Origin of the sequence: Salipaludibacillus sp. CF4.18 (assembly GCF_051262595.1) — a bacterium.
In the GTDB taxonomy this organism is placed as follows: domain Bacteria; phylum Bacillota; class Bacilli; order Bacillales; family Salisediminibacteriaceae; genus Salipaludibacillus; species Salipaludibacillus neizhouensis.
Window position 1 is genome coordinate 57,672 of record NZ_JBIMEV010000001.1, and the last position, 57,671, is coordinate 115,342.

55 protein-coding genes and 1 pseudogene (2 of these 56 cut by a window edge) are annotated in these 57,671 nt (G+C 38.4%); 52 read left to right on the plus strand and 4 right to left on the minus strand.

What is annotated here, in order from left to right:
* The 7 genes from carB to ACHABW_RS00315 form a co-directional block, all read left to right on the plus strand.
* On the plus strand, positions 1-1,450 hold the end of the coding sequence (gene carB, locus ACHABW_RS00285) for a carbamoyl-phosphate synthase large subunit (protein WP_435753570.1). It extends 1,763 nt beyond the left edge of the window; 1,450 of the gene's 3,213 nt are visible here — the last part of the coding sequence; its start codon lies beyond the left edge, outside the window; the stop codon is at positions 1,448-1,450.
* Positions 1,447-2,223 (plus strand): dihydroorotate dehydrogenase electron transfer subunit, encoded by a 777-nt coding sequence (locus tag ACHABW_RS00290; protein ID WP_435753571.1) that lies wholly within the window; start codon positions 1,447-1,449, stop codon positions 2,221-2,223. Before carB ends, ACHABW_RS00290 begins: the two co-directional genes overlap by 4 nt.
* The gene (locus tag ACHABW_RS00295; protein WP_435753572.1) at positions 2,220-3,155 is read left to right on the plus strand and encodes a dihydroorotate dehydrogenase; all 936 of its coding nucleotides are present in this window, start codon (positions 2,220-2,222) and stop codon (positions 3,153-3,155) included. The genes ACHABW_RS00290 and ACHABW_RS00295 overlap by 4 nt, the downstream gene beginning before the upstream one ends.
* Positions 3,122-3,841 carry an orotidine-5'-phosphate decarboxylase gene (gene pyrF / locus ACHABW_RS00300; protein WP_435753573.1) on the plus strand — a complete coding sequence of 240 codons (720 nt, stop codon included), beginning with the start codon at positions 3,122-3,124 and terminating at the stop codon, positions 3,839-3,841. Before ACHABW_RS00295 ends, pyrF begins: the two co-directional genes overlap by 34 nt.
* A 3-nt stretch (positions 3,842-3,844) precedes the next feature.
* On the plus strand, positions 3,845-4,474 hold the full coding sequence (pyrE, locus tag ACHABW_RS00305) for an orotate phosphoribosyltransferase (protein ID WP_435753574.1): 630 nt from the start codon (positions 3,845-3,847) through the stop codon (positions 4,472-4,474).
* A 483-nt stretch (positions 4,475-4,957) separates the two neighbouring features.
* A complete protein-coding gene (locus ACHABW_RS00310) occupies positions 4,958-6,712 on the plus strand; it encodes an ABC transporter ATP-binding protein (protein WP_435753575.1) in 1,755 nt (584 codons plus the stop codon).
* A 12-nt stretch (positions 6,713-6,724) separates the two neighbouring features.
* The gene (locus ACHABW_RS00315) at positions 6,725-8,575 is read left to right on the plus strand and encodes an ABC transporter ATP-binding protein (protein ID WP_435753576.1); all 1,851 of its coding nucleotides are present in this window, start codon (positions 6,725-6,727) and stop codon (positions 8,573-8,575) included.
* Between the two features lie 237 nt (positions 8,576-8,812).
* Here the strand turns inward: ACHABW_RS00315 and ACHABW_RS00320 are convergent, their stop codons facing one another.
* Positions 8,813-10,537: an Rqc2 family fibronectin-binding protein gene (locus tag ACHABW_RS00320; protein WP_435753577.1), complete on the minus strand. Its 1,725-nt coding sequence runs from the start codon at positions 10,535-10,537 to the stop codon at positions 8,813-8,815.
* Positions 10,538-10,755: 218 nt separating this feature from the next.
* On the opposite strand from ACHABW_RS00320, the gene ACHABW_RS00325 reads away from it, so the two are divergent.
* From ACHABW_RS00325 to spoVM, 14 genes and pseudogenes are all read left to right on the plus strand, one after another.
* The gene (locus ACHABW_RS00325; RefSeq protein WP_435753578.1) at positions 10,756-11,637 is read left to right on the plus strand and encodes a YicC/YloC family endoribonuclease; all 882 of its coding nucleotides are present in this window, start codon (positions 10,756-10,758) and stop codon (positions 11,635-11,637) included.
* Positions 11,638-11,701: 64 nt separating this feature from the next.
* The gene (gene remA, locus ACHABW_RS00330; protein ID WP_110936420.1) at positions 11,702-11,965 is read left to right on the plus strand and encodes an extracellular matrix/biofilm regulator RemA; all 264 of its coding nucleotides are present in this window, start codon (positions 11,702-11,704) and stop codon (positions 11,963-11,965) included.
* 53 nt (positions 11,966-12,018) lie between these two features.
* Positions 12,019-12,225: pseudogene (locus ACHABW_RS00335) on the plus strand (guanylate kinase); the annotation flags it as partial.
* A gap of 52 nt (positions 12,226-12,277) precedes the next feature.
* Entirely contained in the window at positions 12,278-12,496 is a 219-nt protein-coding gene (gene rpoZ, locus ACHABW_RS00340) for a DNA-directed RNA polymerase subunit omega (protein ID WP_110936419.1), read from the plus strand.
* Positions 12,497-12,635: 139 nt separating this feature from the next.
* A complete protein-coding gene (coaBC, locus tag ACHABW_RS00345) occupies positions 12,636-13,850 on the plus strand; it encodes a bifunctional phosphopantothenoylcysteine decarboxylase/phosphopantothenate--cysteine ligase CoaBC (protein WP_435753579.1) in 1,215 nt (404 codons plus the stop codon).
* A complete protein-coding gene (gene priA, locus ACHABW_RS00350; RefSeq protein WP_435753580.1) occupies positions 13,851-16,289 on the plus strand; it encodes a primosomal protein N' in 2,439 nt (812 codons plus the stop codon).
* 71 nt (positions 16,290-16,360) lie between these two features.
* Entirely contained in the window at positions 16,361-17,317 is a 957-nt protein-coding gene (gene fmt, locus ACHABW_RS00355) for a methionyl-tRNA formyltransferase (RefSeq protein WP_435753780.1), read from the plus strand.
* Positions 17,310-18,674, plus strand: a complete 1,365-nt coding sequence (gene rsmB / locus ACHABW_RS00360) for a 16S rRNA (cytosine(967)-C(5))-methyltransferase RsmB (RefSeq protein ID WP_435753581.1) — start codon at positions 17,310-17,312, stop codon at positions 18,672-18,674. The genes fmt and rsmB overlap by 8 nt, the downstream gene beginning before the upstream one ends.
* A 121-nt stretch (positions 18,675-18,795) precedes the next feature.
* A complete protein-coding gene (locus ACHABW_RS00365; protein WP_435753582.1) occupies positions 18,796-19,551 on the plus strand; it encodes a Stp1/IreP family PP2C-type Ser/Thr phosphatase in 756 nt (251 codons plus the stop codon).
* Positions 19,548-21,626 (plus strand): Stk1 family PASTA domain-containing Ser/Thr kinase, encoded by a 2,079-nt coding sequence (gene pknB / locus ACHABW_RS00370; RefSeq protein ID WP_435753583.1) that lies wholly within the window; start codon positions 19,548-19,550, stop codon positions 21,624-21,626. The genes ACHABW_RS00365 and pknB overlap by 4 nt, the downstream gene beginning before the upstream one ends.
* A gap of 20 nt (positions 21,627-21,646) precedes the next feature.
* Positions 21,647-22,531: a ribosome small subunit-dependent GTPase A gene (gene rsgA / locus ACHABW_RS00375; RefSeq protein WP_110936412.1), complete on the plus strand. Its 885-nt coding sequence runs from the start codon at positions 21,647-21,649 to the stop codon at positions 22,529-22,531.
* Between the two features lie 2 nt (positions 22,532-22,533).
* Positions 22,534-23,184, plus strand: a complete 651-nt coding sequence (gene rpe, locus ACHABW_RS00380) for a ribulose-phosphate 3-epimerase (RefSeq protein ID WP_435753584.1) — start codon at positions 22,534-22,536, stop codon at positions 23,182-23,184.
* Positions 23,185-23,543: 359 nt separating this feature from the next.
* The gene (locus ACHABW_RS00385; RefSeq protein WP_435753585.1) at positions 23,544-24,188 is read left to right on the plus strand and encodes a thiamine diphosphokinase; all 645 of its coding nucleotides are present in this window, start codon (positions 23,544-23,546) and stop codon (positions 24,186-24,188) included.
* Positions 24,189-24,336: 148 nt separating this feature from the next.
* Complete coding sequence (gene spoVM, locus ACHABW_RS00390) at positions 24,337-24,417, plus strand: stage V sporulation protein SpoVM (protein ID WP_110936409.1); 81 nt, start codon at positions 24,337-24,339, stop codon at positions 24,415-24,417.
* 272 nt (positions 24,418-24,689) lie between these two features.
* On the opposite strand, the gene rpmB is transcribed toward spoVM, so the two are convergent.
* Positions 24,690-24,878: a 50S ribosomal protein L28 gene (rpmB, locus tag ACHABW_RS00395; RefSeq protein ID WP_110936408.1), complete on the minus strand. Its 189-nt coding sequence runs from the start codon at positions 24,876-24,878 to the stop codon at positions 24,690-24,692.
* Between the two features lie 258 nt (positions 24,879-25,136).
* On the opposite strand from rpmB, the gene ACHABW_RS00400 reads away from it, so the two are divergent.
* The 12 genes from ACHABW_RS00400 (at position 25,137) to ACHABW_RS00455 (ending at position 36,381) form a co-directional block, all read left to right on the plus strand.
* Positions 25,137-25,502 carry an Asp23/Gls24 family envelope stress response protein gene (locus ACHABW_RS00400; protein ID WP_110936407.1) on the plus strand — a complete coding sequence of 122 codons (366 nt, stop codon included), beginning with the start codon at positions 25,137-25,139 and terminating at the stop codon, positions 25,500-25,502.
* Positions 25,503-25,527: 25 nt separating this feature from the next.
* A complete protein-coding gene (locus tag ACHABW_RS00405) occupies positions 25,528-27,219 on the plus strand; it encodes a DAK2 domain-containing protein (RefSeq protein WP_435753586.1) in 1,692 nt (563 codons plus the stop codon).
* Between the two features lie 21 nt (positions 27,220-27,240).
* Positions 27,241-28,104 carry a DegV family protein gene (locus ACHABW_RS00410; RefSeq protein WP_435753587.1) on the plus strand — a complete coding sequence of 288 codons (864 nt, stop codon included), beginning with the start codon at positions 27,241-27,243 and terminating at the stop codon, positions 28,102-28,104.
* Positions 28,105-28,465: 361 nt separating this feature from the next.
* On the plus strand, positions 28,466-30,499 hold the full coding sequence (gene recG / locus ACHABW_RS00415) for an ATP-dependent DNA helicase RecG (RefSeq protein WP_435753588.1): 2,034 nt from the start codon (positions 28,466-28,468) through the stop codon (positions 30,497-30,499).
* 84 nt (positions 30,500-30,583) lie between these two features.
* Entirely contained in the window at positions 30,584-31,156 is a 573-nt protein-coding gene (gene fapR, locus ACHABW_RS00420) for a transcription factor FapR (protein ID WP_110936403.1), read from the plus strand.
* 2 nt (positions 31,157-31,158) lie between these two features.
* Positions 31,159-32,166 carry a phosphate acyltransferase PlsX gene (gene plsX / locus ACHABW_RS00425; protein ID WP_435753589.1) on the plus strand — a complete coding sequence of 336 codons (1,008 nt, stop codon included), beginning with the start codon at positions 31,159-31,161 and terminating at the stop codon, positions 32,164-32,166.
* Positions 32,163-33,110 (plus strand): ACP S-malonyltransferase, encoded by a 948-nt coding sequence (gene fabD, locus ACHABW_RS00430; protein WP_435753590.1) that lies wholly within the window; start codon positions 32,163-32,165, stop codon positions 33,108-33,110. The genes plsX and fabD overlap by 4 nt, the downstream gene beginning before the upstream one ends.
* Positions 33,111-33,117: 7 nt before the next feature.
* A complete protein-coding gene (gene fabG, locus ACHABW_RS00435) occupies positions 33,118-33,858 on the plus strand; it encodes a 3-oxoacyl-[acyl-carrier-protein] reductase (RefSeq protein WP_110936400.1) in 741 nt (246 codons plus the stop codon).
* 122 nt (positions 33,859-33,980) lie between these two features.
* Complete coding sequence (gene acpP / locus ACHABW_RS00440) at positions 33,981-34,214, plus strand: acyl carrier protein (RefSeq protein ID WP_110936399.1); 234 nt, start codon at positions 33,981-33,983, stop codon at positions 34,212-34,214.
* 343 nt (positions 34,215-34,557) lie between these two features.
* Positions 34,558-35,322 (plus strand): ribonuclease III, encoded by a 765-nt coding sequence (gene rnc / locus ACHABW_RS00445; RefSeq protein WP_310793557.1) that lies wholly within the window; start codon positions 34,558-34,560, stop codon positions 35,320-35,322.
* A gap of 203 nt (positions 35,323-35,525) precedes the next feature.
* Entirely contained in the window at positions 35,526-35,957 is a 432-nt protein-coding gene (locus ACHABW_RS00450) for a GNAT family N-acetyltransferase (RefSeq protein WP_435753591.1), read from the plus strand.
* A 193-nt stretch (positions 35,958-36,150) separates the two neighbouring features.
* Positions 36,151-36,381, plus strand: a complete 231-nt coding sequence (locus ACHABW_RS00455; RefSeq protein ID WP_435753781.1) for an excisionase family DNA-binding protein — start codon at positions 36,151-36,153, stop codon at positions 36,379-36,381.
* A 216-nt stretch (positions 36,382-36,597) separates the two neighbouring features.
* Here ACHABW_RS00455 and ACHABW_RS00460 read toward each other — a convergent pair whose 3' ends face one another.
* Positions 36,598-36,987, minus strand: a complete 390-nt coding sequence (locus ACHABW_RS00460; RefSeq protein ID WP_110936395.1) for a kinase-associated lipoprotein B — start codon at positions 36,985-36,987, stop codon at positions 36,598-36,600.
* Between the two features lie 141 nt (positions 36,988-37,128).
* The gene (locus tag ACHABW_RS00465) at positions 37,129-37,362 is read right to left on the minus strand and encodes a DUF1128 domain-containing protein (protein WP_110936394.1); all 234 of its coding nucleotides are present in this window, start codon (positions 37,360-37,362) and stop codon (positions 37,129-37,131) included.
* 169 nt (positions 37,363-37,531) lie between these two features.
* Between ACHABW_RS00465 and smc the strand changes: the two genes are divergently transcribed.
* From smc to topA, 19 genes are all read left to right on the plus strand, one after another.
* Positions 37,532-41,101, plus strand: a complete 3,570-nt coding sequence (gene smc, locus ACHABW_RS00470; protein ID WP_435753592.1) for a chromosome segregation protein SMC — start codon at positions 37,532-37,534, stop codon at positions 41,099-41,101.
* Between the two features lie 23 nt (positions 41,102-41,124).
* Complete coding sequence (gene ftsY, locus ACHABW_RS00475) at positions 41,125-42,132, plus strand: signal recognition particle-docking protein FtsY (protein ID WP_435753593.1); 1,008 nt, start codon at positions 41,125-41,127, stop codon at positions 42,130-42,132.
* Positions 42,133-42,253: 121 nt separating this feature from the next.
* Positions 42,254-42,583 carry a putative DNA-binding protein gene (locus tag ACHABW_RS00480; protein WP_110936391.1) on the plus strand — a complete coding sequence of 110 codons (330 nt, stop codon included), beginning with the start codon at positions 42,254-42,256 and terminating at the stop codon, positions 42,581-42,583.
* A gap of 14 nt (positions 42,584-42,597) precedes the next feature.
* Positions 42,598-43,941, plus strand: a complete 1,344-nt coding sequence (gene ffh, locus ACHABW_RS00485; RefSeq protein ID WP_110936390.1) for a signal recognition particle protein — start codon at positions 42,598-42,600, stop codon at positions 43,939-43,941.
* Between the two features lie 134 nt (positions 43,942-44,075).
* A complete protein-coding gene (gene rpsP, locus ACHABW_RS00490; RefSeq protein WP_110936389.1) occupies positions 44,076-44,348 on the plus strand; it encodes a 30S ribosomal protein S16 in 273 nt (90 codons plus the stop codon).
* A gap of 37 nt (positions 44,349-44,385) precedes the next feature.
* The gene (locus ACHABW_RS00495; protein ID WP_435753594.1) at positions 44,386-44,613 is read left to right on the plus strand and encodes a KH domain-containing protein; all 228 of its coding nucleotides are present in this window, start codon (positions 44,386-44,388) and stop codon (positions 44,611-44,613) included.
* A gap of 229 nt (positions 44,614-44,842) precedes the next feature.
* Complete coding sequence (locus tag ACHABW_RS00500; protein WP_110936387.1) at positions 44,843-45,256, plus strand: YlqD family protein; 414 nt, start codon at positions 44,843-44,845, stop codon at positions 45,254-45,256.
* Positions 45,249-45,770 carry a ribosome maturation factor RimM gene (gene rimM, locus ACHABW_RS00505; protein WP_435753595.1) on the plus strand — a complete coding sequence of 174 codons (522 nt, stop codon included), beginning with the start codon at positions 45,249-45,251 and terminating at the stop codon, positions 45,768-45,770. Before ACHABW_RS00500 ends, rimM begins: the two co-directional genes overlap by 8 nt.
* Positions 45,770-46,510 carry a tRNA (guanosine(37)-N1)-methyltransferase TrmD gene (trmD, locus tag ACHABW_RS00510; RefSeq protein ID WP_435753782.1) on the plus strand — a complete coding sequence of 247 codons (741 nt, stop codon included), beginning with the start codon at positions 45,770-45,772 and terminating at the stop codon, positions 46,508-46,510. The genes rimM and trmD overlap by 1 nt, the downstream gene beginning before the upstream one ends.
* 214 nt (positions 46,511-46,724) lie before the next feature.
* Entirely contained in the window at positions 46,725-47,075 is a 351-nt protein-coding gene (gene rplS, locus ACHABW_RS00515; RefSeq protein ID WP_110936385.1) for a 50S ribosomal protein L19, read from the plus strand.
* Positions 47,076-47,320: 245 nt separating this feature from the next.
* Complete coding sequence (gene lepB, locus ACHABW_RS00520) at positions 47,321-47,866, plus strand: signal peptidase I (protein WP_435753596.1); 546 nt, start codon at positions 47,321-47,323, stop codon at positions 47,864-47,866.
* Between the two features lie 15 nt (positions 47,867-47,881).
* Entirely contained in the window at positions 47,882-48,730 is an 849-nt protein-coding gene (ylqF, locus tag ACHABW_RS00525) for a ribosome biogenesis GTPase YlqF (RefSeq protein ID WP_110936383.1), read from the plus strand.
* A 149-nt stretch (positions 48,731-48,879) separates the two neighbouring features.
* Positions 48,880-49,659: a ribonuclease HII gene (locus ACHABW_RS00530; RefSeq protein ID WP_435753597.1), complete on the plus strand. Its 780-nt coding sequence runs from the start codon at positions 48,880-48,882 to the stop codon at positions 49,657-49,659.
* Positions 49,660-49,675: 16 nt separating this feature from the next.
* Positions 49,676-51,433, plus strand: coding sequence for a hypothetical protein (locus ACHABW_RS00535; RefSeq protein ID WP_435753598.1), 1,758 nt, complete (start codon positions 49,676-49,678; stop codon positions 51,431-51,433).
* Positions 51,430-51,738: an EscU/YscU/HrcU family type III secretion system export apparatus switch protein gene (locus ACHABW_RS00540; protein ID WP_110936380.1), complete on the plus strand. Its 309-nt coding sequence runs from the start codon at positions 51,430-51,432 to the stop codon at positions 51,736-51,738. Before ACHABW_RS00535 ends, ACHABW_RS00540 begins: the two co-directional genes overlap by 4 nt.
* A gap of 860 nt (positions 51,739-52,598) precedes the next feature.
* Positions 52,599-53,762 (plus strand): ADP-forming succinate--CoA ligase subunit beta, encoded by a 1,164-nt coding sequence (gene sucC, locus ACHABW_RS00545; RefSeq protein ID WP_110936379.1) that lies wholly within the window; start codon positions 52,599-52,601, stop codon positions 53,760-53,762.
* A gap of 17 nt (positions 53,763-53,779) precedes the next feature.
* Positions 53,780-54,685, plus strand: coding sequence for a succinate--CoA ligase subunit alpha (gene sucD / locus ACHABW_RS00550; protein ID WP_110936378.1), 906 nt, complete (start codon positions 53,780-53,782; stop codon positions 54,683-54,685).
* Between the two features lie 97 nt (positions 54,686-54,782).
* The gene (gene dprA / locus ACHABW_RS00555; RefSeq protein ID WP_435753599.1) at positions 54,783-55,667 is read left to right on the plus strand and encodes a DNA-processing protein DprA; all 885 of its coding nucleotides are present in this window, start codon (positions 54,783-54,785) and stop codon (positions 55,665-55,667) included.
* Positions 55,668-56,011: 344 nt separating this feature from the next.
* Positions 56,012-57,671: the 5' portion of a type I DNA topoisomerase gene (topA, locus tag ACHABW_RS00560; protein ID WP_435753600.1), read on the plus strand. 416 nt of this gene lie beyond the right edge of the window; the window shows 1,660 of its 2,076 coding nt (coding positions 1-1,660); it begins with the start codon at positions 56,012-56,014; its stop codon lies beyond the right edge, outside the window.

Genomic DNA, 57,671 nt, shown 5'->3' on the forward strand with positions numbered 1-57,671 from the left:
AATTATTATTAATAACAATCCGGAGACTGTATCTACTGATTTTGAAATCTCCGATAAGCTTTATTTTGAACCTTTAACTGTGGAAGATGTTATGCATGTCGTTAATCATGAAAAACCTGAAGGAGTCATCGTGCAATTCGGCGGACAGACAGCTTTGAATTTGGCAGATGATTTACAAGCAAGAGGTGTAAAGATCTTAGGAACTTCCTTGGAAAACATGGATGCTGCCGAGGATCGTGATAAATTCGAGCAAAAATTACTTACCTTGGATATTCCGCAACCGCTTGGGAAGACAGCAACGTCTGTAGATGGTGCCTTGGTTATTGCAAAAAGAATCGGTTTTCCGGTATTAGTGAGACCATCTTATGTATTGGGCGGTCGTGCGATGGAAATCGTTTATAACGAACATGACCTTCTTCGCTACATGGAGCGGGCTGTAAAGGTGAATGAAAAGCATCCAGTATTAATTGACCGGTATTTGACCGGTAAAGAAATTGAGGTAGATGCGATTTCTGACGGCGAAACAGTCCTGATTCCCGGGGTAATGGAGCATATTGAACGAGCAGGTGTCCATTCCGGAGACAGTATTGCAGTCTATCCAACTCAAAACATTTCAGATGAACTAAAGAAACAAATTATTGATTATACAATTAGATTGGCAAAAGGCTTTCAAATAAAAGGATTGATGAATATTCAATTTGTTATTCATCAAGATGAAGTTTACGTAATTGAAGTAAATCCAAGGTCGAGCAGAACAGTACCGTTTTTGAGTAAGATAACAGAAGTAAACATGGCAAATATCGCGACAAAAGCAATTCTTGGTCAATCGTTAAAGGAGCAAGGATTTGAAACCGGATGTCTTCCGGAGCCAAAACTTGTTTCTGTCAAGGTCCCTGTCTTTTCATTTGCGAAACTAAGAAGTGTAGATATTACGCTAGGGCCGGAAATGAAATCTACTGGGGAAGTCATGGGTCGAGACTACTCATTAGAGAAAGCTCTCTACAAAGGATTAATTGCGTCAGGCATGAAAATCCCATCCTATGGTTCGGTCTTGTTTACCTTAGCGGACAAGGATAAAGAAGATGCCATGGAACTTGCACATCGTTTCCATCAAATCGGTTATAACTTATTAGCTACTGAAGGTACGGCTGAACGTATTAGAGAAGATGGTATCCCAGTTACAGTTGTGTCGAAACTCGGTGGGGAGTCACCAGATATGTTAGACGTTATCAAAGAAGGTAAAGCACAATTTATCATCAACACTCTAACAAAAGGAAAGCAGCCGGCACGAGATGGTTTCCGTATTCGTCGAGAGGCTGTAGAACATGGAATTGTTTGTATGACATCAATGGATACTGCTGAAGCATTGCTTAAAGTGATGGAGTTGTTTACATTTTCTGCGGAGGCAATGGGTCAAACAAGAGAACACTCAAAGGAAGTGCTTGTATGATTGTAGATAAGCTGGAAATTGTAAAACAGGAGGAGTTGGCCCCTAAAATCTTTGAGATGACGTTGACGGGGAACTCTGTCAACGAAATGGTGACACCTGGACAGTTCCTTCATGTGAAAGTGGCGGATGGCATTGATCCTTTACTGCGACGGCCAATCAGTATATGCAACGTGGATATCGACCAAAAAAAATTGAGCATTATTTACCGAGTAGAAGGAAAAGGGACCAAGCGTTTATCGGAGAGAATCCCGGGAGAGAAAGTTGATATATTGGGACCATTAGGACAAGGCTTCCCCATCGATCAATTAATTCAAGGAAATACTGCCCTTCTCGTAGGAGGAGGGGTAGGAATTCCTCCTCTCTATTATTTAGCGAAATTACTAGTAGCTAAAGGGATTAAGGTCAAAACAATCATTGGATTTCGCACTGAAAAAGATATCTTTCTTGAAAAGAAATTTGCAAAAATTAGTGATGTAACGATCACTACCGAAGATGGTTCAAGGGGAACAAAAGGATTTGTTACGACTGCGATGGAAGAACAGAAAAACAGTTATGATGTTTTTTACACCTGTGGTCCAACGCCAATGTTACGTGCCGTTCAACTAGCTGCTACCTCTACTGGGTATGTGTCACTTGAGGAACGAATGGGTTGTGGAATTGGTGCATGCCTTGCCTGTGTATGTGATGTAAATGAACCTGCAGAGGGTGAGAAGAAGTACCGTAAAATATGCTGTGATGGTCCTGTATTCGAAGCTGGTGAGGTGGTTATATGACAAAATTACACGTGAACTTACCGGGATTACAAATGAAAAATCCGGTGATGCCTGCATCAGGATGCTTCGGATTCGGTCAGGAGTTTGCCAGATTTTATGATTTAAATAAATTAGGAGCTATCGCTGTAAAAGCAGTTACTGCCCATGAACGAAGCGGTAATCCTACACCACGGGTCGCCGAAGTGGATGGGGGGATGCTTAATGCCATAGGTTTGCAGAATCCTGGATTGGAGCATGTTACGAAACATGAACTCCCGTGGTTAGAGAAATTTGATACACCTATACTTGTAAATGTTGCGGGCAACGAGATAGAAGATTATGTGCATGTTGCTGAAAGTATTTCAAAAATTGGAAATGTAGCTGCAATTGAACTCAACATTTCCTGTCCAAATGTAAAAGAGGGTGGCCTTTTATTTGGTACGGACTCCGTGATGGCGGCAGAATTAACGAAAGCAGTAAAAGCCGTTTCAAAGGTACCTGTTTATGTAAAGTTATCACCAAATGTCACAAATATTGTGGAAATGGCAAAAGCGGTTGAAGCAGCAGGCGCTGACGGATTATGTATGATCAACACGTTAGTAGGGATGAAGATAGATCTGAAAACAGGACAGCCAGTCATAGCTAACAAAACAGGAGGACTTTCTGGTCCTGCGATAAAACCTGTTGCAATCCGAATGGTATATGAGGTCAGTCAGGCAGTAGAGATTCCAATCATAGGGATGGGCGGCATTCACACTGCAGATGATATATTAGAGTTTATGATGGCCGGCGCTTCAGCGGTTGCAGTAGGAACAGCTAACTTCGTAGATCCGTTTGCTTGTCCGACATTAATCGATGATTTAGAAAAAAGAATGAAAGAGTTAGACATAGAAGATATTACTTCGATCATTGGAAGGGGATGGAAATCATTAAACAAAAGTATCTCTTCATAGCTTTAGACATGGATTCAAAACAAGAAGTAGATAGATTTTTATCCTATTTTACCGAAGAAAAAATTGCCGTGAAAGTAGGGATGGAATTATTTTACCGCCTTGGTCCATCGCTCATTTCCGAGCTGAAGGCTCAAGGGCATACGATATTTCTTGACTTGAAACTTCACGATATCCCTACAACGGTGGAAAGAGCAATGAAGCAACTGGCAAGATTAGAAGTGGATATGGTAAATGTCCATGCGATGGGTGGACTAGCCATGATGCGAGCTGCAAAAAGAGGGCTGGAAAATGGCACTCCTTCTGGTAAATCAGTTGCTAAAATAATTGCAGTAACTCAGCTGACGAGTACAACCGATAACATTTTGAAGCACGAAATGGCTGTGGATCTACCTTTGGATAAGCATGTGTTGCATTTATGCCATCAAGCCCAGTTAGCTGAGCTTGATGGGGTAGTATGTTCTGCATTGGAAGTTCCCTTAATTAAGGAACATTGTGGCCCTTCCTTTGAAACGGTTACGCCGGGTATACGTCTTAAAAGTGATGCTGCAAACGATCAGGCGAGAGTAGTTACGCCTAATAAGGCAAGAGAACTAGGTAGTGATGCGATTGTAGTTGGGCGCGGAATAACGCAAGCTAAAGACCCACTTAAGGCTTACCATAACTATTTAAAAGAATGGAGTAATTAAGCTATGAGAGAAAAAGAAATCGCAAAAATTTTATTGTCTATCAAAGCAGTATCTTTGAATCCAGAAAACCCATATACATGGAGCTCAGGAATGAAATCCCCTATTTACTGTGATAATCGATTAATCATGTCTTCTCCGGAGGAAAGAAAGTCAGTTATTGAGATATTCGTTTCCTACATAAAAGAACATTTTTCCGAGGTGGAGGTCGTTGCCGGCACAGCTACTGCAGGAATACCACATGCAGCTTGGATTGCGGATCACTTAGGGATCCCAATGATTTATGTGCGTTCCTCTTCGAAAGGACATGGTAAACAGAATCGGATTGAAGGGAAATTAGAAACTGGGAAAAAAGTGCTCGTGATTGAAGATCTCATCTCTACAGGTGGTTCTTCCATTGAAGCGGCAGAGTCAGTAAAAGAGGCAGGTGGATCAATTCTAGGTATCTGCTCAATATTTACCTATGAATTAGCAGCAGCAAAAGCAGCTGAACAAGAAGCTGGCTACCCGTTAAAATCGCTTACAACTTACTCAACACTAATTGATGTAGCGGCTGAAAATAACATGATTACAGAGAAAGATCTTTATTTGTTACAGGAATGGCAGAAAAACCCGAAAACTTGGTCATCAAAATAATTCATTAATAGAATTAACATTCTGTGGCGTCTCATTGATTCTTCAGGAATCTTTTTACAGGAACTATTATATAAATAGAGGATATGCCAAAACGTCTTTGGACTTTTGGCATATCCTTATTTATTTGTTGAATTTTATCAATTGTGTATTATTTTGAAGAACTTCCCTTCAATTACTGTGGATAATCCGCTAGTAATAAGGAGAAGTGTGAATAACTTTTTTAACCCATTAGTTTAAGCGATTACAAAAAGTTACGGAAATAGCTGTAATTGTAAAGAAATGCTCTATATCATTAGAAAATGGCATCTTATCAAGGCTATTTGCTCTTATATGCGAAGAAAAGACTATAGATATTTATTTCGGAAACCGATATATTAGAGCTATTGTGATAAATTCAAAATCGAGTTATCTGAGTTGTATGAGAATATTTTGTGTTAATGACGTATTACTCATATTCAGTTCAGGTTTGAAGGAGGTGTAGAGATGGACACATTTAAACGTTTAAAAGAGTTTTATTGGCCTTATAAACAATATTTTTTCCTGTCCATTATTTTCTTATTAGTTTCAACAGTTTTTACAGTGGTATATCCGATCATTCTGCAATTCACGATTGACTATATAGTGATTGACGGAAATTTTCAATGGGTACCATATGTGGCTCTAGGTTTTTTTGTGATTACGTTATTAAAAGGAGTCGCCATTTATTTTCATCAATACTTAGGGGATTTGTTCGGTATTCAATCTGTATATGAGCTACGTAATGCACTTTACCGAAAATTACAGTTCTTGCCATTCAGGTACTATGACAATGCAAGAACAGGAGACCTTATGTCTCGATTAACAGCAGACGTCGAAGGGTTTCGTTTCTTTTTATCCTTTGGTTTTGCGCAGTTGACTAACTTAGTCATGCTGATTGGACTAAGTTTAGGAATCATGTTCTATTACAGTCCTTCATTAGCATTTGTGACACTTGGTGCATTACCGTTCTTGGTTGTTACAGTATATCAATTCGATAAAAAAGTTCATCCAGCTTTTACGAGTATTCGTAAATCTTTAGCAGACATGACAACGAAAGCACAGGAGAATATTAGTGGGATGACAACCGTTAAATCTTTGTCTAAAGAAAGCTTTGAAATGGGCAGATTCGACGCTAAAAATACGGATTATAGAGATAAGTTTATTCATACCTCCAACATCTGGGCACGATATTTCCCTTTAATGGAATTAATCGGTCATATATGTGTCGTTGTTCTTTTAGGTTACGGTGGATGGTTAGTCATTAATGATACTATCCAGCCAGGGGTACTAATAGCATTTTTTAGTTTAATTTGGTTTATTATTAACCCGTTAATGAATTTAGGATTTATTATCAACACTTTTTCACAATCGAAAGCTTCAGGCGAACGACTGTTACAAGTCCTCGATGAAAAGGAAGATATTTTTGATAAGCCTAATGCTGTCGAGGCGAATAGATTAGACGGTCATGTTGTTTTTGAAAATGTGAGTCATCGTTATGATGAAGACGAAGATCTAGCATTGGACAATATTTCCTTTCAGGCTTCTCCAGGAAAAACGATTGGTCTCATCGGAGCGACAGGTTCAGGAAAGACTTCTATTACTCAATTAATCTCACGTTTTTATGAACCAGATCGAGGTGAAATTAGAATTGATGGTCGATCGATAACAGACTATACATTGAAAACAATCCGGAAAAATACGGGCGTTGTTTTACAAGAATCATTTCTTTTTTCCTCCTCGGTGAAAGACAATATATCTTACGGAGCCCCTGGTGCAACAATCGATCAAATCATTGATGCTGCTAAAAGAGCAGATGCTCATGAATTTATCATGGATCTACCGGATGGATACGATTCGGTACTTGGAGAGCGTGGTGGTGGGCTATCGGGCGGCCAGAAGCAAAGGATTGCGATTGCACGGGCAATTTGTATTGATCCAAGTATCCTTATTCTGGATGATGCTACTAGTGCAGTAGATATGGAAACGGAAGGGAAAATTCAAGCTGCATTTCGGGAAGTCATGCAAGGAAGAACAACCTTTATTATTGCACATCGAATTTCTTCGTTGATGCATGCCGATGAAATTCTCGTATTGGATGAAGGGAAAATCGTTGAACGTGGAACTCACAATTCTCTTCTAAATAATGAGTGCGGCATTTATCGTAGAATTTATGATATCCAATTCCAGGACCGAAAACAATTTATGGAAGAAGCTAAATAGGAGGTGACAGCAATGACAGAAGAAGAAAAAATAGCCTCAGATAATAAGCAACAGAACACCGATAAAAGAACTTTAAAAAGATTTCATTATTCAATGGACCAAGCGATAGAAAAACCATTTAACTGGTTACAAATGACAAGGCTAATAAGTTATATGAAACCTTATTCAAAAGATATTTTACCACTGGCAATCCTTGGTATGCTATTGTCTACAGCTGTGAGATTAATAGCTCCGCTTTTAATTGGTAGTTACGCTCTTGACCATATTATTGAATCAGGAGATGTGAACTTCTTAGCAATTATGGTGTTGGTGATCACAGGACTTTATGTCGTTTCCTGGATAGGGAATACGATACGGATCAAATATATGAATAAACTGGGGCAACTCGTTATTTTCGACTTAAGAAAAGGACTTTTCAACCATATCCAACGATTATCACACCGGTTTTTCGATCAACGATCAGCGGGCTCGATCTTAGTAAGGATAACCAATGATGTAAATAGTCTGCAGGATTTGTTTACGAACGGTGTTATTAATTTATTAATGGATATCATTATGTTAATTGGGATTATTGTCATGCTGTTTTTCATCAGCCCTGAGCTAACATTAGCTATCATGATTGTTTTACCATTGATGTTTTTTATTTCAACAAAACTGCGGCGAAACATTCGTAGATCATGGCAGGATGTAAGAATTAAACAGTCAATGATTAATTCACACTTGAATGAAAGCATCCAAGGGATAAGAATTACACAGTCGTATACACAGGAAAAAGAAAATATTGGTTTCTTTAATCAAATGAATGAAAAGAACTATGAAGCGTGGAGAAATGCTTCACAAAAAAGTGCAATGTTCCGACCATTTGTTGAAATGAGTGGAGCAATTGGAACCGGGGTTTTACTTTGGTACGGTGTTCATTTGATTCAAATAGATGCATTAAGCATTGGTCAATTTTTTGCTTTCTCTTTGTACATTGGGATGTTTTGGGAACCGATTTCAAGGTTAGGGCAAGTTTACAATCAGCTTTTGGTCGGTATGGCTTCGTCTGAAAGAATTTTCGAATTTTTGGATGAGCAACCATCCGTTCCTGAAAAAACCAATGCAAAAAAGTTAAAAGAAGTGAAAGGAAATATTAAGTTTGAAGATGTTGAATTCGCTTATGATGCGAACCGTAAGGCACTTAATAACATTAATTTGGAAATGAAAGAAGGGCAAACTGTTGCTCTCGTTGGACATACTGGAAGCGGGAAATCAACCATAGTTAACTTAATAAGCCGATTTTATGACCCGACAAGCGGTCGAGTGCTACTAGATGGTAATGATTTACGTGATATTGGCTTAGACAGTTTAAGAGAAAAGGTGAGTATCGTTTTGCAGGATACATTCATTTTTTCAGGAACGATCCTTGACAATATTCGTTTTGGACGTCCAGATGCAAGTGATCAAGAGGTAATGGAAGTTGCTAAAACAGTAGGTGCCGATAAATTTATCCAACAACTTCACAATGGGTATGAAACAGAAGTTGAGGAAAGAGGGAATGTCCTGTCGGTTGGAGAAAGACAGCTGATTTCATTCGCTAGAGCACTGCTGGCTGATCCTCGTATTCTTATCCTGGATGAGGCAACTGCTTCGATAGATACTGAAACGGAGCAACTTATTCAACGTGCTTTGAAAAAACTGCTACACGGACGCACGGCTATTATGATAGCCCACCGATTGTCCACAATTCGAGAAGCGGATAATATTATCGTTCTCGAACACGGAAATATTCTTGAGCAAGGCAACCATCAGGAATTAATTGATCAAAAAGGGGAATATTACGGCTTAGTAAAATCGCAGTTTAAAGTTTTAGATGCTGGATAAAAGCTAAAAGGCTGTTTCAAAAGGGTTAAAATACCTTTTTGAAACAGCCTCTTTTTTTGAAATTGTTGTATGCTTTCGAACAGAAAGGCTCGAATCCGCTCTAGTCGGTCGCTTTCTGTGGGCAACGGCTTCAAGCCAAACGTAGCAAGGAAGAACTGTAGCACCTACACTAACTACGTAGGTGCTACTCTGGGGTGGCAGTGCTGACGTTGCATTTATAAAAGACGCTACGCGTTTTTATCCTTTGTTAGCATTTTCAGCTAGCTTTCGTACGAGATTATTATCTGGATTAACAAATAATGTCGTTTGTTTATCATAGGTTACATATCCTGGCTTGGCCCCATTAGGTTTTTTTACATGACGAATAAGTGTGTAATCGACTGGGACTTGCCCTGACATACGGCTTTTACTGAAATATGCGGCAAGATTTGCTGCTTCCATTAATGTTGTATCTCCGAATTCCTGACTTCGGATAATTACGTGTGAACCTGGAATGTCTTTCGTGTGAAGCCAAGTGTCATCTTGATGGGCAAGGCGATTTGTTAAATATTCATTTTGTTTGTTGTTTTTACCAACATACAATTCGACCCCTTCTGAAGAAAGATACTTTTCAACAATAGGTTTGGAATCTTTCTTTTTTTGTTTCTTTTTACTCTTTTTCTTTTTAACATACCCTCCAGCTTCCAGCTCTTCACGAATATCTTCTAAATCCTTTGTAGTCGCGATTTCCACCTGCTGAATCAAGGAATCTAAGTATGCCATTTCTTCTTTGGCATGTCTTATTTGCGGTTTGACAAAGGCTATCGAGTTTTTTAACTTGTGATATTTCTTAAAAAACTGTTGTGCATTCACAGATGCTGTTCTTTGAGGATGCAAAGGAATCGTTATTTCATTTTGTTCTGGGTCATAATAATCAACCACAGTTATTTCAGTTTGTCCTGGTTTTACTAAATGCATATTTGCAGTAAGCAATTCTCCATATTTCTGTTGTTTTTGTGCTTTGTCTGCGTCGTTCAAGGTTTTTTCGAGTTTGGTAATTTTCTTTTTATTTTTCTGATATTCATTTCTTATAAATCGTTCCATATCGTGCGCACGTTGTTTCACACGATCCCGTTCTGATTTATCGACGAAAAAGCGGTCAAGCATTTCGTGAATGCTGTCAAAATGAACTTTCGTTCCTTTCAGATGCTCTAATGGAATGACAGAAAAAGCATCTTTATCGGCGTTAGTTACCATAAAAGGCGTATAAGTGCGTTCTTTTACAGGTTGCAGCACTTCCAAGAATTTAGGTGGAAGTGTATCTCTATTTGTGAGTTTTGCCTGGAACAGAATTTCCTTAATGATTTGCGGCGACAATCCACTAAATTGACTTTGAATCTGCTGATCCATTTTTCCAAGGTTAAAATCCAAGTTTTTTCTTAGTAGATCCTCATCCATCTCTAATGGGTTTAATTTATCCTGATGGGGAGGTTCTATATAAATTTGCCCAGGTTGTACTGTACGAAACTGGGAAACGGATGGTGGTACATGTTTTATACTATCTAAGATATTGTTGTTTTCTGTATCCAGAAATATGAGATTACTATGTCTTCCCATTAATTCTAAAATTAATTTCTTATAGGATACATCTCCGAGTTCGTTACGTCCTTTAAATGAAAATGTAATGATACGTTCTAAGCCATCTTGTTGAATACTTTCTAACATACTTCCCTCAAGGTGTTTCCTAAGCAACATTGCAAACATAGGAGGCTCTTGGGGATTTTCAAGCTTTATAGAAGTTAGATGGAATCGTGCGAAAGATGGATTTACTGAAATAAATAACGAATGGTTTTTTCGATTAGCTCTAACCGTTATAATTAAGTCGGTAGGATGCGGCTGTTGAATTTTAACAATTCTTCCACTAACAAGTTTTTCCTTTAAATCATCGGTTACTGCGCGTGTAACAATGCCATCAAATGACATAAATACACCTCCCTTTTAACGTGCTCTTCCACTCTGAAAATAAAGAGTGAGAAAGCGTGCTTAACTATTATAGCAAAAATACACAGTTTAAAACATGTATTACGCTTTTGCGATGAAAGAAAAAAAGGTTTATATAACTAAAGGGTAAAGGGAATTTCATAAGTCCCCTTGTTGTATTCCTGAAAATTGTTTAGAATGTAAGAAGTGGATGTGATAGAATGATAATGAGTATGACAGGATATGGGCGATCTAATAAGGAAATAGATAGTTGTCATGTTTCAGTAGAGATTAAGGCGGTAAACAACCGATTTTGCGAAATAAATATTCGCATGCCGAAGCAATTGTTCTTCTTAGAAGAGCGGATGAAGAAGTCTATTTCCCAAGTTATCAGCCGGGGTAAAGTAGATGTGTTTATACATATACAAGGAGACGGGGTTTCAAAAAAAGAATTATCGGTAGACTGGAACCTTATCGCAGAATATCAAAATACTTTTGATGAAATGGCTGAAAAGTTTCATTCCTCAAATTCATTTCCTCTTAAAGAACTCTTGTTCAATGAAGAGGTAGTTGCTGTGAGAGAATCTAGTGACATTTCCAGTGAACTCACAGATGTTATCTTGTCTTCTGTAGAAGAAGCTGCAATGGAATTAAGAGATATGAGATTAAAAGAGGGGCAAGAGTTGCGTGATGATATTATTCATCGAATAGATACATTACGGCAATTCATAGTTAAATTGCGTGAGTATACTCCAGTGATTCAAAAGCAATATCGCGAGAGACTACAACGGCGAGTGGAAGAGTTTCTAGGTGGAAAAACAGAAATAGATGAAGCAAGAATATTGACAGAGGTTTCTGTGTTTGCTGAGAAAGCTGATATTCAAGAGGAATTGACTCGAATCGATAGCCATCTAAAACAATTTATATCGATTCTTTCTGATGCGAAAGTAATTGGAAGAAAGTTAGATTTTCTAGTGCAAGAATTGAATCGAGAAGTAAATACAATCGGTTCAAAATCAAATCATCTCGAAACAAGTCAACTGGTAATTGAACTCAAAGCTGAATTAGAAAAAATTCGAGAACAAGTACAAAATATAGAATGAATCTGAAGTGGAATTGGAAGGACTGCTTCCTCGAATTAGAAGATCAAGGATGGGAGAATGAATAATGGATATAAAATTAATTAATATAGGATTTGGAAACATCGTTTCAGCAAATCGAATTATTTCGATCGTTAGTCCAGAATCAGCACCTATTAAAAGAATTATTTCTGATGCAAGAGAAAGAAATATGCTTGTTGATGCAACATATGGCAGGCGAACGAGAGCAGTAATTATTGCTGACAGTGATCATGTCATATTGTCTGCTGTTCAGCCTGAAACAGTTGCTCAGCGTGTCATTTCAAGTAAAGAAGACGCGTCGGAGGAATAAACACGAATGCCATCGGTAAACCTGATGGCATTCACTGGTTACTCACAATATCCCAAGGAGTCTTTATCTTTTTAATGCTTCTAAAGTTTAAATGAACTTCTCAGCAGAATCGAAGGCAGAGGAACGTTGATTTAATCGATAGTCGTATGACCATTGCTGAAGATGAAATAGATATGGACAAATATGATTATGTAGTAGAAAATGATATAGTAGAGTTAGCAGTAGAACGAATAAAATCTATTGTAATTGCCGAGAATTAGAAAAAAGAATGATTAATTCATCTTTATAAAGAATTAGTGGAGGAGTGAGACAATGTTACAACCATCAATTGATTCGTTAATGACTAAAATTAACTCCAAGTATACCCTTGTGACAGTTTCAGCACACAGAGCAAGACAACTTCGGGAAAAACCAGAACTTTTTCAACGTACGGTTGCTTCTAAGTCAGTTAATTATGTAGGGATGGCATTAGAAGAAATAGAATCCGAGCATTTGACCTATGAGATTCGTGAAGACGACGAAACAACCTGACCCCAGGTTGTTTTTTCTTTTGTCTTTTTCAAGAAATTTAGGTATCGTGTAAGTAGATATATATATATAATACCTTTTAGAAGTCCAGCTTCTATGTCGGTATTCTGACGGGCTCTACTGATTACGGGAGGCAAATACCATGAATGATGAACGAATTGAAAAAAAAATCTTACTTTGTGTTTCGGGAGGAATTGCTGTTTTCAAAGCAGCTGCTCTAACAAGCAAGCTTGTTCAAAAAGGATATCTAGTAAAAGTTATCATGACAGACTCTGCACAAGAATTTGTCACACCTTTAACTTTCCAAGCGTTATCGCGTGACCATGTTTATGTCAATACTTTTACGGAACCAAATCCCGAGAAAATTGCGCATATTGACATTGCGGACTGGGCAGATCTTGTGTTAATTGCACCTGCAACTGCAAACATTATTAGTAAATTGGCTCATGGTATGGCAGATGACATGATGACGACTACTTTATTAGCTACAACAGCTCCCGTCATGATTGCTCCAGCCATGAATGTTCATATGTATGATCATCCGGCTGTACAAAAGAATATGACATTATTAAAAGAGTATGGCTACAAGTATATTGAGCCAAATGAAGGGTATTTAGCTTGTGGGTATGTTGGAAAAGGAAGAATGGCGGAACCAGAAGATTTGGCTGATATGATCGATCACCACTTTATCTCACAAAATAATCAGATTTGGCATGGGAAAAAGGTGTTGGTTACTGCAGGTCCAACCCAAGAAACGATTGATCCAGTTCGATTTTTATCAAATAGGTCTTCTGGAAAGATGGGCTATGCCATAGCTGAAATGGCTGCTGCAAGAGGTGCTGAAGTAACTTTAGTGAGTGGACCAGTTTCTATAAAGGAGCCCCATGGAGTGAGTGTGATTCCGGTAAGGTCAGCTAAAGATATGTTTGATGTTGTGCATCGGGAATTTGCAAAGATGGACGTTGTTATCAAAGCGGCAGCTGTAGCTGATTACCGGCCGAAGGAAATATATGAGCAGAAAATGAAAAAAACAAATGGTGACATTCACATTGAAATGGAACGCACAAATGATATTTTGCAATCTTTAGGGGAAAAAAAGACTTCTCAACTTCTGATTGGATTTGCAGCAGAATCAGAGAACATAGAAGAGAACGCTAAAAAGAAAATTCAGAAAAAGAACTTAGACATCATTGCAGCCAATTCGATAGCCGAAAAAAACATGGGTTTTCAAGTGGACACAAATGAACTAAATCTGTATTTCTCTAGTGGAAAAGAAGTTGCAATCCCTCTAACAACAAAAAGAGAAGCCGCAAATTTGTTGTTAAACGAAATAAAAACTTTGTTGGAGGAGCGTTAAATGATCGCAAAAGTAATCGTAGATGTTGCTGCCAATCAAACGGATCGTATGTTTGATTATTTGGTACCACCTGAATTCGAACAGACCATTGTTCCAGGAATTAGGGTGAACGTCCCATTTGGACCTAGAAAAGTGCAGGGATTTGTGATAGCTATTGCAGAAGACAGTGAGCACGATTCCTCAAAAATTAAACCTTTAGCAGAACTAGTTGATTTAAAGCCACCTCTTACTGAAGAGCTTTTAGCCTTATCAACATGGGTGAAGGATAATACATTATCCTTTCACGTTACAGTGCTAAAAACCATGCTTCCAGCTGCTATGCGAGCCAAGTATGATAAAAGATTGTCCATTCATGAATCTTTAGATGAAGGCGAGGTGCCAGAATCAATCCAGCCTTTTTTTCCAGAAACGAATGAAATAGAAAGCTGGGAAAAGTGGAGTAAGGATGCGTCAGAGCTTGATAAAAAGGTGATGATGACTGCAATTAAAGAGGAAGTTGTGCTAGTAACCCCTCTTGTAAAGACCAGTGATTCCGTTAAGAAACAGCAAATTGTTAATTTGATGGTTTCAAAGAAGGATTTAGAAAAAGCGATTGAATCGACACCCTCCCGAGCAATTAAACAAGTAAAACTATTGGAATTTTTTATTAGTCATTTCGAAGACGAAAGTGAATATACGTTAACAGCTCTTCTTGAAAAAGCAGATGTTTCTCGGGATACTGTTCAGTCACTAAGAAAAAAGAACTTAGTGTCTATCGAGGAAAAGGCGATTGCAAGAGATCCATATGAAGGAAGAACATTTGTGAAATCGGAACCACTTCTCTTAATGGAAGAACAGCAAACAGCTTTAGACCCGATTTTGGATTCTATCCATCAGGAGAATCATCAAACGTTTCTTCTCCGAGGGGTAACCGGGAGCGGAAAAACCGAAGTTTATTTACAAGCTATCGATCAAGTTCTTAAAAAGGGGAAAGAAGCAATCGTGCTCGTTCCCGAAATCTCTTTAACTCCACAAATGGTTACGAGATTCAAAGAAAGGTTTGGCTCTCGCGTAGCTGTGCTTCACAGTGCACTGTCTAAAGGGGAAAAGTATGATGAATGGCAGAAGATTCGCGAAGGTAAGGTCGATGTAGCTGTTGGGGCAAGGTCGGCAATATTTGCCCCGTTTGAAAAATTGGGAATCATCATTATAGACGAAGAGCATGAGACGAGCTATAAGCAGGAAGAATCGCCAAGATACCATGCGAGACAAGTGGCAATTAAACGTGGCGAATATTATAAAGCCCCCATTATTTTAGGAAGTGCTACACCTTCCTTGGAGAGTTATGCGCGTGCAAAAAAAGGTGTCTATACATTATTGACAATGGAAAATCGAGTGAATCATGTGAAAATGCCTGAAGTATCGATTATTGACATGAGAGAAGAGCTGCGTTCCGGAAATCGTTCGATGTTCTCAGAATCATTAGTAAAAGGGATATCTGATCGGCTTGAAAAAAGAGAACAGACAGTGCTTTTTTTAAATCGAAGAGGGTATTCATCGTTTATTATGTGTCGAGACTGTGGTTACGTTCCTCAGTGTGATCATTGTGATATTTCACTCACCTATCATCGAACGAATCAATCGTTGCAATGTCACTATTGTGGCCATTCAGAAACCATTCCAAGCATTTGTCCAGAATGTCAAAGTGACTCTATTCGGTTCTTCGGTACCGGCACACAAAAAGTGGAAGAAGAATTATTGAAGGTATTTCCAGAGATTCGTATTATTAGAATGGATGTAGATACTACAAGACGCAAAGGTTCCCATGAAAAACTCCTGCGTCAATTTGGAGAAGGGAAGGGAGACGTACTGCTCGGAACTCAAATGATCGCAAAAGGTTTGGATTTTCCAAACATAACGCTCGTTGGAGTATTAGCAGCAGATTCGATGCTCCATTTACCGGATTTCCGCTCGGGTGAACGAACCTTTCAGCTGTTAACGCAAGTAAGTGGTCGAGCTGGAAGGCATTTAAAGCCCGGAGAAGTCGTGGTTCAAACATATACTCCGGACCATTACAGTATCGAAGACGTAAAGTCGCATAACTATCTATCATTTTTCGAAAAAGAAATGGGTATCCGTAAACAAGGAGGATATCCTCCATATTATTTCTTAGTTATTATTCATGTTAGTTCAGAACAGTTAGATCAAGTCGTTTCTGTTACCGAAAAAATTACTCACTTTTTGCAACGAGAGCTTTCAGACCAAACATTTGTATATGGTCCGGTCGCTTCTACTATTCCGAGGATCAAAGATAGATATCGCTATCAATGCATGATAAAATATAAAGTTGAGCCTAAACTGACAAATACTTTGCAGGAAGTCATTAAAACATATCAATCAGAAACGACACGATCGTCTTTAGCTATTCATATGGATATGAATCCGTATATGATGCTTTAAATTCAGAATTTAGCTCGCAGCGGAAGCATACGAGTTGATTAAGAGGAAAATAGATTATAAAGGGGAGATATATTGTGAAGATCGTATTTATGGGTACACCAGATTTTGCGGTGCCAGTTCTACGTTCGTTAAGTGAAAAAGGGTATAACGTAGTACTTGTTGTCACCCAACCAGACCGACCAAAAGGACGAAAACAAACACTTACTCCCCCACCGATCAAGGTAGAAGGAGAAAGATTACATATTCCAATCTTCCAGCCGGAAAAAATTAAACATGAAGAGGAATGGAAACAAGTAGCAGCTGTGAAACCAGATTTAATTGTTACTGCTGCGTTCGGGCAAATCCTTCCTCAAGAACTTCTGGATGTCCCTCGTTACGGATGTGTAAATGTTCATGCTTCCTTGCTTCCTAAATACCGGGGAGGGGCACCTATTCACCAGTCAATTATTGACGGGGAAGAGCAAACAGGAGTAACGATTATGTACATGGTCAAACAATTGGATGCCGGTGCTATCCTAACACAAAGAAGTATACCAATCTTAGAGGAGGACACGACGGGAACTATGCATGATAAATTAAGTCAAATAGGCGCTGATCTGCTGATGGAAACTCTGCCTCTAATTCAAGAAGAAAAGCTAAATCCTCAAGAGCAGGAAGAAGCCAAGGTGACATTCGCCCCAACGATTAAAAAAGAGCAGGAAGTTATTGACTGGCAACAACCTGCAAAGCAGATCTTTAATCAAATCCGCGGCTTAAATCCTTGGCCTGTCGCATTTACTACCGTAGAAGATCGGCGTTTGAAAATATGGGAGGCTGGGGTGAAAGCCGGAGAAACTGACAAGCAACCAGGATCAGTTATTGGGCTTACTGAAAACGAAATCCTTGTGGCGTGTGGAGAAAAAAGTATTCTTGCATTACTAAAAATACAGCCCTCTGGGAAAAAACCTTTAGATGTAGCGACTTTTTTAAGAGGAGCAGGCGGAAAATGGACAACGGAAACGATGTTGGGAGCTAAAGAGAATGAGTAAAAAGAGGTCGACTGGAAATGTTCGGGAAGCAGCCTTGGAGATTTTATTGAAAATAAAGAAAAATCAAGCTTACAGTAATTTACTTTTAAATGATACGATAAAGAACGAAAATATCGCATCCATTGATGTTCCGTTACTAACAGAAATTGTATACGGTACAATCCAGTATCAGAAGCGAATTGATTTTTATTTGGAGGCATATTCGAAGAAACCACTCGCCAAAATTGATGACTGGGTACATATTTTATGGAGGTTGACCGTTTATCAACTTATTTTTCTTGACCGCGTGCCTGATCATGCTGCAATAAACGAAGCAGTAGAGATTTCTAAAAAAAGAGGTCATAAAGGGATATCAGGTATGACGAATGGGATTTTGCGGTCATTTCTACGTCATCCGTTACCGGAATTTTCTTCCATAAAGAATGAGACTGAACGTCTGGCAGTGGAAACGAGTCATCCAGAGTGGTTATTAAAGCGTTGGAGCAAGCAATACGGGGCTGAAAGAGCATCTTCTATTGCGTTTGCTAATTTAACTCATCCTACTCATTCCGTTCGAGTAAATACAAATCGGGTCACAAAAGAAGAGGTCATGGAATCCCTTCAGGAGGAAGGTTTGGAAGTGAAGGAAAGTCCTTATGTAGAAGAATGTCTATACGTGAAAAAAGGATCATTAGCCAATACAAAGGCATTCGAGAATGGTTGGATATCTATTCAGGACGAAGGTTCCATGTTAGTGACTCTTGCACTTGATCCTCAACAAGGAGAGTCTATCTTGGATGCCTGTGCAGCACCAGGAGGTAAATCCATGCACATTGCGGAACGCATGCAAAATATCGGAGAAGTAGTTAGTATTGACATTCACTCCCATAAAGTGAAACTTATCCATGACCAGGCGAAAAGACTTGAATTATCGATTGTTCACGGAGAAGTTGCTGATGCCAGGCAACTCCATGAGAAATATGACAAAGAAAGTTTTGATCGTATTTTAGTAGATGCCCCTTGTTCCGGATTAGGCGTTATCCAAAGAAAACCAGACTTAAAGTGGTCTAAAAAGGAAGAAGATATCCACCGTTTGTCTGAAATTCAACAATCGATTGTTGAAGCAGTATGGCCGCTATTAAAAAAAGGTGGACGCTTGGTATATTCTACATGTACAGTAGATCGTGAAGAAAATGATGATGTCGTCACTGCTTTTGTTGAGGAAAATGAAGAAGCTATTTTTGACGATCAACTCCTAACTAGAATACCTGGTATAATAGCAAGTGAAAAGAAAGAAAACCCGGGATATTTTCAACTGTTTCCTGGTGAGTTCCGTACAGATGGATTTTTTATTTCTGCTATTCTTAAAAGAGAGTAATATATCCAATGTATTACCTGCGGAAAAATCCACCTAGAAGTTGTCCTAATCTTTTAAACGCAACAATCTTTTAGTAAACAGCCTTAATAAAACGAAACAGGCTAAGGAAAGAGGGGTTGAGATGGAAAGTATATATCAGACAGACATTGGTCAAGTGAGAGCTCACAATGAGGATAATGGGGCAGTTGTGGAGGATCAAATAGGTCAGACACTGGCTTTAGTCGCGGATGGTATGGGTGGACATCAAGCAGGGGATTTAGCCAGCTTGATTGCGAAAGAGTTGATGGTGGATAAGTGGAGTGAAAATCGCTCTGAATTATTTTCTCCAAAAGAAGCAGAGGTTTGGCTTCTAAATATCGTGGAGAAAATAAATGAGCAGATTTATCAACACTCTCTGACGAACAAAGAATGCGAAGGAATGGGAACTACCTTAGTCGCAGCTATATTAACGAAAGATTTTGTAACTTTTTCAAATGTTGGAGATTCAAGAGTATATCTTTTTCAAGAAAACACTTTGAAACAAATTACAGAGGATCATTCTCTTGTTCAGGAGCTTGTTCGTTCTGGTCAAATTACACGTGAAGAGGCAGCGACACATCCTAGGAAAAATGTCGTTTTACAAGCATTAGGCACTGAGGCAACAGTAAAAGTAGATGTAGAATCATTGGAATGGGGAGATGATGCAATCATCCTTCTTTGTTCCGATGGTTTAACGGATAAACTTTCAGATGAAGTGTTGGCAAGTATAATTCAGAACGAAAAATCATTGCCTATAATTTCAAATGATATGATAAAAAAAGCAAATGAACTTGGCGGAGAAGATAATATTACACTCGCGCTCGTGAGCAACAGGTCGAAGGGTGTGGATCATGAATGAAAGACAAAAGAATAAATGATCGCTATCAGATAATTCGATCTGTCGGTGGAGGAGGAATGGCGGATGTTTATTTAGCTAAAGATCTTATACTTGATCGTGAAGTAGCTGTAAAAATGCTGAAGTCTCAATTCTCCAATGATGAGGAATTCATACGCCGGTTTCGCAGAGAGGCTCAATCCGCTACGAGTTTATCACACCCGAATGTTGTGACTATTTACGATGTAGGGGAAGAGGAAAATTTATATTATATCGTTATGGAGTACGTGGATGGAATGACCTTGAAAAGTTACATACAACAAAGTGGGGGTTTATCAGTTGCAGAGACTGTTAGGATTTTAGGACAAATTACTTCTGCAGTTGGACATGCACATGATAATCACATTATTCACCGGGACCTTAAACCACACAATATCTTGATGGGACCTGATGGAGTTGCTAAAGTAACTGATTTTGGAATTGCTAGAGCCATCAGTGAAGCAACGATAACACATACGAACTCGGTCTTAGGTTCTGTTCACTATTTATCGCCCGAGCAGGCAAAGGGTGGTCAAGTTACGTTAAAATCGGACTTATACTCGGTGGGAATTATTACGTTTGAAATGCTTACCGGAGAAGTTCCTTTTCAAGGGGATACGGCAGTATCCGTTGCTATTAAGCAACTTCAAGAACCACTTCCGGATATAAAAGAAAAAGTTCCCGGTCTTCCACAAAGTATGGCGAATTTTATCACAAAAGCTACTGCAAAGGATCCGGACGAAAGGTATTATTCTGCCCATGAGATGGAAACAGATCTGTCTACATTGCTTAATCCCGACCGCAGAAATGAAACACCTAAATACATTTCTAGTCAAGATGACGAAATGACAAAAGCTGTCCCTGTTGTGGGTAAAAACGAAAGCGGAAGCGATTTCCAGAACACAATGGTTGTTCCGAATTCGAGTAAAGTGAATTTGGAACAGACAAAAGTAGGGAAAGAGAATGATTCAGTTTCTAAAAGTAAAAAACCAAAAGGTGCAAGATTTTGGTTTAAACTATCCCTACTAGCGATATTATTTCTAATTGGTATATTTATTGTTTCTATTTATTTAATTCCAAGCTTGCTTCATGTGAATGATGTTGAAATTCCTGAAGGAATAGTAGGAATGGAATATGAAGAGGCTACTGAAACCCTTGCCGAATTAAATTTGGAAGTTGAACAGGAGATGCGCCATGACGATGAGATGGAAGCAGATCATGTCATTTCGCTTAACCCTGGAGAAGGAGAATCGGTTAAAGAAGGTACTCTTATAACGGTGTATGTTAGTGAAGGAATGGAACCAATTGAAATGAGAGATATTACTGGTGAGACAAGGGAGAGTGCCGAAACACTACTTGAAGAGTATGAATTTGAATCAGTAGAGGTACAGTATGAAGAAACGTCACAGTATGATGATGATACAGTGATCAACCAATCTCCAGGAGCGAGGGAAATGGTAATCCCTAGTGAAACGGTTGTAACATTAACGGTTAGTGAAAGGCCTACTTACATTATGAGTAACCTGTTTGGGATGACTCAGGAAGAAGTCATCGAGACTACAGCCGATAATCCTCTATTAAGTATGAGTTTTGAGGAAGAATACCATCCAACAATGGAAGAGGGAAGTGTAGTTTCTCAAGACCCTGCACGAGGAGCGGAAATTCGTGAGCGTACGACAGTGAATGTCGTAATTTCCAGAGGTCCTGAACCTGTGGAAGTTCCTGAACCAGAGCCTCCGGAAGAGTTAGAAGAGCCGGAAGAGCCAGAAGAGGAACTAGAACCTATTACTGCAACCGTTCCTTTTGTTGTCGAAGTTAGTGAAACGGAAGAAGCGAATGGTGACCCTAGAGTTTATCGTATTCGCATCTCTGTGACAGATATGGAAAATAGAACACCCAATCAATTAATTGACGAAGAAATAACGGAAACGACAACATTTGATTTACCGATGACTGTAGCGCCGGAAGACTCTGGTTTTCTGATCTTACAAGTAGACGACGAAGAGTTTGAAGATTCACCTTATGAATATACGTATGAAGAGCTTCAGCAGTTTGAATAAGAAACTAAGAGGAGGTCCGAATGGCTCGAGGAAGAATTATAAAAGCGCTAAGTGGATTTTATTATGTAGAAAATGAAAATGGAATTTTCCAGTGTCGCGGGAGAGGTAATTTCCGACTGCGAAAAATTTCGCCCTTAGTTGGTGACTGGGTGGATTTTGAAGCTGAAAATAGAACAGATGGTTATATTATGGAAATGGAAGATCGAAAAAATGAATTAGTCAGGCCTCCAATTGCAAATGTTGACCAAGCAATTTTGGTCTTTTCTGTAGAGAAACCTTCTTTTAACCCCGTGTTATTAGATCGATTTCTCGTGCATATTGAAGCAAATAAAATCGAGCCAATTATTTGTTTATCGAAAATAGACCTTACTTCTGAGAAGTCCGAGAAGTCTTTAAATCAATACAAAAAGATTTATCAAAACCTTAATTATGAAGTGTTAGAGACATCGATTTATATGGAGGAGACGTTAAAAAAATTAGAACCATTCTTAAATGGTACTATTTCTGTGTTGGCGGGGCAGTCTGGTGTAGGGAAATCTTCTCTCTTGAATGCCTTAAACCCTAAACTCGATATCGAGACAGATGAAATCTCTAAAAGCTTAGGCAGAGGTAAGCATACTACGAGACATGTGGAGTTAATTCCGCTTGAAGCTGGTGGCTATGTTGCAGATACACCTGGATTTAGTTCATTAGATTTTCAAGGGATCGATCAATATGATCTCGCACATTATTTTCCGGAAATGTTAGAGCGATTAAATGATTGTAAATTTCGAATGTGTACTCATGTCAATGAGCCATCGTGTGCAGTCAAGGATTCTGTAGCAAATGGAGAGATAGCAACACATCGTTATGAACATTATTTAGAGTTTTTAGATGAAATTAAAAGTCAAAAACGGAGGTACTAGTTATGATGAAAATTGCTCCATCGATTTTAGCAGCAAATTTTGCAAAACTCGGAGAAGAAATTATTGACGTGGAAAAAGGTGGTGCTGACTATATTCATGTTGATGTGATGGATGGGCATTTTGTTCCAAACATTACGATAGGTCCACTTATTGTCGATGCAATTCGTCCGTTAACGAAACTGCCACTGGATGTTCATTTAATGATTGAAAACCCAGACAATTACATTCCGGCTTTTGCAAAAGCCGGGGCTGACATTATTAGTGTGCATGCAGAAGCATGCCCCCATCTTCATAGAACTATTCAGTTGATCAAAGATTCAGGTGCGAAGGCAGGGGTAGTTTTAAATCCTGCTACTCCTGTTTCTCTTATTCAACATGTGATAGAAGATGTTGATTTAGTTTTACTTATGACGGTCAATCCTGGATTTGGCGGGCAGTCTTTTATTCATCAAGTGTTGCCAAAAGTGTCACAGGTGAAAGAATTGGTTGACCGTTTAGGAAAAGACATCGATATTGAAATAGATGGAGGAGTAAATCCGGTTACTGCCCGTTTGTGTGAAACTGCAGGTGCGAATGTATTGGTTGCTGGTTCCGCAATCTACGGAAAAACTAACCGAAAAGAAGCTATTGATAGTATTCGAGGTTCAATATAGGGTACACAAGATAGAATAGTTAAGACCCGCATTGTGGTGTTGGTAGTGTGAGAGGAAGCTGGACATTTCTTTCACCACTAGCACCTCTAAGTTAACTCTTACATAGATTATGTGGGGATTACTAATGATAACGACTGTTGCATATTCAAAGCGACAGTCGTTTTTTAAAAATAATTTATAACTTCTAGTTTTTAGAGGGTTGTTGTTTTCTTTTGAACAAGAAGGGGCTTGAATTTGCTATAGACAGCGCTTTTAGCAGGGGATGTTTCTTAAAAACTAAGAGTTCGTCGATTAATAAGACAATGAGGGATATGAAGAGCTTCCGGGCACTTCAATTTCTCTTAGAAGGAGAGTTTCTATTGACGTATATATTATATGCCGGAGGTCCGTTAAATCATGTGCCATTGCTCGAAGACATTAAGGAAGAGTACCCACTGGCAAAGTTTGTAGGAGTTGATCGAGGCGTCTTAGTACTGATGGAAAATGGAATAGTACCAACTCATGCGATTGGAGACTTTGATTCTATTACCAACGAGGAATTGGAATGGATCCGTAAAAAGTCTGTTGAATTAGATGTTTTCCCAAAACAAAAAGATCAAACAGATATGGAACTGGCTTTAACGTGGGTATTAAAACGAAATCCGGAAGAGATAATTTTGGTAGGGGCAACCGGAGGCAGGTTAGATCACTTGTTTATAAATGCCCAATTGTTATTAAAAGGATTAAAAACGAATATACCGGTCTCCATTTTGGATCGTTGGAATAAAATGAGTTTAAGAGAAAAGGGAACGTATAAACTGACGAAAGGGGCTTATACTTATGTTTCTTTAATTCCTTTTACTCCTTTTGTGGAAGGGTTGTCACTTACAGGTTTTAAATACCCGTTGGAAAAACAGACATTGATGCAAGGCTCCAGTCTATGTATCAGTAACGAAATTACTGACGTTGAAGGAGTAATCAACTTTACCGGTGGAAAGTTGTTTTTGATTCAATCAAGGGACTGATAGAAAGATTTAAAATTAGATTACTTTGAAAAAACAGGTACTATTTCTACGACCTTGAATATACTGTTAACAACGATACATTAATGGATGTTTTCTCAAACACAAGGGCTTACTTATCAGGGAGTGTCCTTTCGAGGAGGGGAAAGTATTGAAATTTTATACTATTAAATTACCTAGATTTATTGGAGGCTTTGTTAGAGCGGTTCTCGGCACATTCAAAAAAAGTTAAGGTTGGGTCTCAAAAAGGGTATCTTATCGTTTTATTCTTATTGCATCTACCTTTGCGGTAATTACAAGCACCTATGAATGCGTATAGGTGCTTAATGTAATGGATGCTCCCGCCACTGCCGGATCGGCAGAGAAAGAAAAACAACTACTATAATAGATAAAAAGAAAAAACGGCGCTGGGTGCGCCGTTTTTTAATTTGGACATGCTAGAACAGAAGCGGATATAATAAAAACCTTTTCTCATTTTAGCAAAATCCTTTAACTTCATTTCAATTATACACGTTCCACTTTTCCGGATTTAAGAGCTCTTGCGGAAACATATACACGTTTCGGCTTGCCGTCAACTAGAATTCTTACTTTTTGAACGTTTGCGCCCCAACGACGCTTTGTAGAATTCAACGCGTGAGAGCGTGCATTTCCAGTTCTAGGACCTTTTCCTGTAATAACACATTTACGTGCCATGATTATCCCTCCTTCTGATTCACGATGAGTACAATCATTCGTATTCGTTTATATTTCATAATTAGACACTTGGTTATATTAGCATAACGACTGAAATATTTCAAGTAAAATCTTAACATTCATCAAGTAAATTAACTTGACACTGTTTTAAAGAGCTTTGATTTTTTTGTTACACCTGTAACTCTTCTTTCAAATTACCAAGTTTTATAGTAAAATGACGATAGCCAAGAGGTAAACACCTTAAAGGAGGCATTTGGAATGACCATAGAGATGAAAACAAAGTTTGGTAATATTGACGTATCAAAAGAAGTAGTTGCTGTCATTGCAGGTGGTGCCGCAGTAGATTGCTACGGTATTGTAGGAATGGCTTCACAAAAACAGTTGAAAGATGGTATTACTGATTTATTAGGAAAAGAGAATTTAGCTCGGGGTGTGGTCATCCGTGAAGATGAGGACGCAAATATCCATATAGATATGTATATCATTGTCAGCTATGGCACGAAAATTTCTGAAGTAGCTCATAATGTGCAGTCGAAAGTAAAATACCAATTGGAACAAATGCTCGGTTTAGTGGTAGACTCTGTTAATATATTTGTTCAAGGAGTTCGTGTTACTAATCCGTAAGCACGTTTAGTTAGGAGGAACATTCGTGACGGTGAAAAGTATTGAAGGAAAAAAGTTTGCAAAAATGCTTATCGAAGGTGCAAATAATCTTTCCAAAAACTCAAAGAAAATTGATGCATTAAATGTATTTCCAGTTCCTGATGGAGATACAGGTACAAACATGAACTTAACAATCACGTCAGGTGTGAAAGAGGTCAAGGACCAGTCAGCGAATCATGTAGGACTTATTAGTTCTAGTTTTGCAAAAGGATTGCTGATGGGGGCACGAGGAAATTCAGGGGTTATTTTATCTCAACTATTCAGAGGATTCTCTAAATCAGTAGAAGGTAAAGAAACAATTACTTCCAAAGAGCTGAGTAAAGCACTTGAGTATGGCGTGGAGATGGCATACAAGGCAGTGATGAAACCAGTGGAAGGGACCATTCTAACCGTAGCGAAAGATGCTGCTAAGAAAGGGACTGAATCAAGTAAAAAGAACAATGATATTATTAAAGTAATGCAGGATATTCTCCAAGAATCAAAGGATTCCCTGGAAAGGACTCCAGATTTACTTCCTGTTTTAAAGGAAGTCGGCGTAGTTGATTCTGGAGGACAAGGCCTTGTAACAATTTATGAGGGCTTTTTGGCTGTGTTAAAAGGTGAGAAAATTGTTGATATGGTAGAACAAGACGCTCCTGACTTGGACGAGTTAATAAAACTTGAGCACCATCAATTATCAGCCCAAAGCCATATGGCCACAGAGGATATTGAATTTGGCTATTGCACAGAGGTCATGGTTAAGTTTGATAACGATAAAATAAAGGAAAATGCCTTCAATGAAGATCAATTCCGAAACAAGTTGGATGAATATGGAGATTCTTTATTAGTTGTTTCCGACGAAGACTTATTAAAAATTCACATTCATGTGGAATACCCTGGAAATGTAATTACCGAAGCCCAAAAATTCGGCTCATTAGTTAATGTGAAAATTGAAAATATGAGAGAACAACATTCGAGTATTTTAAACGATGATTCGCAGGCTTCTGAACAAAATTCCACAACAAATGCAAAAGAAAAGAAAACGGAGTTTGCTGTTATTACAGTGGGTATGGGCTCTGGAATAGCGGACTTATTTAAAGGTTTAGGTGTGAAAAGAGTGATCGAAGGTGGTCAAACAATGAATCCTTCTACAGAAGACTTTGTTAAAGCCATTGAAGGTTGCAATGCTGAAAAAGTGATTTTGTTACCTAACAACAGTAATATCGTGATGGCTGCAAATCAAGCAGCAGAAGTATCTGAACTAGAAGTAGTCGTTGTTGCTTCTAAATCTGTACCACAAGGTCTTGCAGCTATGCTGGCTTTCAATAATATACTTTCTCTTGAGGAGAATGCGGAAGAAATGACAGAAGCAATGGCAGACGTAAAAACTGGTGAGGTCACGTATGCTGTCCGTGATACAAGCCTTAACGGAGTGAAGATTAAAAAAGGTGATTTCATGGGAATTCATGAAAAAAATATCATTTCTACGGGGTCTTCTGTTCAAAATGTGGCAAAAGAACTGATTGATCAAATGGTTGACGAAAATTGTGAAATTGTCACGATTATTCATGGTGAAGACCGTAATTCCGGGGAAGCAAAAGAGCTAGGAGAATATATTGAAGGAAAATATGAAGACATCGAAGTAGAAATTCACATCGGAGATCAACCATTATATTCCTACATCTTAGCGGTGGAATAGTGATTATATTAGGGGGATGAAATGATGAAAACAGTAAAAATTGTTACAGATTCTACTGCTGATATTCCACTGTATCTACAAAAGGAATTAGACATTTCTGTTGTACCATTAACTGTTCATTTTGGGGAAGATTCTTATGAAGATGGGATCGATTTAACTTCTGGTGAATTTTACGAAAAGCTAACAAGCACGCAAGACATACCAACTACCTCTCAGCCGACCCCACATCAGTTCGAGACAGTGTATCGTCGCCTACATGAGGAGTATAATCAATCTGATATTATTTCTATTCATTTATCCTCAAAGTTGAGTGGGACGTTTCAGTCCTCTTATATTGCTTCTCAGACATTGGGCGATGAAGTTCCGGTAACTGTTGTTGACTCTAAAAGGGCTTCTTATGCTATTGGCGTAATTATTGTAGAGCTAGCAACTCTTGCTCAGGCTGGTGCTAGTAAAAAGGTTTGTATGGACCGATTAAGTGAGCTTCTGGAAGATACAAATGTTTACTTTATGGTGGATACATTGGAATATTTAGAGAAAAACGGTAGGATCGGTAAAGCGTCCGCCATTTTAGGTTCTCTTTTGAAAATAAAACCAATCCTTTCATTAAATCCTGAAGGAGAGGTGTATCCGTTTGAGAAAGTACGAGGAAAAAAGAAAGCGGTTCAACGTATTATCCAAGAACTCACAGATAAGTACGGGGATGCAGATCTTCATATTGGCATTTCCCATGCGGAGGCAAAGGATGAAGCGATAGAAGTTATGAAACAATTACACGGACACTTTTCTATTAAGAAGGAAGTTATTACAGATATAGGTCCAGTAATAGGTACTCACGTAGGACCTGGAACTCTCTCCATTGCTGTTACTAAAATGAAAAGCTAACGAATTTCAAGGCTGTTCAATAGTGTCGTGGTACTGAAAAAGTTGATTAAGACTTTTTTAGTGCCTTTTTTTGTTTTTGAAAAGTAGGATATTCAAGCAACAGATTATATACAAAAGATGCTATGTGATTTTATTCAAGATTGTTGTTTTACTTCGTTTAATAAAACCCAATAGAAAAGAGATTAATTTTTGATTATAGCCGTTTGTTGTTGAGTTTGTTAGAATACAATAAGGAGAAAGTTTGTTCGGGTAGAGTTATTACTAAAAAGTGATTACCTGACAGATTTTCATAGTTAACAGCGTCCAATTCTATAATAAAAAGAGCAAATTTGGTTTGCGCTCAAAATAAGGTGTGATTTAGATGAATGATTCGATTTCAGAACTACATGGCGTTGGACCTAAGGCTATGGAGCAGCTAAATGAAATGAAGATTGTGACGATCCAGGATCTACTGGAACACTTTCCTTTTAGATATGAAGATAATGCAATTCGTCCGATACAAGAGGTACAGCATAACGAGAAAGCAACCTTGCAAGGGAAAGTTCATAGTGAACCGGATTTACGATTTTTTGGGAAGAAAAAGTCTCGATTGTCTGTTCGCATTCTCGTAGATGGCCTCCTCGTTCAAGTGATTTTCTTCAATCAACCATTTCTAAAAAAACAAATTCAATTAGGAGAGCATCTGATTTTCTCAGGAAAACTTGATCGAAACAGATTAGCAATGACAGGCGGAACAATTAAATCTCAATCAGGTGATCGAGAAGCAGGGTTAGAACCAGTATATTCAGTAAAAGGTGATTTAAAAGTACATATGCTTCGAAAATATATTGAAAAAGCCTTTACTCAATATGGGGAACAAATTACAGAAGTACTGCCGTTACAGTTGAAGAATGCCTATCGTTTAGTTGATCGAAAAACGGCAGTTTATCATTTGCACTTTCCGTTAGACCTGGAAGCTTTTCGCCAAGCGAAACGGCGGATGATCTATGAGGAACTTTTATTGTTTCAATTAAAAATGCAAATATTCCGGAAGCGGGAACGAGAAGGTGCTGAAGGGCAAGAAAAGGTATTTGATCAAACAGAAGTCAATAAGTTTATTGATCGACTTCCTTTCGATTTAACGGGTGCACAGCAGCGAGTTTTACAGGAGATTTGTCACGATCTTCAGTCTGCCTATCGAATGAATAGATTATTGCAAGGGGATGTTGGTTCGGGGAAAACAATTATTGCAGCTATTGCATTGTACGCAAATGTTTTGGCCGGTAATCAAGGAGCACTCATGGTTCCGACTGAAATTCTTGCTGAGCAGCATGCAACCTCTCTTCGCCAACTGTTTGAAGGAATGGATGTTACGATAGCTTTTCTTTCCGGATCTGCGCGAGTGAAAGAGCGAAGGGAAACACTAGCAGCTTTACGAGATGGGACCGTAGATATTATTGTTGGAACTCATGCTCTTATTCAAGAAGGCGTCGATTTTCAAAATCTCGGTTTTGTTATTACAGATGAACAACATCGTTTTGGCGTGGAGCAACGACGAGTTTTGAGAAACAAAGGTATTCGACCAGATGTTTTATTTATGACGGCAACTCCAATCCCACGAACGCTCGCGATATCTGCGTATGGAGACATGGACGTCTCCACGATAGATGAGATGCCAAAAGGACGTAAACCGATTGAAACCCATTGGGCACCACCGGATGTATTGCCGAGAGTCATTGAACTTATGAAAAAGGAAATCAAAAAGGGACATCAAGTGTATGTTATTTGCCCATTAATAGAAGAATCCGATAAACTAGATGTCCAAAATGCAATAGATGTTCATGCACAACTCTCTCAAGCATTATCATCATTAAGGGTGGGGCTAATGCACGGAAGACTTCATCACGAAGAGAAAGATGCGGTAATGAATGAATTTGCGCAAAATAGGGTTCAAGTTTTAGTTTCTACAACCGTAGTCGAAGTTGGGGTAAATGTTCCTAATGCAACATTGATGGTGATATACGATGCTGATCGTTTTGGTTTGTCACAGCTCCACCAGCTAAGAGGAAGAGTCGGACGCGGGCAAGAGCAAGCTTATTGTATTTTATTAGCAAATCCGAAAACGGAAGTCGGCAAAGAGCGAATGAGTATTATGGCTGAAACGAATGATGGTTTTGAATTATCTCAACGTGATTTAGAACTTCGGGGACCGGGTGACTTTTTTGGGGTAAAACAAAGTGGACTGCCTATTTTTAAGGTGGCAGATTTAATAGAAGATTACCGTGTGTTGGAGATAGCTAGACAAGACGCAAGTAAACTCGTTCATTCTAATGCTTTTTGGAACAGTTCTGATTACATGAATTTGAGAGACATTTTAGAGAAGCAAGGAGCATTTCAAGACCACAAATTTGATTAATGATTATATTTTCGGTTGAAAACAAACCAATAGAAATATATACTACTGTTAGTACCTAGTCATATGAGTGTGGAAGTGATAAGAATGAAATTATCTAAAAGGAAACGTCAGCCGTTATTAAAAGAAAAAATTGAACAGAATCCATTTATTACGGATGACGTATTAGCCGTGGAATTTGAGGTAAGTGTTCAGACTGTACGATTAGATCGTTTGGAAATGAATATACCGGAAGTTAGAGAAAGAATTAAGTATGTAGCCAAGCAGCAGTATGATACTGTGAAGGCTCTACCTATTGAAGAAGTAATTGGAGAAATGATTGATCTGGAATTGGACAGCCACGCTATTTCTATCTTAGACATAAAAAGAGAACATGTTTTTTCCCGTACAGGAATTGCAAGAGGGCATCATATATTTGCACAAGCTAACTCATTAGCTGTAGCAATTATCAATGATGAATTAGCACTAACCGCTCAAGCGAATGTATCTTTTAAGTCTCAAGTTAACGATGGAGAACGTGTTGTTGCCAAAGCAAAGGTTCTTGAAATAAAAGATAATAGAACAATCGTAGAAGTTCAAAGCTATGTCGAACAAGAACTTGTTTTTAAAGGTGAGTTCTCTATGTTCCGGGATGATGCGAATGAAGGGAAGGAGAGTTAATCATGAGGTTAGCAGTAGATGCAATGGGTGGGGACAATGCACCTGAGAGCATTGTTAAAGGCTGTGTAAAAGCAGTGGAAACATTTAAGGATTTGCATATTACACTTATTGGCGATGAAACTAAAATTAAGCCATTTTTAAAAAAAACTGATAAAATCGATGTCTTACATACGAATGAAGTAATTGAAGGGGAAGACTCTCCTGTAAAAGCAGTTCGCCGCAAAAAAAATTCTTCCATGGTTTTAACGGTGCAACTTGTAAAAGACGGACGCGCTGATGCAGCAGTTTCAGCAGGAAATACAGGAGCGTTAATGACAGCAGGTCTTCTGGTAGTTGGGAGAACGAAGGGCATAGAACGCCCTGCATTAGCTCCGATGCTGCCTACACTTGGCGGAGAAGGATTTTTGCTGTTGGATGTGGGAGCCAATATGGATGCAAAACCTTCACATCTTGTCCAATATGCAATGATGGGCGATGTGTACATGAAGAAGGTTCGTGGAATTAAAGAACCTCGAATAGGACTTTTAAATGTTGGATCTGAGCCGGGGAAAGGGACAGACCTTACAAAGCATGTATTTACAAAACTAAAAGATAGTTCGTTGAATTTTATCGGAAATGTAGAATCAAGAGATTTACTCAACGGTGTTGCGGACGTCGTCGTTTGTGATGGGTTTTCAGGTAATCTCGTGTTGAAAACTATAGAGGGTACTGCCATGTCATTATTCTCTATACTTAAATCAGAATTAACTTCTTCTGTGCCTAACAAACTGGCAGCAGGATTTTTAAAACCATCATTTAACCGAGTAAAACAAAAAATGGATTATTCGGAGTACGGCGGGGCAGGATTATTCGGTTTAGCTGCACCAATTATAAAAGCGCATGGTTCCTCAGGTGAACTGGCTTTTTATAGTGCCATTCGTCAAGCAAAATTAATGCACGATGAAGAAGTGATTGAAACGATTAAAACAGAGCTTGAATTAGGTTCGAAGCTTCAAGGAGGAGAAGGATGAGTAAAATAGCTTTATTATTCCCAGGACAAGGCTCTCAAAAGGTTGGGATGGGACAAGAGCTAGCCAATGAGTATTCTGTATGTGCCGATGTTTTTAAAGCAGCAGACAAAGCCCTGGCTGCAGATTTTACATCATTAATTTTCACAGGCGACGACGAAGAACTTAAAAAGACAGAAAATACGCAGCCAGCTTTGTTGACAACAAGTATTGCTATTTGGAAAGTTCTTCAAGAACACGATATTCATGGGGAGTTTGCTGCAGGACATAGTTTAGGAGAGTATTCAGCGCTTGTAGCAAGCGGTGCGATGACATTCGAGGATGCAGTAGTCTCTGTTCGTAAGCGAGGTCAATTCATGGAAGAGGCCGTTCCTAAAGGAAAAGGAACGATGGCAGCTATTCTTGGGCTTGACCGGGAAATATTAATGGAAGTAACAACCCAAGCCACTCAAGAAGCTGGACCTGTGCAACCGGCAAATTTTAATTGCCCTGGTCAAATTGTTATTTCCGGTTCTGTAGAAGGCGTGGAACGTGCCATTGAGTTAGCGAAAGAAAAGGGTGCTAAACGTGCATTGCCTCTTTCAGTTAGTGGTCCTTTCCACTCTGATTTAATGAAACCTGCAGCAGATAAAATGAAAGTAATCCTTGATAACATTGCGTTCGAAGTACCTCAGTTAAAAGTGATTGCCAACGTGTCAGCGGAAGCTGTGGATTCGGCTACTGCAATTAAGGATGCCTTGGTTCAACAAATTTATTCCCCAGTATTGTGGGAAGATACGATCAATAAACTGGTGGAAGAAGGGGTAGATACATTTATTGAAGTTGGCCCCGGAAAAGTTCTTAGTGGTTTAGTAAAAAAAGTTTCGAGAAGAGCAACAGTTCTTCCGGTTTTTGACATAGAGACCTTGAATAAGGCTATTAGTACATTAAAAATGGAAGGAGAGTGACGATTTAATGAAAGGACAACACGCCCTCGTCACAGGAGGATCAAGAGGAATCGGCAAAGCAATTTGCTTGGAATTAGCTAGTCAAGGTGTTCATGTGGCCGTAAATTATTCAGGTAGTAAAGAGAAGGCAGAAGCGGTTGCAGAAGCTTGTAGGGAGTTCGGAGTAGAATCTATCACTTTACAAGCAAATGTCGCTGACTCTGCAAGTGTGCAGCAGATGATCAAGACTGTAGTGGAGACATTCGGTTCGATTGAGATCCTTGTAAACAATGCAGGCATTACTCGAGACACACTTATTATGCGAATGAAAGAAGAAGACTTTGATGCTGTCATTGATACGAATTTAAAAGGCGTATTTAACTGCGCAAAGGCAGTTACGCGTCCAATGATGAAGCAGCGATATGGCAGAATCATTAATATTTCTTCCGTGGTAGGAGTATTAGGGAATGCCGGGCAAGCTAATTATGTTGCCAGTAAAGCGGGAGTGATTGGTTTAACTAAATCGTTAGCACGTGAGCTTGCAAATAGAAATATCAGAGCTAATTCAATAGCACCTGGTTTTATACAAACAGAAATGACTGACCAGCTGACTGATGAGACGAAAGATGAATTACTAAAGCAAATTCCTCTTGGCGAATTAGGGAAACCGGAAGATGTTGCAAAAGTAGTTACCTTTTTAGCTAGCGACGCGGCATCTTATATTACTGGACAGACCATTCATGTAGATGGCGGCATGGTGATGCCTTAAGTCTTATTGAATGTGAACATTGCTAAATGGGTATAGTGATAGGTATTCTGTTGGTTTTCAAAAAACGAACTAGTAATTTATCTTACAGTATCCTATAATAACTGAGAGGAGGTGAAGTAATAATGGCAACGATTAATGAAAGAATTACGAAAATCGTCTCCGAACGCCTCGGTGTTGACGAGTCTGAGGTTAAAAAAGAAGCTACTTTCAAGGATGATCTTGGAGCTGATTCTCTAGATGTTGTTGAGCTAGTGATGGAACTTGAAGATGAATTTGATTTGGAAATCTCTGATGAGGACGCTGAAAAAATCGCGACAGTTGGTGACGTGATGGAATACATAGAGCGTCATCAATAATATATTGATTTAATCAACGCTAGCTCTGTGTTGACGCTATATAGTTACAAGCGATGGTTTTTACAATTAGGTTAATTTGAGATTTTTTTCTCTTATAAACAATTGTCTATTTTTACAGGTATACTACACCCAAGTCTTCTTTTAAAATGGAGGACTTGGGATTTAAAATACAAATGAGTAATTCAAAAACAAGGAAAATATGTAAAACATTTATTTATGGAACGACTCTTTGAGCGATGGAATTTTCATTTCATATGTAAAAGTGGAGAAATGATAATGATGTTCATAAGACGTTTTCCTAGTTTTTGAATGATTTCATTGGGAGACAGTGATGGGGGTTTGCATGCAACAAACAAGGAAGATACATAGAAGAGGAATGAAGCGTCAATCTAAGAAAATGCAAATGACGAATGCTCAAAAACAAAAATATCGTCAATTTCTTAAGGTGTTATGTGTGGAATATAAAAATGAAGACTTATTTATCCAAGCTTTTACTCATTCTTCCTATGTAAATGAACATAGGATTCGTCCACACGATGATAATGAACGACTTGAATTTCTTGGAGATGCAGTTTTAGAGCTGGCAATATCACAATATTTATTTAAGCTCTTTGATCATATGAGTGAAGGTGAAATGACCAAACTCAGGGCTGCAATCGTCTGTGAACCGTCTCTTGCTATTAATGCAGATGAATTAAAGTTCGGTGACTACGTTTTACTAGGTAAAGGGGAAGAAATGACAGGCGGCAGAAAAAGACCTGCTTTATTAGCTGATGTTTTTGAAGCTTTTATAGGTGCTTTGTACTTGGACTTAGGGATGGATGCGGTGTATCAATTTCTAGAAAATCATGTTTATCCTAAAATTCACAATGGTACTTTTTCACATATGATGGATTTCAAAAGTCAATTGCAGGAACTTATTCAACGGGAAAATCAGGGACAAGTTGAATATCGTATTGTACAAGAAAAAGGTCCTGCTCATGCAAGAGAATTTGTATCGCAAGTTGCCCTGTCTTCAGAGGAGCTAGGAGTAGGAACTGGTAAATCGAAAAAAGAAGCAGAGCAAATGGCAGCTCAAAAAGCTCTAGAAAAACTTGAGACAAAATAAATTAGAGATCACATTCCCCGATAAGAAGCCTGAAGGTAAATTCTTTTACCGTATAGGGGCTTTTTATAGGGGTATTTATATATAGTGGAATGTATATCGATTAATAAAATATAGTTGGATAAAAGATCAATGGTAATAATTAAAAGATATATTCCGATCACATGGAATTCATTTAGATTCAAAAAGAAAGGTGAGGATGGAAAATGTCTCTCATTGAAGAGTTGAAGACACAGGATGAAATAGAGTCAGCGTATCCTATCATGAGCCAACTTCGGAATCATCTGTCTGAAAAAACATATGTAGAATTAATTTTAGAAGCTCAAATTAAAGAGCAATATCGTTTGTTTGCTTTGTACGAAAATGAAAAAATAGTTGCTGTAATAGGTTTCATGCCTATGATTACCTTGTATTACGGAAGGTTTATATGGGTGTGTGACTTAGTTACAGATGAAACACAGCGTTCGTCTGGATTTGGTGAAGAACTTCTAACTTTTGTCCATGACTGGGCAAGAAAGAATAAATATAATTCGGTCGCATTGTCCTCTGGGATAGAACGAAAAGATACACACCGTTTTTATGAAGAAAAAATGAATTATAAAAAAGTAAGCTATGTTTATCGTACAACCTTAAATTAGGCTGTTTTCTTATATTAGATTTATTAAAGTGATAAGAATTTATAAAATTGACAGCTATCTTTACGCCACAATTATCAAGGTCGAGTAGCACCTACACTCAGTACGTAGGTGCTACTCGGGGGTGGCTAAAGATCACGCTGTATTTAATAAAAGACGCTACGCGTTTTTCTTAAAGACAAAGGTGGATTTAAACATGTACTTTACCGTAAAGGAAGTTGCAGATTATTTATCTATGTCTGAGCCAATCATCCTGCATCTTGTTCACGAAGGCAAAATTAGAGCGGTTCATGATGGAGAGCAATTTGTTATTAATATTGAACAGTTCAACGACCACTTTGATCAGTTAGAAAAGGTTAAACAGATTATAGATGAATGGAAACAGGAACCAATTCCGGAGGATCCGGATGTGAAAGACGAGGATTAATTGATACGGTGATAGGAAAAAAGGGAACCATTGTGGATGTTGAATTATATTACCATCTTGGTTTAGCACGCAAAGCAGCAAGCTCTTGTCCAAATGTAACTTCACTAAGAACAATTTCTAATGTAAAACAGGCGTTGAATTTTTTGACCAAAACCTAATGAGATGCCTCAAGATTTTTCATAACCTCTTGAGGCATCTTTATTTGTAGCATGCATTTTATTTGAAATAATCTTTTTCAAGTGTTTCTAAAGTTTCTATCGACTTGTTTGCCCAGTCGTTGTCTAGTTCTTGAAGCTCACGTTTTTGCTCTTCTAGAGCATGTTTCAATGATTCTCCGTATTCTGGAATATCGCCGTCAAAAGGTTTTAAGTATGTTTGCGGTATGTTCGTCTTTTCTGAAAAACTTAATGCGCGTCGTTCGTGAAAAAGTGGAACATCGACACTTTTAGGAGAGTGAAGATCACCCTGAGTAGGGTGTTTAATTACTGCAAGAACTTTTACTACGAAGTGTGTACCTGCTCGATTCTGGCTGATTAATTCACCAATATATTTTCCGGTTTTATATAACCCTGTTACAGTTTGTCCTGGCTGAAATTCTTCGCTCATATAAAAACTCCTTTCTAAGTAACTTCGTATAAAGTTTAGCATAGATGTTATATTTTACATGAATCTTCAGAAAAATTAAGAACCACTCCTGGTAAGAAGTGGTTTTAATGCTGTAAATTAAAGATACTAGGCATTTTTATTTTATTCTGGATCTTTATCTCGCATAGTTCCTAGTTCAGACACGATTGCGTCCAATTCACTGACACTAAAATTAGTTTTTTTCATAACCATAGTGTGTATTTCTTCTATATCATCATATTTTTTTAATGAGAAGTTCTCAGGCTTAATTGCTGCCCCATTTACGATATGGAGTTGCTTTTTAATATCCTCAATCATTATAGATAGATCTTCTCTCTTTTTTTCCTCATTTGACAATGATCTCACCCTTTCAACATAATCAGTTGACTCTATTTTAACATGACCTAAGGAAAACACCATAGTAACCTTTAAAATCAATTAATATCAGTAGTTTTTTGTGATAAAATAAATAAGTTGGGGTCAGTAACTTAAGGCCTCTGAGAAAAAATAAAAGAGGTGAATAACATTGTTCCTTAAAAGATTAGAACTAGTGGGATTTAAATCCTTTGCGGAACGTCTATCTATAGACTTCGTAAAAGGTGTTACTGCAGTTGTGGGACCTAACGGAAGTGGAAAAAGTAATATTTCAGATGCTATACGTTGGGTTTTAGGGGAACAATCAGCAAAGAATCTACGTGGTGCAAAAATGGAAGATGTCATTTTTTCAGGCAGTGATAGCAGAGCGGCCTTAAACATGGCTGAAATAACGCTGGTTTTGGATAATGAGGATCAGCATCTTTCCATTGATTATAGTGAGGTTTCTATTACAAGAAGAGTATTTCGCTCTGGAGATAGTGAATATTTAATTAATAGACAATCATGCCGTCTCAAAGATATTGTTGATTTATTTATGGATTCCGGCCTTGGAAAAGAAGCCTTTTCCATTATTGGACAAGGTCGTGTTGAAGAAATCCTTAGTAGTAAACCTGAAGAACGCAGGATGATTTTTGAAGAAGCCGCTGGGGTTTTAAAATACAAAAACCGCAAACAAAAATCAGAGAAAAAATTATTTGATACACAAGACAATTTAAATCGAGTCAAAGATATTTTACATGAATTGGAAGCTCAAGTTGAGCCACTGAAAGAGCAAGCTTCGATTGCTAAAGAGTATTTAGAGAAGAAAGAGGAACTAAAGAACAATGAAGTTGGAGTTTTAGTTAAAGAAATTGAAATTCTCCATGAAGAATGGTCAGATGGGAAAAAAGAACTTGATGATTTAAGAGATCGAGAGGGTACACTGCAAGTGGCTGTTCAGAATCTGGAGGCGAAATTAGAACGCTACCGCTCTAACATGCAGACACTGGACGATTCGATTGAGGATCTTCAAAGCATCTTACTAACTGCGAGTGAAGATCTCGAAAAACAAGAAGGGCAAAGAGAAGTTTGGAAGGAGCGAAGAAAAAATTTCGCTCAAAATAAAGATCAGTTTTCACTGGAAATCTCAAATTTAAAAGATAAAAAGCAGGAAATATCTCTACAATTAAAAAAACAAGAGCTACTTGTGCAGGAGCATAAAGAGAAAGTTACGATTACGAGTAAAGCTGTTAAAGAGCTTGAAAGCAAACTTGAGGAACTTGAAGAGGGTTCAGAAGAAAAACTGGAAAGCTTAAAAGCGGACTACATAGAGTGGCTTAACGAAAAGGCATCCTATAAAAATGAACAAAGTTTTTTAAAAGAGCAAAATGTGAAAAGCGAAGACAAGCGGTTACGTTTAGAAAGAGATAATGAAGGGTTGGTAGAACGACGGCAAAACATCCAACAGGAAATAGAAAAGGCTACATCTTCATGGACAGAAGCTAAAGAAAATGTTGATAAGCTTTTAATGGATTATCAGAATGTGAAACGCGAGGAAGAAAGTAAAGATGGAGAATATGAGAAAAAAGAAAAGTTTCTCTATGATGCACTAAGACATTTGCAGCAATTAACCTCTCGTAAAGAAGTTATTGAAGAAATGCAAAATGACTATGCAGGTTTTTTCCATGGTGTAAAAGAAATATTGAAGGAACGTGATCGAACTTTCCCTGGTATCCATGGAGCGGTAGCTGAAATTATTGAAGTGGAGACCAGTCGCCAGACTGCAATTGAAATTGCTTTAGGGGCATCACAACAACATATTGTTGTAGCCGATGAGAATACCGGAAGAAAAGCAATCCAATTTCTAAAAGAGAGAAAGTTAGGAAGGGCGACTTTTTTACCAATAGATGTAGTAAAGCCTAGATCTGTTCCTTCGCATGACCATAATCGAATAAAATCGCTCCAAGGCTTTATAGGAATTGGCAGTGAATTAGTCAATTTTGATGTAAAATTCACATCTGTTATTCAGCATATTCTAGGAAATGTAGTGATTGCTAAGGACATGAAAGGAGCGCAAGAAATTGCGAGAACATTAAACTACCGTTTTCGAATTGTGACGTTAGATGGAGATGTTGTGAATCCTGGCGGGGGTATGACAGGCGGTAGTGTCAAGCAAAATCAAAGTCAAATATTAGGTCGGCAGCAAGAGCTTGAACGGGTACAAGAAAAAGTTCAGAAGTTAGATAGACAAACGGCAGAACTTCAAAAACAAGTGAGCCTTCTTAAAGAAGAAAGAATGAACATCCAGGACAAAAAAAGATCGCTGACTGAAGAAGGTGAACAGGCTCGTACAACGGAACAAGATAAGCGAGCCTTGTTAAAAGAGTTGGAGCTTTCTGAAGGTAATTTGAATGAACGATTGAAAGTTTATGATTTAGAATATAATGATTACAAGGATGAGATGACAGAGAAAACAAATCGAATTACAGATCTCTCTGAAATGATTGAAAAAGCAGAGCTTAAAATTGAAGTATTAAACGAGCAAATTGAAAAGATTGGTAAGCAGCAGAAGAAGGATCAATCAAATAAACAGGAGTTATCTTCCAAACTGACTGAGCAAAAAATTCAATTTGCTACAGAACAAGAGCAGCTTTCAAATTTCCAAGCAGAATTCAATCGTTTCTCGCAGGAGTTACAGGAAGTCTCACAATTAATTCTCACGAAAGATCAAGATTTTATGCAACTGGAGCAGGAACTGTCTAATCAAGCGGTGAATGCGTCTGATCTTGATCAAGTGATTGATCATCGGAAAGAAGAAAAAGACAAGACAATTGGATTGATCACAACAAGACGTAAAGATCGTCTCGCTCTTCAACAAAATCATGATGATAAAGAACGGGAATCGAAAGAGTTAAACAGGCAGCTTAAATTTGTTTCACAGACACTTCATGAAAAAGAAGTGAAAGTTAATCGCCTTGATGTGGAGCTGGATACTAGACTAACTAAACTGCAAGAAGAATATGAAGTAAGTTATGACGGTGCAAAAGAGAAATTTCCACTCCAAATACCTTTAGAGGAAGCGAAAACAAAAGTTAAGTTAATTAAGATGGCGATGGAAGAGTTAGGTTCAGTAAACGTAGGTGCGATTGAAGAGTATGATCGCGTCAAGGAAAGGTATGAATTTTTAGCAGAACAGAAAGCGGATTTAGAGGAAGCGAAGGCTACCCTACATCAGGTTATTTCGGAAATGGATGAAGAGATGACCCGTCTTTTCAAAGAAACCTTTGATCAGATACAATCACATTTCCAAGAAGTTTTCCGGGAGCTCTTTGGTGGTGGAAGGGCGTCGCTTGAATTAACAGACCCAGAAGACCTTCTTCATACGGGAGTAGAGATTGTTGCACAGCCACCCGGTAAAAAACTGCAAAATCTTGCTTTGTTATCAGGTGGAGAACGAGCATTAACTGCGATTGCTTTATTATTTTCTATCTTAAAGGTCCGTCCTGTCCCTTTCTGTGTTCTGGACGAAGTGGAAGCAGCCTTGGATGATGCCAACGTTGTCCGATTTGCACACTATTTAAAAGATTTTAGTGAACAGACACAGTTTATCGTTGTTACACACCGTAAGGGAACAATGGAGGAAGCAGATGTGCTATATGGTGTAACCATGCAGGAATCAGGAGTTTCCAATATGGTTTCTGTAAAATTAGAGGAAACAAAAGAATTAATGACTACGAAATAAGAGAACGTGAATGGAGGAAAAAAATGAGTTTTTTTAAAAAAATGAAAGAAAAGTTTACCGGGCAATCAGATGCTGTAACAGAGAAATTTAAAGAAGGTTTGTCCAAGACGAGAAATTCTTTCGTTGGAGCAATGAACGATCTGGTAAAAAATTATCGTACCGTCGATGAGGATTTCTTTGAAGAGTTAGAAGAAATCTTAATCTCTGCAGATGTCGGTGTTCATACTGTTATGGAGTTAATAGATGATTTAAAAGATGAAGCTAGAAAAAGAAACATTCATGATGCTAAAGATATTCAGCCTGTCATTTCTGAAAAACTTGCGGAGTTACTGCAAAAATCAGATCAAGAATCACATCTCCTCATCAAAGAAAATGAACTGACTGTCATATTATTTGTCGGAGTGAACGGGGTAGGGAAAACAACTAGTATTGGTAAGCTTGCTCATAAGTTTAAACAAGAAAACAAAAAGGTGCTTCTTGCTGCAGGAGATACTTTTAGAGCAGGTGCGATTGAGCAACTGGAAGTATGGGGCGAGCGTGTAGGTGTAGATGTGATAAAACAACAGGCAGGTTCAGATCCTGCAGCGGTAATGTTTGATGCGATTCAATCCGCTAAATCAAGAAAAGCAGATATTCTTTTGTGTGATACAGCAGGTCGGCTGCAAAATAAAGTTAACTTAATGAATGAACTTGAAAAGGTCAAGCGAGTATTAACGAAAGAAATACCGGATGCACCTCATGAGGTATTACTCGTATTAGATGCAACTACTGGTCAGAATGCAATGAGTCAGGCAAAAGTCTTTCAAAAAGCTACAGATGTTACAGGTATTGTACTCACAAAGTTAGATGGTACAGCAAAAGGCGGAATTGTCTTAGCAATTCGTCATGAATTGGATATACCTGTTAAATTAATTGGCTTAGGTGAAGGCTTAGATGATCTCTATGAGTTTGAAGCAGATCAGTTTGTTCACGGGTTATTTTCGGATGTGTTGGAACAAGTAGAAGAGGCAGCGGATAGTGGACCAAAATAGAGAAATGTCTCTAGAGCTGATAAAGTCTTGCATGAAACAAGGATTAAATTTGACATACTTTACAAGCTCTTGTATCATAATTACACGTAAAGGAAAATACCTTAACAAGGCGGTGTAAATCTTGATAGAAAAGACAATCCGCATGAATAATTTATATGACTTTTATCAATCGTTATTAACGATAAAGCAAAATCACTATATGGCAATGTATTATTTGGATGATTGGTCATTAGGTGAAATTGCAGAAAGCTACCATGTGAGCCGGCAAGCTGTGTATGATAATATTAAACGTACAGAAGCTCTGTTGGAAGAGTATGAAGATAAATTAAATCTTCACGCTCGATTTGAGCAACGGCAAACATATATTAGTCGGTTAAGAGAATCAATACAACAAAAGGAAAGTCCCGATCGTTTGATCCAGATCGTTGAATCTCTCGAGAAACTGGAATAGGGGGGCACATTTATATGGCATTTGAAGGATTGGCAGAGCGACTCCAAGGCTCGATAAAGAAAATGCGGGGTAAAGGTAAAGTTGCGGAGCAAGATGTAAAAGAAATGATGCGTGAAGTACGTCTGGCTCTTCTAGAGGCGGATGTTAACTTTAAAGTAGTGAAAAAATTCGTATCTGATGTTAAGGAACGCGCAGTGGGGCAGGATATTTTAGATAGCTTAACCCCAGGTCAACAAGTTATTAAAATTGTCAATGAAGAGCTAACGAAACTTATGGGTGGGGAGCAAAGCAAGATTGCTACTGCGCAGAAGCCCCCAACTGTCGTCATGATGGTTGGTCTTCAAGGCGCCGGTAAAACAACGACCACGGGTAAATTGGCCCTTCATTTACGGAAAAAGCATAATCGCAGTCCATTAATGGTGGCGGCTGATATTTATCGACCTGCTGCAATTAAGCAACTTGAAACATTAGGGAAGCAATTAGATATGCCTGTGTTTTCTTTAGGTGATCAAGTCAGCCCAGTGGAGATAGCCAAGCAAGCTATAGCGAAGGCTAAGGAAGAGCATCACGATTATGTCATTATTGATACCGCTGGTCGGTTGCACGTGGATGAAAATTTAATGGGTGAATTAGATGAAATCAAAGAAGTGGTTTCACCTGATGAAATTCTTCTTGTTGTTGATGCGATGACTGGACAGGATGCTGTGAACGTTGCCCAGAACTTTAATGAACGACTAGGCATTACTGGTGTGGTGCTCACGAAGCTTGATGGCGACACTAGAGGTGGTGCAGCCATTTCAGTTAAAGCAGTGACAAACACCCCCATTAAGTTTGCAGGGATGGGGGAGAAATCAGATGCACTTGAGCCTTTTCATCCTGAGAGAATGGCATCACGGATTCTCGGCATGGGTGATGTTCTCTCCTTAATAGAGAAAGCAGAATCGAGTGTTGATGAGGAACGTGCAAGAGAATTAGAGCGAAAAATGCGTACGAATGAATTAACATTTGATGATTTTCTTGAACAACTCGCCCAGGTTCGTAGTATGGGACCTTTAGACGAACTTCTTAATATGATGCCTGGTGCAGGTAAGATGAAAGGTTTAAAGAATATCCAAGTAGATGAGAAGCAGATTGTGCACATTGAGGCAATTGTCAAATCTATGACGAAGGCAGAGAGGGAAGAACCATCACTCTTAAACGGTAGTCGAAAAAGACGAATTGCTAAAGGAAGCGGGACTTCCGTACCGGAAGTTAACCGTTTAGTGAAACAATTTGATGAAATGAAAAAGATGATGAAGCAAATGTCGGGAATGCAAAAAGGAAAGAAAAAAGGCGGTATGAAGCTTCCTTTCATGTAATTTCTTGAAGATTAACCCGTGTATTTCAGGTGTAAAAAGATGCTGTAAAGTTTTTTTACTTTACTAGGGTTGATCCCTGGTAGGTTTTATGATAATATAATTAATTGTGTGAAAGATTTATGGAGGTGAAACACATGGCAGTTAAAATTCGTTTGAAACGAATGGGACAAAAAAAGGCGCCGTTCTATCGTGTGGTTGTAGCGGATTCTCGTTCTCCACGTGACGGTCGATTTATTGAAGAACTAGGAACGTATAACCCACTAAAAAATCCGATTGAATTTAACGTAGATCAAGAGAAATCGTTGAAATGGATGTTAGATGGAGCGAAGCCTTCCGATACAGTTCGTAACTTGTTTTCAAAGGTTGGTCTTATGGAACAACTTCACAACGCGAAGAACGCAAAATAGTCCTTCGTGTGGAAATAATCCAAGAAGGTGAGTGACCATGAAAGAACTCGTTGAATCTATTGCTAAGGCACTTGTTGATTATCCTGATGATGTCGTCGTAACAGAAGTGGAAAACGGTCGTTCACTCACACTGAAGCTGGAAGTACACGCGGACGACATGGGCAAAGTGATTGGAAAGCAAGGTCGAATTGCAAAATCGATTCGATCGGTTGTGAATGCAGCAGGAGCTAATCAAAACCAAAGAATTCAATTAGAGATTGGATAAAAGGGCGAGGAAAACCTCTCCCTTTTTTCTGTATGTATAAAGAAAGCGTAACCGCCTTGAACGAGGCTTAGCGCATTTGCAAGATTGACTAGGCGTTGAGTCGTCAAAGAAAGGGATTGTATTTGGAGCATGGCTCTCTTTTAACGTAAAAATTTTAGACATTCTTACATAATAATAAAGTATGGTAAAATAAAAGAGTTAATAAGTGAAAAGTATGGAGGGTTATAAGATGGAAATTATTAAAAAAGTAGTGGTTAAACAAATTTTGACAGATAGTAGCAGGACTAGGTTGAAGGAGCAATTTCTTGCAAGACAATATCAATTATCTAAAGAAATGAAGCAGTTAGAATTCGTCTTACATAAAAAAATGAAAGAAAATAAAAGTGCAAGTTACCAAACGTCTCTTAAAGAGAGTTTTAATAAAGAAGTTGCGAAACGACAGGGACAGCTTCGTCAATTAGAGCTAAAGCTCGGCCAACTGGATGAACTCGATCTTGGCTCTGAATTACGTGAAGGTACAATTCAGATGATCGAGCAAGTTGAGGAAGGTGACAACTGGGAAGAAATAATGAAAGGAACCGAAATCGTTATAAAAGATGGTGTTGTGCATCAACTGCGCCAGGGAGGCATGGAAGATGACTGAGTGGTTAAACGTTGGAAAGATCGTTAACACTCACGGCATTCAAGGAGAAGTTCGTGTTATTTCACGAACTGATTTTCCGGAGGAACGATACGCGAAAGGGAACAAACTTGTTATCTTTGACAAAAATAATAAAACAACTATTGTCAAAGTACAATCATGGCGGCAGCATAAACAATTTGATTTATTAACATTTGAAGGATACGGAAATGTTAATGACGTAGTGAAATTCAAAGATACTCTCTTGAAAATAGATGCTTCAGACTTAGACGACAAATTGAGTGAAGATGAATTCTATTATCGTGATATTGTCGGCTTACAGGTAGTTACTGATGACGGCGAAGACATTGGGAAAGTAGTAGAAATTCTTTCTCCTGGAGCGAACGATGTATGGGTTGTTCGTCCAAACAATAAAGGAAAGGATATTTTGATTCCTTATATTGATCAAGTTGTGAAAAAAGTTGATCTGGAAACAGAAGTAATTACGATTACGCCAATGGAAGGACTGTTAGATTGATGAAGGTCTCCATTCTTACTCTTTTTCCGGAAATGTTTCATGGTGTCTTCTCGAGCTCTATTTTAAAACAGGCTCAGGAGAAAGGGGTTATCCAATTTAATGTCGTAAACTTCAGGGATTACTCCACTGACCGTCATAAGAGAGTGGATGATTATCCTTACGGTGGAGGAGGAGGCATGGTATTAACGCCACAGCCTTTATTTGATGCTGTGGATGCTCTAAAAGCAGAGCAATCATCTACATCTAATGAAAAGCCTCCCAGGGTAATATTGTTATGCCCACAAGGAGAGAAATACACGCAAGAAAAAGCCGAAGAACTTGCAAAAGAAGATCATCTAATGTTAATTTGCGGTCATTACGAAGGTTATGATGAAAGAATACGTGAACACATTATTACTGATGAAATATCCATAGGTGATTATGTTCTTACCGGGGGAGAAATTGGAGCAATGGTTATCTCAGACAGCATCACCAGGCTCCAGTCTGGTGCGCTGGGTAATGAGCAGTCTGCAGTGACTGATTCACATAGTACAGGGCTTCTTGAATATCCTCATTATACTAGACCTGCTGAATTTCGGAACATGAAAGTCCCTGATATTCTCTTATCCGGGCATCATGAGCGGATAAATACGTGGAGAAGACAACAATCGTTAAAAAGAACGTTTGAAAGACGGCCCGATATGTTAGAGAAAATAGAATTATCAGATAAGGATGCTGATTTTATTAAATTTTTAAAATAAGTGACTCTTCGAATCAAGGCTGGCCGTTTTTCACTTTTTCAAGCAGTTCGATAAAAACAACAGAATTTACGAAGATAGCCAAAGTAAAAGATTTATACCTTGAGCCAAAGTAATATATATGATATTATAGTCTTTGTGGCTTTGGCCAGATCAAGATGTTCCGCTGTCATTTTAAAAGACATGAAGATCTGTAGGGAAGGAGGCGAACAGATAAATGGAACAAATCATTCGTAACATTACAAAAGACCAACTGAAAACAGACATTCCAGACTTCCGTCCTGGTGATACTCTTAAAGTACACGCGAAGGTTGTCGAGGGTACTCGTGAGCGTATTCAGGTATTCGAAGGTGTTGTCATTAAGCGTCGTGGAACTGGTATAAGCGAGACATTCACTGTTCGTAAGATATCTTACGGTGTAGGTGTTGAACGTACATTTCCAGTGCATTCCCCACGTATTGATAAGCTAGAAGTAGCTCGTCGTGGTAGAGTACGTCGTGCGAAATTGTATTACTTGCGTGATCTACGCGGTAAAGCAGCTCGTATCAAAGAACGCGCATACCGTTAAATTACGTTTGGGTATGAAAGAGAATTTTCTAAAAGGAGCTTGTGATCAAGCTCCTTTTTGTTTTGAAAATACATAAATAATACTAGATGTTCATGTACTAAATGAACTATCCATATATAACTATTTATGATAACCACAATCAACTAGTAATGTGGTAGAATAAATGGATGATAGATGCGGGTTCTTGTCACACGAGGTGATAGCCTGTTGTAATCAGCACATTTTATTAAAAGGATGGATGTTTCATGGCAAAGTCAGAATCATGGGAATGGATTAAAGCGGTAGCAGTAGCCTTAACTTTAGCGATCGTTATCCGATATTTCTTTTTTGCTCCAATTGTAGTTGACGGAGAATCAATGATGCCTACGCTAGAGAATAATGATCGCATGATTGTTAATAAAATTGGCTACAATATTTCTGAACCCGATCGATTTGATATTGTTGTTTTTCATGCACCACAAAATAAAGACTATATCAAACGTGTCATTGGACTTCCAGGGGACACAATAGAATATGAAAATGATGTTTTATATATAAATGGTGAGGAAGTGGAAGAACCTTATCTCGATGTTTATAAAGAAGTAGCTCCAAGTAAACCGTTAACAGGTGATTTCCAGTTAGAGGAAGTCACAGGGGAAGAAACAATCCCTGAAGGACATATTTTTGTTTTAGGGGATAATCGTCAACATAGTAAAGATAGCCGCCATATAGGCGTTGTAAACTCCGAGGATGTAGTAGGAAAGGCAAACTTTGTCTTCTGGCCGTTCCAGGAAGTTCGTATGGTGGATTAGGAGGTTTTACGCACGATGACAATACAATGGTACCCGGGGCATATGGCGAAGGCACGAAGGCAGGTCGTGGAAAAATTAAAGCTCATCGATGTAGTGATAGAAATCGTTGATGCTCGAATACCTGTATCTTCGAGGAATCCAATGGTCGATGAATTGACTTCTCATAAGCCTAGGCTCGTATTATTAAATAAAGCAGATCTCGCAGATCCTAGTATAACTAAAGAATGGGTTGCTTATTTCGAAAAAGAAAATTGGGCAACGCTTATAATTGATGCTCAGCGAGGCAAAGGAATAAAAGATGTTCCTTTAAAAGTGATGGAACAGGCAAAACCTCTTTTAGATAAGTTTAGATCAAAAGGTATTAATCCAAGAGCGATAAGAGCAATGATTCTAGGTATCCCTAATGTGGGGAAATCAACAGTCATTAACCGTCTGGCAAATAAAAGGATTACGAATATTGGTGATAAGCCAGGAGTTACGAAAAGGCAACAGTGGATTAAAGTAGGAAAAGAAATGGAACTACTTGATACACCAGGTATATTATGGCCGAAATTTGAGGATCAAGACGTTGGGTTTAGGTTAGCGATAACTGGTGCAATTAAGGAAGAAATTTTTGATTTTCAAGAAACGATGGTATTTCTACTTAGTTATCTAAAGGATGAATATCCGAATTTGCTTAAAGAAAGATATGATTTGACGGAGTTAACAGAGGATGTTGTTGATCTTTTTGACGCAATTGGGAAAAGAAGAGGGTGCCTCGTTCCCGGTGGACATGTTGACTACGACCGTGTTGCAGAAATTGTCTTTCGTGATTTCCGACAAGGAAAACTAGGAAATATTAGTTTAGAAAGACCTAATAAATAAAGGGATGAGATGCGCAAATGCGTGTCTTTTCTTTTGTCCATCTAAAGGAAATTAAAATTCTTAAAACCGAACTAGAAAATGATTCATTTTTTAATAATGAATCAACTAAAACACGGATTAGCCGATAGATAGTAAGAGAGGGTTTTTGTATGACGAAAAAAACAATTATTGAAGTTAAAAATATCTTAGAAAACTTAGATACGGAAGAAGTAAGCATATTAAAAGAGTTGTCTGAGGACGACAGAAAAGGCGTACAAAAGCTGATAACTTCATGGAAGAAAAAGCAAAATGAAAAAGAACAGTTGCGTACCCAATTCTATGACATGATGTATTATGAAAAACAGGCTTATAAGCAAGGAAGCAATTTCATTGCAGGAATTGATGAGGTAGGAAGAGGACCACTTGCCGGACCGGTAGTGGCCGCATGTGTTATTTTACCAAAAGATTTTTATTTGCCGGGTTTAACAGACTCTAAAAAGTTATCGAAGGCGAAACGAGAGGAATTTTACGAAGAAATTCTTCGTTATGCTATAGCCGTTGAGGTTGGCGAAGCATCTTCTAAAGAAATTGATAGATTCAATATTTACCAGTCTTCAAAGCATGCCATGATGAGAGCTTTGGAAAAACTTTCTCAAAAGCCTGACTATTTGTTAGTGGATGCGATGAAGCTGCCGACCTCTATTCCCCAGTTAGACTTGATTAAAGGGGATTCCCGGTCAATATCAATAGCGGCTAGCTCCGTTGTCGCTAAGGTTACAAGAGACCGTTATATGGAAGATCTACATAAAAAGTATCCAAACTATGATTTTAATCGTCACATGGGATACGGAACCAAGGTACATTTAGAAGCGCTTGAAACCTATGGAGTAATGGATGAACACCGCACGAGCTTTGCACCTATTAAACAAGTAATTGATTCAGGAAGTTAACGGGGGAGAGGTAAACATGTTCGAAACTAAAATTCTCCAAAATCTTGTAAAAGGATTAGATCCTATTCACTCTAAAACGATACAGTTGAGACCTGGACAAGTTTTCCAAGGAACGATTACTCAACTTTATCCGGGGCAGCTAGCTCAGCTTCAGTTAGGGTCAATGACTCTCTCTGCGCAGTTGGAAGCACAGCTGGAAAAAGGATCCAGATATTGGTTTCGAGTCATGGGAGGAGAAGGTATTCCTCGGTTACAAGTATTGGAGAATGTCCCCCCTTCCTCGGGAAGTAACCAAAGTCCATCGAATGCGCAAGCAGTACTGCAACAGCTCGGGGTGCCTCATGGGGCTGCATACGAACGAGTCCTGCAGCAACTGCAACAGCTTAATCTCCCCTTTACCCGATCGAACATATTAGAAGGTGGACAGCTTTTACAAAAGAGTTCTCTTAATCAGCAACAATCATTAGAAGTAGTTATAAATATGATTCAACGAGGCTTTCCTTTGACAACTACAACTTTCCAATCGTTAGCGTCTATGCAATCGACTCAGTCCATGGGAGAGACAATGTCAAGCCTTTACACGCAACTTCAATCAACACCACAAGGAACTGCAGTAAATCAGCAATTACAGCAAATGCTTTCTACGATATTAAATCAAGCAGACCCCTCTCGCACAACGGGAGCATTTCATACTCTTTTACAGCAGCTTGGAGGCAACGGATCAACAGCACACCAAGCAGCTACAGTCGCAAATCAAATCGGAGTTATTCCGGAAAATCAACGATTGCCAGAGTTCTTCCCGCAGTTTAAAGCAACTATTTTAAAGCCTGAAAATCAAGAGTTATTACGTCAAATTGCACCACAGCTATTTCAAGGTAATCAAAGCCAGACGGCAATGCAGGCAATGGAACCAAAGGCATTGTTTCAAGCTTACATGAATAATGTCCGAATGGATCAGCCTCAAGGAATGCAAATGATGTTGCAACTTTTGAACCCGGGCGGTAATTCTGCAAATATGACTAATCAGTTCCAACAATGGCTTCTTCAACAACCTAGTGACCAAAATCGAGAAGTTTGGTCAAACGTACAAAATGCATCGAAAGAATCATTTTTTTTAACGAATGGAAACGGTACAAGGGATGAATCTCCTCTACGCATGTTATTGCAACAATTCGGGTTACAACACGAAGGTGATTTACGGTCTATGACAAACCAGGAAGCACAGCAAAAAGTACAATCGTTAAAGTCTTTACTGATGCAGTTTCTGCAACAGACTTCCACTCAAACTCAAGGGGCGAGAGAGCAGGCGGAATTTTTACTGCAAAGAGTCACTGGGCAACAATTAATGTCCTCTGAGCAACATGGTCCTATTCAGCATACTCTTTTTCAAGCGCCCGTAAAAATTACGGACAAGTATCAAGATCTTACGATTCAATGGGAAGGTCAAACAAAAAATGGGCTCATTGACGAATCCCATTGTCGAATCTTATTTTACTTGAATTTAGAAGCACTGAATGAAACTGTTGTCGATGTTCAGATTCAAAATCGAATCATGACATTAACTATATTTAATGAAACAGAAAAACCAAAATCTGTGGCTGAACGCTGGTTTCCGATTCTTAAAGAAAAACTATCCAATATGGATTATCAATTATCGAGTATCCAATGGAAACAACCTTTAAAATCAGAAACAAGTAATCAAGTCTTTTCTCAACCGGGAAATATCTATCGAAAGGACGAATATGGATATAGAGGGGTTGACGTAAGAATATGAGTGAAAAGGCTTCAAACCAAAGAGATAAGAAAATAGATTACAGTAAAAGAGCAATAGCTCTTGGCTATGATGTTTTGAAAGACTCTGCTCCAAGTTTAAAGGCAAAAGGAAAAGGTTATGTAGCCGAGGAAATTATTGACCGGGCAAAACAACATAACATTCCGATTCAAGAAGACGCCTCGTTAGTTGAAATATTATCTCAGTTAGATATTAATGAACGAATTCCAGAAAATTTATATGATGTAGTTGCAGAAGTATTTGCTTTTGTATATCGGCTAGATAAAGAGGAATTAAAAAAGAAATAGAGCATGAATTCGAAAGGTCACTGAAAAAGTAAATGTTACTTTTTCAGTGACCTTTTGTATATAGTTGACTGTTATGGATGAACGAATATTAAATTGAGATGGAGGGCGGATGCGATCATTTGAGAGGAGCGTATTCAAATCAAGGGAAGACGCGATCGATTGAGAGAGAAACGTGATCAATTGAGAGAAGAACGTGATCAATTCAGGAGGGGATGCATTCATTTGAGGGGAACGCGTTCAATTCGAGGAAAGATGCGATCAATTGAGAGAAAAACGTAATCAATTCAGGAGGGAACGCATTCATTTGAGGGGACGCGTTCAATTCGAGGAAAGATGCGATCAATTGAAGGAAAGATGTGATCAATTGAGAGAAAAACGCAATCAATTCAGTAGGGAACGCATTCATTTGAGGGGACGCGTTCAATTCGGGGAAAGATGCGTTCAATTGAAGGAAAGATGCGATCAATTGAGAGAAAAACGCAATCAATTCAGGAGGGAACGCATTCATTTGAGAGGAACACGATCAAACCAAGGAGAAAAGCGATCAATTCCAATGTAAATCTATTCATTTGGCATGAAAACACGAATTTGAACAAACTAAAAATTCCACTTTCCCTATTCAAAAATGAAAATGTAGATTTATTAAAATTTTTAAGCTTTTTATTCACATAATTGTCGGAAAGTATAGTAAAATGGTTATTGTGTGAAAAGATAACAAAGCTTCACTTTGTCTTTTCTTGGTTCCTTCAATTAGATAATTGTTTCTAATAAAGGATTTGTTGGATTTGTCAACAACACAGCAATGTTATTATAATGGTTGTGTAGATTCATCATTATTTGAATCAGTAAGGAGGATGGAAATGAATATCCATGAGTATCAAGGAAAAGAACTGTTAAGAAATTATGGCGTTGCAGTACCTAATGGACAAGTTGCATACTCTGTTGAAGAGGCTGTAGAAGCAGCAAAATCTTTAGGGGGCGCTGTAAACGTTGTTAAGGCCCAAATCCATGCAGGTGGACGAGGAAAAGCCGGCGGTGTCAAAGTTGCGAAGAACTTAGATGAAGTTCGTACATATGCTGACGAGATTCTAGGTAAAACGCTTGTCACACATCAAACGGGCCCTGAAGGTAAATTAGTAAAGCGCTTGCTAATTGAAGAAGGATGCGATATCCAAAATGAATATTACGTTGGATTAGTTGTTGACCGTGCTACTTCACGAATTGTCATGATGGCATCAGAAGAGGGCGGAACAGAAATTGAAGAGGTAGCAGAAGCTACACCGGAAAAGATTTTCAAAGAGGTCGTTGATCCTGTAACTGGACTGATGCCTTACCAAGCAAGACGACTAGCTTTTAATATTAACATTCCAAAAGAGCTTGTTCGTGAAGCTGTGAAATTTATGATGGGTCTCTACAAGGTATTTTCAGAAAAAGATTGCTCAATTGCTGAAATTAACCCACTAGTGACAACTGGAGACGGAAAAGTTATGGCATTAGATGCGAAATTTAATTTCGATTCCAATGCACTATACCGTCAAAAAGACATCATTGAGTATCGTGATTTAGATGAAGAGGACGAGAAGGAAATTGAAGCTTCAAAATTTGATCTCAGTTATATTTCTTTAGATGGAAATATCGGTTGTATGGTTAATGGAGCTGGATTAGCTATGTCTACAATGGACATTATCAAGCACTATTCTGGTGACCCTGCTAACTTCTTAGATGTTGGGGGCGGTGCAACAAAAGAAAAGGTTACAGAAGCCTTTAAAATTATCTTGTCGGATAAAAATGTAAAAGGTATTTATGTAAACATTTTTGGCGGCATCATGAAGTGTGACATCATTGCTGATGGTGTTGTAGCTGCTACAAAGCAAGTTGGTTTAGAAATTCCATTAGTGGTTCGTCTTGAAGGAACCAATGTGGAGCTTGGGAAAAAGATTCTTAAAGAATCTGGATTAAATATTACTGCGGCAGACTCTATGGCTGATGGTGCAGAAAAAATAGTTTCATTAGTTAAAGCGTAAGGAAGGCGGGGATATATATGAGCATCTTGATCAATAAAGATACTAAAGTCATTGTTCAAGGAATTACCGGTGCTACTGGTCTTTTTCACACTAAACAAGCTGTGGAATATGGTACACAAGTTGTCGGAGGCGTGACACCAGGAAAAGGTGGAACAGAAGTAGAAGGCATTCCAGTATTTGATACAGTAAGTGAAGCTGTTGCAAAAACTGGTGCAAATGCTTCCGTAATTTACGTTCCACCAGCATTTGCGGCTGACGCAATTATGGAAGCGACAGATGCAGGTGTAGATGTTGTCATTACGATTACTGAAGGTATTCCTGTTATTGATATGATAAAAGTAAAACGTTATCTTGAAGGCAAAAAAACACGCTTAATCGGTCCGAATTGTCCTGGCGTGATTACTCCTGATGAATGTAAAATTGGTATTATGCCAGGATACATTCATAAAAAAGGACATGTGGGGGTTGTTTCCCGTTCAGGTACCTTAACTTACGAAGCTGTTCACCAGCTTTCTACTGAAGGTATTGGTCAATCAACTGCAGTAGGAATTGGGGGAGACCCGGTCAATGGTACAGACTTCATTGATGTATTAAATTTATTTAATGAAGATCCAGATACGGAAGCCGTGATCATGATTGGTGAGATTGGCGGGTCAGCAGAGGAAGAAGCTGCTGAGTGGATTAAAGCTAATATGACAAAACCAGTTGTAGGCTTTATTGGTGGTCAAACAGCACCTCCAGGTAAGCGAATGGGTCATGCTGGTGCAATTATCTCAGGCGGTAAAGGTACTGCTGATGAGAAAATGAAAGCATTAACTGCTGCAGGTGTTAAAGTAGCGGAAACACCTGCTGTAATGGGTGAGACGCTTATTGCGGCATTGAAAGAAGCTAATTTATATGAAAAATGTTTAACTCACAAATAAGATAGTAAGAAAAAGGTTGTGCCAAACGTAACAAAACGACGTTTGGCACAACCTTTATAAAAATTCTCCGAAACTTCATTAGAGAAAGGATTCTCCCATGAATCTCCCCACTACTTTGGATGAGCGTTTGCTTCATCTCCATTATTCTTCGTCAGGAAGCTTTAAATTCCTCCAAACTTGTATGCAAGTTGATCCAACATTGGAATGGATTTATCATACGGATAAACAATATTTCCTTAAATTTTTTCCTAAATCATCAAAAAGAGCGTCAGAGATTTTTGATACATTAAAAAAAATAGATATTTCTTTTTTAAAGTACGAGCTTGCAAAAAAGAACATTGGTTATATTTCTATTAATCACCCGTGTTATCCCTCATTATTATCCACTATTTACGACCCCCCTTGGCTCCTTTATTATCGTGGGAATCTTCATTTGTTAAGTTATCCCAACAAATTAAGTGTTGTAGGTACGAGACATCCATCAGACTATGCCAAAGATTCGTTAAACACGATACTGGTAGACGTTGTACGGACAGGACTGCCAATTGTGAGTGGCATGGCAATAGGAATTGATTCTTTGGCTCATGAGCTATGTTTAAAAGCTAATGGTAATACTATAGCAGTACTAGGTTACGGTTTGGACTATACGTATCCTAAGAATCTTTCTATATTCAAGGAGAACTTAGAAAAGAATCAATTGGTTATAACGGAATATCCACCTTATGTTCCACCTAATCGATGGCAATTTCCTGAAAGAAACCGCATCATCAGTGGTTTATCCCAAGCTACCTTTGTAATTGAAGCTAAAGAAAAAAGTGGTTCATTAATCACAAGTGATTCTGCACTATCTCAAAACAGGGATGTCTTTGCATTGCCAGGAAGAATAATAGACATGCATTCCAAAGGTACTAATAGACTTATCCAAGAAGGAGCCAAAATGATTCTACATGCAAGTGATATCCTCGATGAATATTCGTTATAACTTCTATAAAACCTCCCTTTTATATGTAATACTGAGTTTTGTTAAACTCGTTTCCCTACACCTAATTAGCGGTCAAAGGCTTGCGTTTTCATAAACAAACCCGAATATTATACCAGCTGTTTTTAGAGCTTTATTAGATATTTTATACATTTTGCTTATTCCTATGTTATTCTGTAGAAAGCTAATAAATTCAAATAAATTAAAAAATGACATGAATAACACGATTTTTTTGACTATTCATGCTGTTTTATTATAACTTTATTCTTTTGGAATTTGACAAATGATAAAAGAGTGTTTAATAATGGGGAAGATTTAATATACCTCTAAAGGGGAGGAACTAATGTATGGCCGATTACCTAGTAATCGTGGAATCTCCCGCAAAAGCTAAAACTATAGGGAAGTATTTAGGGAAGAAATATTCTGTGAAAGCATCTATGGGACATGTAATCGACTTACCAAAAAGTCAAATGGGCGTTGATGTGGAAGAAAATTATACACCTAAATATATTACTATTCGCGGGAAAGGCCCGATATTAAAAGAATTAAAACAAGCAGCTAAAAAAGCTAAACGCATTTATCTAGCAGCTGACCCTGATAGAGAAGGGGAAGCAATCGCGTGGCATTTAGCAGAGAGCTTAAATATTGATAAAACTTCTGAATGCCGAGTGGTGTTCAATGAAATTACGAAGCAAGCGATCAAGGATTCATTTAAACATCCGAGAACGATCAATACGAACTTAGTTGATGCGCAACAGGCCCGTCGAGTTTTAGACAGGTTAGTAGGTTATAATATTAGTCCTTTACTTTGGAAGAAAGTGAAAAAAGGATTAAGTGCGGGAAGAGTTCAATCTGTTGCAGTAAAGATGATTATTGATCGCGAAAATGAAATAAAAGCTTTTAATCCAGAGGAATATTGGTCAATCACAGCTTCCATGAAAAAAGAAGGCCAGGAATTTGAAGCAAAATTCATGGCAGTTGATGGAAAGAAAACAGAGCTATCCTCTGAAGAAGAAGTTAAAGAAGTATTGACGCGAATCGAAGGAACGGAATTTCATATTGATCAAGTGAAAAAACGAGAACGTAAGAGAAATCCTGTCGTTCCTTTTACAACTTCTTCGCTTCAACAGGAAGCGGCGAGAAAATTAAATTACCGAGCGAAAAAGACGATGATGATTGCTCAACAACTTTATGAAGGAATCGATATCGGTAAATCAGGAACTATTGGTCTTATTACGTATATGAGAACAGATTCCACACGGCTATCTGAGACTGCCAAGCAAGAAGCTAAAGACTACATTGAAACAAATTATGGTGAAGAATATCATAATAAAGGAGAAACAAAAAAGACGCAGGCGAGTAAAAATAGTCAAGATGCGCACGAGGCTGTTAGACCTACTTCTGTCATGCTTGATCCAAAACAAATTAAATCTTATTTAAGTCGTGATCAGCACAAACTATATAAGCTAATTTGGGAACGTATGGTAGCCTCACAAATGTCACCTGCAGTGATGGATACGATGTCAGTTGATTTAACGAACAACGGTATAATGTTCCGTGCAACTGGATCTAAATTAAAGTTTGCAGGTTTTATGAAAGTATATATAGAAGGAAATGATGAAGGGAAAAAAGAAGAAGACCGTCTTCTGCCAGACATGACAGAAGGAGAAAAGGCAACTTCTGAAAGTATTGACCCTAATCAGCATTTTACTCAACCACCTCCAAGATATACAGAGGCAAGGTTAGTTCGAACTTTAGAAGAACTAGGAATAGGCAGACCATCGACTTTTGCACCAACACTAGATACAATCCAACGCAGAGGTTATGTTTCATTGGAGGATAAACGTTTTATTCCCACTGAACTTGGTGATATCGTATTAGAACTCATTAACGAATTCTTTCCTGAGATTCTAAACGTTGAATTTACTGCTGAGATGGAATCTAATTTAGATTCTATTGAAGAAGGAGAAAAAGATTGGGTAAACATCATCGATCAATTTTACCAAG

What these genes read in the sequence shown, in the direction of transcription:
- pyrF (WP_435753573.1), top strand. Translation starts at nt 3,122, where the DNA reads ATGGAAATCATTAAACAAAAGTATCTCTTCATAGCTTTAGACATGGAT.
- ACHABW_RS00540 (WP_110936380.1), top strand. Translation starts at nt 51,430, where the DNA reads ATGAGTGAAAAGGCTTCAAACCAAAGAGATAAGAAAATAGATTACAGT.
- rsgA (WP_110936412.1), top strand. Translation starts at nt 21,647, where the DNA reads ATGGCTCGAGGAAGAATTATAAAAGCGCTAAGTGGATTTTATTATGTA.
- ACHABW_RS00500 (WP_110936387.1), top strand. Translation starts at nt 44,843, where the DNA reads ATGGAAATTATTAAAAAAGTAGTGGTTAAACAAATTTTGACAGATAGT.
- ACHABW_RS00290 (WP_435753571.1), top strand. Translation starts at nt 1,447, where the DNA reads ATGATTGTAGATAAGCTGGAAATTGTAAAACAGGAGGAGTTGGCCCCT.
- pyrE (WP_435753574.1), top strand. Translation starts at nt 3,845, where the DNA reads ATGAGAGAAAAAGAAATCGCAAAAATTTTATTGTCTATCAAAGCAGTA.
- ACHABW_RS00310 (WP_435753575.1), top strand. Translation starts at nt 4,958, where the DNA reads ATGGACACATTTAAACGTTTAAAAGAGTTTTATTGGCCTTATAAACAA.
- acpP (WP_110936399.1), top strand. Translation starts at nt 33,981, where the DNA reads ATGGCAACGATTAATGAAAGAATTACGAAAATCGTCTCCGAACGCCTC.
- dprA (WP_435753599.1), top strand. Translation starts at nt 54,783, where the DNA reads ATGAATCTCCCCACTACTTTGGATGAGCGTTTGCTTCATCTCCATTAT.
- ylqF (WP_110936383.1), top strand. Translation starts at nt 47,882, where the DNA reads ATGACAATACAATGGTACCCGGGGCATATGGCGAAGGCACGAAGGCAG.
- ACHABW_RS00400 (WP_110936407.1), top strand. Translation starts at nt 25,137, where the DNA reads ATGACCATAGAGATGAAAACAAAGTTTGGTAATATTGACGTATCAAAA.
- rpsP (WP_110936389.1), top strand. Translation starts at nt 44,076, where the DNA reads ATGGCAGTTAAAATTCGTTTGAAACGAATGGGACAAAAAAAGGCGCCG.
- pknB (WP_435753583.1), top strand. Translation starts at nt 19,548, where the DNA reads ATGAAAGACAAAAGAATAAATGATCGCTATCAGATAATTCGATCTGTC.
- remA (WP_110936420.1), top strand. Translation starts at nt 11,702, where the DNA reads ATGGATATAAAATTAATTAATATAGGATTTGGAAACATCGTTTCAGCA.
- ACHABW_RS00315 (WP_435753576.1), top strand. Translation starts at nt 6,725, where the DNA reads ATGACAGAAGAAGAAAAAATAGCCTCAGATAATAAGCAACAGAACACC.
- ACHABW_RS00460 (WP_110936395.1), bottom strand. Translation starts at nt 36,987, where the DNA reads ATGAGCGAAGAATTTCAGCCAGGACAAACTGTAACAGGGTTATATAAA.
- rpe (WP_435753584.1), top strand. Translation starts at nt 22,534, where the DNA reads ATGATGAAAATTGCTCCATCGATTTTAGCAGCAAATTTTGCAAAACTC.
- rpmB (WP_110936408.1), bottom strand. Translation starts at nt 24,878, where the DNA reads ATGGCACGTAAATGTGTTATTACAGGAAAAGGTCCTAGAACTGGAAAT.
- fabD (WP_435753590.1), top strand. Translation starts at nt 32,163, where the DNA reads ATGAGTAAAATAGCTTTATTATTCCCAGGACAAGGCTCTCAAAAGGTT.
- rplS (WP_110936385.1), top strand. Translation starts at nt 46,725, where the DNA reads ATGGAACAAATCATTCGTAACATTACAAAAGACCAACTGAAAACAGAC.
- ACHABW_RS00530 (WP_435753597.1), top strand. Translation starts at nt 48,880, where the DNA reads ATGACGAAAAAAACAATTATTGAAGTTAAAAATATCTTAGAAAACTTA.
- trmD (WP_435753782.1), top strand. Translation starts at nt 45,770, where the DNA reads ATGAAGGTCTCCATTCTTACTCTTTTTCCGGAAATGTTTCATGGTGTC.
- ACHABW_RS00320 (WP_435753577.1), bottom strand. Translation starts at nt 10,537, where the DNA reads ATGTCATTTGATGGCATTGTTACACGCGCAGTAACCGATGATTTAAAG.
- ACHABW_RS00295 (WP_435753572.1), top strand. Translation starts at nt 2,220, where the DNA reads ATGACAAAATTACACGTGAACTTACCGGGATTACAAATGAAAAATCCG.
- ACHABW_RS00410 (WP_435753587.1), top strand. Translation starts at nt 27,241, where the DNA reads ATGATGAAAACAGTAAAAATTGTTACAGATTCTACTGCTGATATTCCA.
- lepB (WP_435753596.1), top strand. Translation starts at nt 47,321, where the DNA reads ATGGCAAAGTCAGAATCATGGGAATGGATTAAAGCGGTAGCAGTAGCC.
- fapR (WP_110936403.1), top strand. Translation starts at nt 30,584, where the DNA reads ATGAAATTATCTAAAAGGAAACGTCAGCCGTTATTAAAAGAAAAAATT.
- plsX (WP_435753589.1), top strand. Translation starts at nt 31,159, where the DNA reads ATGAGGTTAGCAGTAGATGCAATGGGTGGGGACAATGCACCTGAGAGC.
- ACHABW_RS00535 (WP_435753598.1), top strand. Translation starts at nt 49,676, where the DNA reads ATGTTCGAAACTAAAATTCTCCAAAATCTTGTAAAAGGATTAGATCCT.
- ftsY (WP_435753593.1), top strand. Translation starts at nt 41,125, where the DNA reads ATGAGTTTTTTTAAAAAAATGAAAGAAAAGTTTACCGGGCAATCAGAT.
- ACHABW_RS00325 (WP_435753578.1), top strand. Translation starts at nt 10,756, where the DNA reads ATGATAATGAGTATGACAGGATATGGGCGATCTAATAAGGAAATAGAT.
- sucD (WP_110936378.1), top strand. Translation starts at nt 53,780, where the DNA reads ATGAGCATCTTGATCAATAAAGATACTAAAGTCATTGTTCAAGGAATT.
- rpoZ (WP_110936419.1), top strand. Translation starts at nt 12,278, where the DNA reads ATGTTACAACCATCAATTGATTCGTTAATGACTAAAATTAACTCCAAG.
- ffh (WP_110936390.1), top strand. Translation starts at nt 42,598, where the DNA reads ATGGCATTTGAAGGATTGGCAGAGCGACTCCAAGGCTCGATAAAGAAA.
- coaBC (WP_435753579.1), top strand. Translation starts at nt 12,636, where the DNA reads ATGAATGATGAACGAATTGAAAAAAAAATCTTACTTTGTGTTTCGGGA.
- ACHABW_RS00450 (WP_435753591.1), top strand. Translation starts at nt 35,526, where the DNA reads ATGTCTCTCATTGAAGAGTTGAAGACACAGGATGAAATAGAGTCAGCG.
- recG (WP_435753588.1), top strand. Translation starts at nt 28,466, where the DNA reads ATGAATGATTCGATTTCAGAACTACATGGCGTTGGACCTAAGGCTATG.
- ACHABW_RS00495 (WP_435753594.1), top strand. Translation starts at nt 44,386, where the DNA reads ATGAAAGAACTCGTTGAATCTATTGCTAAGGCACTTGTTGATTATCCT.
- priA (WP_435753580.1), top strand. Translation starts at nt 13,851, where the DNA reads ATGATCGCAAAAGTAATCGTAGATGTTGCTGCCAATCAAACGGATCGT.
- rnc (WP_310793557.1), top strand. Translation starts at nt 34,558, where the DNA reads ATGCAACAAACAAGGAAGATACATAGAAGAGGAATGAAGCGTCAATCT.
- fabG (WP_110936400.1), top strand. Translation starts at nt 33,118, where the DNA reads ATGAAAGGACAACACGCCCTCGTCACAGGAGGATCAAGAGGAATCGGC.
- ACHABW_RS00455 (WP_435753781.1), top strand. Translation starts at nt 36,151, where the DNA reads ATGTACTTTACCGTAAAGGAAGTTGCAGATTATTTATCTATGTCTGAG.
- rimM (WP_435753595.1), top strand. Translation starts at nt 45,249, where the DNA reads ATGACTGAGTGGTTAAACGTTGGAAAGATCGTTAACACTCACGGCATT.
- sucC (WP_110936379.1), top strand. Translation starts at nt 52,599, where the DNA reads ATGAATATCCATGAGTATCAAGGAAAAGAACTGTTAAGAAATTATGGC.
- ACHABW_RS00365 (WP_435753582.1), top strand. Translation starts at nt 18,796, where the DNA reads ATGGAAAGTATATATCAGACAGACATTGGTCAAGTGAGAGCTCACAAT.
- rsmB (WP_435753581.1), top strand. Translation starts at nt 17,310, where the DNA reads ATGAGTAAAAAGAGGTCGACTGGAAATGTTCGGGAAGCAGCCTTGGAG.